The 57,189-nt window shown below is 63.2% G+C and carries 49 protein-coding genes, 2 pseudogenes and 1 riboswitch (1 of these 52 only partly in view); of the genes and pseudogenes, 25 read left to right on the plus strand and 26 right to left on the minus strand.

Translation table 11 applies throughout. The features are described 5' to 3' along the window. Positions 1-1,110: galactokinase (locus J5Y21_RS00005; RefSeq protein WP_210571515.1), on the minus strand; the 1,110-nt coding region annotated here is incomplete at its 3' end. A gap of 117 nt (positions 1,111-1,227) precedes the next feature. On the opposite strand from J5Y21_RS00005, the gene J5Y21_RS00010 reads away from it, so the two are divergent. Then, positions 1,228-1,434 (plus strand): hypothetical protein, encoded by a 207-nt coding sequence (locus J5Y21_RS00010; RefSeq protein WP_210571516.1) that lies wholly within the window; start codon positions 1,228-1,230, stop codon positions 1,432-1,434. 50 nt (positions 1,435-1,484) lie between these two features. On the opposite strand, the gene J5Y21_RS00015 is transcribed toward J5Y21_RS00010, so the two are convergent. Next, positions 1,485-3,134, minus strand: a complete 1,650-nt coding sequence (locus tag J5Y21_RS00015) for a CYTH and CHAD domain-containing protein (protein WP_210571518.1) — start codon at positions 3,132-3,134, stop codon at positions 1,485-1,487. Between the two features lie 106 nt (positions 3,135-3,240). Here J5Y21_RS00015 and J5Y21_RS00020 point away from each other — a divergent pair, with 106 nt between their 5' ends. The 6 genes from J5Y21_RS00020 to J5Y21_RS00045 are packed head-to-tail and all read left to right on the plus strand — an operon-like array spanning position 3,241 to position 10,672. Further along, positions 3,241-4,563: a glutamine synthetase family protein gene (locus J5Y21_RS00020; protein WP_210571520.1), complete on the plus strand. Its 1,323-nt coding sequence runs from the start codon at positions 3,241-3,243 to the stop codon at positions 4,561-4,563. 10 nt (positions 4,564-4,573) lie between these two features. Continuing rightward, positions 4,574-7,636, plus strand: a complete 3,063-nt coding sequence (locus tag J5Y21_RS00025) for a bifunctional [glutamine synthetase] adenylyltransferase/[glutamine synthetase]-adenylyl-L-tyrosine phosphorylase (RefSeq protein WP_210571523.1) — start codon at positions 4,574-4,576, stop codon at positions 7,634-7,636. A gap of 14 nt (positions 7,637-7,650) precedes the next feature. After that, positions 7,651-7,977: a hypothetical protein gene (locus J5Y21_RS00030; RefSeq protein ID WP_210571525.1), complete on the plus strand. Its 327-nt coding sequence runs from the start codon at positions 7,651-7,653 to the stop codon at positions 7,975-7,977. 53 nt (positions 7,978-8,030) lie between these two features. Beyond that, positions 8,031-9,479: a threonine synthase gene (gene thrC / locus J5Y21_RS00035; protein WP_210571527.1), complete on the plus strand. Its 1,449-nt coding sequence runs from the start codon at positions 8,031-8,033 to the stop codon at positions 9,477-9,479. A gap of 22 nt (positions 9,480-9,501) precedes the next feature. Beyond that, on the plus strand, positions 9,502-9,660 hold the full coding sequence (locus tag J5Y21_RS00040) for a hypothetical protein (protein ID WP_210571529.1): 159 nt from the start codon (positions 9,502-9,504) through the stop codon (positions 9,658-9,660). After that, positions 9,629-10,672: a S1 family peptidase gene (locus J5Y21_RS00045; protein WP_210571531.1), complete on the plus strand. Its 1,044-nt coding sequence runs from the start codon at positions 9,629-9,631 to the stop codon at positions 10,670-10,672. Before J5Y21_RS00040 ends, J5Y21_RS00045 begins: the two co-directional genes overlap by 32 nt. Before the next feature lie 31 nt (positions 10,673-10,703). On the opposite strand, the gene J5Y21_RS00050 is transcribed toward J5Y21_RS00045, so the two are convergent. Further along, complete coding sequence (locus J5Y21_RS00050) at positions 10,704-11,525, minus strand: hypothetical protein (protein WP_210571533.1); 822 nt, start codon at positions 11,523-11,525, stop codon at positions 10,704-10,706. A 103-nt stretch (positions 11,526-11,628) separates the two neighbouring features. On the opposite strand from J5Y21_RS00050, the gene J5Y21_RS00055 reads away from it, so the two are divergent. Continuing rightward, entirely contained in the window at positions 11,629-12,153 is a 525-nt protein-coding gene (locus J5Y21_RS00055; RefSeq protein ID WP_210571535.1) for an NUDIX domain-containing protein, read from the plus strand. A gap of 7 nt (positions 12,154-12,160) precedes the next feature. After that, positions 12,161-12,772: a glycoside hydrolase family 25 protein gene (locus tag J5Y21_RS00060; RefSeq protein WP_210571537.1), complete on the plus strand. Its 612-nt coding sequence runs from the start codon at positions 12,161-12,163 to the stop codon at positions 12,770-12,772. Here J5Y21_RS00060 and J5Y21_RS00065 read toward each other — a convergent pair. The 8 genes and pseudogenes from J5Y21_RS00065 to glnA form a co-directional block, all read right to left on the minus strand. Next, positions 12,730-13,629: a CPBP family intramembrane glutamic endopeptidase gene (locus J5Y21_RS00065; RefSeq protein ID WP_210571539.1), complete on the minus strand. Its 900-nt coding sequence runs from the start codon at positions 13,627-13,629 to the stop codon at positions 12,730-12,732. The two genes, J5Y21_RS00060 and J5Y21_RS00065, sit on opposite strands and share 43 nt — an antisense overlap. Positions 13,630-13,660: 31 nt before the next feature. Continuing rightward, complete coding sequence (locus tag J5Y21_RS00070; protein ID WP_210571541.1) at positions 13,661-14,128, minus strand: hypothetical protein; 468 nt, start codon at positions 14,126-14,128, stop codon at positions 13,661-13,663. Positions 14,129-14,160: 32 nt separating this feature from the next. After that, positions 14,161-14,268, minus strand: a pseudogene (locus tag J5Y21_RS11805) (transcriptional regulator); the annotation flags it as partial. 131 nt (positions 14,269-14,399) lie between these two features. Further along, a complete protein-coding gene (locus J5Y21_RS00075) occupies positions 14,400-15,326 on the minus strand; it encodes a hypothetical protein (RefSeq protein WP_210571543.1) in 927 nt (308 codons plus the stop codon). Between the two features lie 82 nt (positions 15,327-15,408). After that, positions 15,409-16,344, minus strand: a complete 936-nt coding sequence (locus tag J5Y21_RS00080) for a TDT family transporter (protein WP_210571545.1) — start codon at positions 16,342-16,344, stop codon at positions 15,409-15,411. 178 nt (positions 16,345-16,522) lie between these two features. After that, a complete protein-coding gene (locus J5Y21_RS00085) occupies positions 16,523-17,050 on the minus strand; it encodes a PIN domain-containing protein (RefSeq protein WP_210571547.1) in 528 nt (175 codons plus the stop codon). After that, a complete protein-coding gene (locus J5Y21_RS00090; protein ID WP_210571549.1) occupies positions 17,040-17,831 on the minus strand; it encodes a hypothetical protein in 792 nt (263 codons plus the stop codon). The genes J5Y21_RS00085 and J5Y21_RS00090 overlap by 11 nt, the downstream gene beginning before the upstream one ends. A gap of 165 nt (positions 17,832-17,996) precedes the next feature. Continuing rightward, a complete protein-coding gene (glnA, locus tag J5Y21_RS00095; protein WP_210571550.1) occupies positions 17,997-19,433 on the minus strand; it encodes a type I glutamate--ammonia ligase in 1,437 nt (478 codons plus the stop codon). A 197-nt stretch (positions 19,434-19,630) separates the two neighbouring features. On the opposite strand from glnA, the gene J5Y21_RS00100 reads away from it, so the two are divergent. Continuing rightward, complete coding sequence (locus tag J5Y21_RS00100; protein WP_246874807.1) at positions 19,631-20,041, plus strand: RDD family protein; 411 nt, start codon at positions 19,631-19,633, stop codon at positions 20,039-20,041. Positions 20,042-20,080: 39 nt separating this feature from the next. Here the strand turns inward: J5Y21_RS00100 and J5Y21_RS00105 are convergent, their stop codons facing one another. From J5Y21_RS00105 to J5Y21_RS00115, 3 genes are all read right to left on the minus strand, one after another. Continuing rightward, positions 20,081-20,869 carry a DUF4191 domain-containing protein gene (locus J5Y21_RS00105; RefSeq protein WP_210571552.1) on the minus strand — a complete coding sequence of 263 codons (789 nt, stop codon included), beginning with the start codon at positions 20,867-20,869 and terminating at the stop codon, positions 20,081-20,083. Positions 20,870-21,004: 135 nt separating this feature from the next. Further along, positions 21,005-22,216: a MaoC/PaaZ C-terminal domain-containing protein gene (locus tag J5Y21_RS00110; protein WP_210571553.1), complete on the minus strand. Its 1,212-nt coding sequence runs from the start codon at positions 22,214-22,216 to the stop codon at positions 21,005-21,007. A 5-nt stretch (positions 22,217-22,221) separates the two neighbouring features. Next, on the minus strand, positions 22,222-23,556 hold the full coding sequence (locus J5Y21_RS00115) for a 3-oxoacyl-ACP reductase (RefSeq protein WP_210571554.1): 1,335 nt from the start codon (positions 23,554-23,556) through the stop codon (positions 22,222-22,224). A gap of 186 nt (positions 23,557-23,742) precedes the next feature. Between J5Y21_RS00115 and J5Y21_RS00120 the strand changes: the two genes are divergently transcribed. The 6 genes and pseudogenes from J5Y21_RS00120 (at position 23,743) to J5Y21_RS00145 (ending at position 30,318) form a co-directional block, all read left to right on the plus strand. Then, positions 23,743-25,044, plus strand: a complete 1,302-nt coding sequence (locus J5Y21_RS00120) for an acetyl-CoA C-acetyltransferase (protein WP_210571825.1) — start codon at positions 23,743-23,745, stop codon at positions 25,042-25,044. Between the two features lie 54 nt (positions 25,045-25,098). Then, on the plus strand, positions 25,099-27,213 hold the full coding sequence (locus J5Y21_RS00125) for an acyl-CoA dehydrogenase family protein (RefSeq protein WP_210571555.1): 2,115 nt from the start codon (positions 25,099-25,101) through the stop codon (positions 27,211-27,213). Positions 27,214-27,408: 195 nt separating this feature from the next. Next, complete coding sequence (locus tag J5Y21_RS00130) at positions 27,409-27,657, plus strand: AbrB/MazE/SpoVT family DNA-binding domain-containing protein (protein ID WP_210571557.1); 249 nt, start codon at positions 27,409-27,411, stop codon at positions 27,655-27,657. Beyond that, entirely contained in the window at positions 27,654-28,583 is a 930-nt protein-coding gene (locus J5Y21_RS00135) for an ABC transporter ATP-binding protein (protein ID WP_210571558.1), read from the plus strand. The genes J5Y21_RS00130 and J5Y21_RS00135 overlap by 4 nt, the downstream gene beginning before the upstream one ends. After that, the gene (locus J5Y21_RS00140; RefSeq protein ID WP_210571559.1) at positions 28,580-29,332 is read left to right on the plus strand and encodes an ABC transporter permease; all 753 of its coding nucleotides are present in this window, start codon (positions 28,580-28,582) and stop codon (positions 29,330-29,332) included. Before J5Y21_RS00135 ends, J5Y21_RS00140 begins: the two co-directional genes overlap by 4 nt. Beyond that, positions 29,329-30,318 (plus strand): annotated as a pseudogene (locus J5Y21_RS00145) (IS481 family transposase). The gene J5Y21_RS00140 and the pseudogene J5Y21_RS00145 overlap by 4 nt, the downstream one beginning before the upstream one ends. A gap of 96 nt (positions 30,319-30,414) precedes the next feature. Here J5Y21_RS00145 and lipA read toward each other — a convergent pair. The 7 genes from lipA to sucB form a co-directional block, all read right to left on the minus strand. Then, a complete protein-coding gene (gene lipA, locus J5Y21_RS00150) occupies positions 30,415-31,503 on the minus strand; it encodes a lipoyl synthase (protein ID WP_210571560.1) in 1,089 nt (362 codons plus the stop codon). 68 nt (positions 31,504-31,571) lie between these two features. After that, positions 31,572-32,306 carry a lipoyl(octanoyl) transferase LipB gene (lipB, locus tag J5Y21_RS00155; RefSeq protein ID WP_210571561.1) on the minus strand — a complete coding sequence of 245 codons (735 nt, stop codon included), beginning with the start codon at positions 32,304-32,306 and terminating at the stop codon, positions 31,572-31,574. A 47-nt stretch (positions 32,307-32,353) separates the two neighbouring features. Beyond that, entirely contained in the window at positions 32,354-32,743 is a 390-nt protein-coding gene (gene gcvH / locus J5Y21_RS00160) for a glycine cleavage system protein GcvH (RefSeq protein ID WP_210571562.1), read from the minus strand. A gap of 2 nt (positions 32,744-32,745) precedes the next feature. After that, positions 32,746-33,840 (minus strand): glycine cleavage system aminomethyltransferase GcvT, encoded by a 1,095-nt coding sequence (gene gcvT / locus J5Y21_RS00165; protein WP_210571563.1) that lies wholly within the window; start codon positions 33,838-33,840, stop codon positions 32,746-32,748. A 12-nt stretch (positions 33,841-33,852) separates the two neighbouring features. Further along, positions 33,853-36,753 (minus strand): aminomethyl-transferring glycine dehydrogenase, encoded by a 2,901-nt coding sequence (gcvP, locus tag J5Y21_RS00170; protein ID WP_210571565.1) that lies wholly within the window; start codon positions 36,751-36,753, stop codon positions 33,853-33,855. Positions 36,754-36,823: 70 nt separating this feature from the next. Further along, positions 36,824-38,581, minus strand: coding sequence for a dihydroxyacetone kinase family protein (locus tag J5Y21_RS00175; protein WP_210571567.1), 1,758 nt, complete (start codon positions 38,579-38,581; stop codon positions 36,824-36,826). Positions 38,582-38,694: 113 nt separating this feature from the next. Beyond that, complete coding sequence (gene sucB / locus J5Y21_RS00180) at positions 38,695-40,776, minus strand: 2-oxoglutarate dehydrogenase, E2 component, dihydrolipoamide succinyltransferase (RefSeq protein ID WP_210571569.1); 2,082 nt, start codon at positions 40,774-40,776, stop codon at positions 38,695-38,697. A 127-nt stretch (positions 40,777-40,903) separates the two neighbouring features. Between sucB and J5Y21_RS00185 the strand changes: the two genes are divergently transcribed. Continuing rightward, complete coding sequence (locus J5Y21_RS00185; protein WP_210571571.1) at positions 40,904-41,287, plus strand: oxidoreductase; 384 nt, start codon at positions 40,904-40,906, stop codon at positions 41,285-41,287. A gap of 41 nt (positions 41,288-41,328) precedes the next feature. On the opposite strand, the gene J5Y21_RS00190 is transcribed toward J5Y21_RS00185, so the two are convergent. Next, positions 41,329-42,822 carry a leucyl aminopeptidase gene (locus tag J5Y21_RS00190; protein WP_246874792.1) on the minus strand — a complete coding sequence of 498 codons (1,494 nt, stop codon included), beginning with the start codon at positions 42,820-42,822 and terminating at the stop codon, positions 41,329-41,331. A 118-nt stretch (positions 42,823-42,940) separates the two neighbouring features. On the opposite strand from J5Y21_RS00190, the gene J5Y21_RS00195 reads away from it, so the two are divergent. Continuing rightward, entirely contained in the window at positions 42,941-44,053 is a 1,113-nt protein-coding gene (locus J5Y21_RS00195) for a branched-chain amino acid aminotransferase (RefSeq protein ID WP_210571575.1), read from the plus strand. Between the two features lie 20 nt (positions 44,054-44,073). Here the strand turns inward: J5Y21_RS00195 and J5Y21_RS00200 are convergent, their stop codons facing one another. Then, entirely contained in the window at positions 44,074-45,093 is a 1,020-nt protein-coding gene (locus tag J5Y21_RS00200) for a nicotinate-nucleotide--dimethylbenzimidazole phosphoribosyltransferase (RefSeq protein ID WP_210571576.1), read from the minus strand. Positions 45,094-45,129: 36 nt separating this feature from the next. Beyond that, positions 45,130-45,951 (minus strand): DUF3043 domain-containing protein, encoded by an 822-nt coding sequence (locus J5Y21_RS00205; protein WP_210571577.1) that lies wholly within the window; start codon positions 45,949-45,951, stop codon positions 45,130-45,132. A gap of 214 nt (positions 45,952-46,165) precedes the next feature. Between J5Y21_RS00205 and J5Y21_RS00210 the strand changes: the two genes are divergently transcribed. Continuing rightward, the gene (locus J5Y21_RS00210; protein WP_210571578.1) at positions 46,166-46,510 is read left to right on the plus strand and encodes an iron-sulfur cluster assembly accessory protein; all 345 of its coding nucleotides are present in this window, start codon (positions 46,166-46,168) and stop codon (positions 46,508-46,510) included. Positions 46,511-46,835: 325 nt separating this feature from the next. Here J5Y21_RS00210 and J5Y21_RS00215 read toward each other — a convergent pair whose 3' ends face one another. Together J5Y21_RS00215 and asnB are read right to left on the minus strand one after the other, a co-directional pair. After that, positions 46,836-47,912, minus strand: a complete 1,077-nt coding sequence (locus J5Y21_RS00215; RefSeq protein WP_210571579.1) for a S41 family peptidase — start codon at positions 47,910-47,912, stop codon at positions 46,836-46,838. Between the two features lie 133 nt (positions 47,913-48,045). Beyond that, on the minus strand, positions 48,046-49,968 hold the full coding sequence (gene asnB / locus J5Y21_RS00220; protein WP_210571580.1) for an asparagine synthase (glutamine-hydrolyzing): 1,923 nt from the start codon (positions 49,966-49,968) through the stop codon (positions 48,046-48,048). A gap of 481 nt (positions 49,969-50,449) precedes the next feature. Between asnB and J5Y21_RS00225 the strand changes: the two genes are divergently transcribed. The 6 genes from J5Y21_RS00225 (at position 50,450) to J5Y21_RS00250 (ending at position 56,812) form a co-directional block, all read left to right on the plus strand. After that, a complete protein-coding gene (locus J5Y21_RS00225) occupies positions 50,450-51,535 on the plus strand; it encodes a cytochrome c oxidase subunit II (protein ID WP_210571581.1) in 1,086 nt (361 codons plus the stop codon). 19 nt (positions 51,536-51,554) lie between these two features. Beyond that, positions 51,555-51,986 carry a cytochrome c oxidase subunit 4 gene (locus J5Y21_RS00230; RefSeq protein ID WP_210571583.1) on the plus strand — a complete coding sequence of 144 codons (432 nt, stop codon included), beginning with the start codon at positions 51,555-51,557 and terminating at the stop codon, positions 51,984-51,986. Between the two features lie 447 nt (positions 51,987-52,433). Further along, the gene (locus J5Y21_RS00235; protein ID WP_210571584.1) at positions 52,434-53,054 is read left to right on the plus strand and encodes a heme-copper oxidase subunit III; all 621 of its coding nucleotides are present in this window, start codon (positions 52,434-52,436) and stop codon (positions 53,052-53,054) included. Positions 53,055-53,106: 52 nt separating this feature from the next. Beyond that, a complete protein-coding gene (locus J5Y21_RS00240; RefSeq protein ID WP_210571585.1) occupies positions 53,107-53,955 on the plus strand; it encodes a cytochrome c in 849 nt (282 codons plus the stop codon). Further along, positions 53,952-55,175 (plus strand): ubiquinol-cytochrome c reductase iron-sulfur subunit, encoded by a 1,224-nt coding sequence (locus J5Y21_RS00245; protein WP_210571586.1) that lies wholly within the window; start codon positions 53,952-53,954, stop codon positions 55,173-55,175. Before J5Y21_RS00240 ends, J5Y21_RS00245 begins: the two co-directional genes overlap by 4 nt. Continuing rightward, a complete protein-coding gene (locus J5Y21_RS00250; RefSeq protein WP_210571587.1) occupies positions 55,175-56,812 on the plus strand; it encodes a cytochrome bc complex cytochrome b subunit in 1,638 nt (545 codons plus the stop codon). The genes J5Y21_RS00245 and J5Y21_RS00250 overlap by 1 nt, the downstream gene beginning before the upstream one ends. Before the next feature lie 376 nt (positions 56,813-57,188). After that, position 57,189: riboswitch (cyclic di-AMP (ydaO/yuaA leader) on the plus strand (it continues 180 nt past the right edge of the window).

Genomic DNA, 57,189 nt, shown 5'->3' on the forward strand with positions numbered 1-57,189 from the left:
CGTTGGGGGTCGCGGGGCACGCCCTTGATAGTCGGACCCGGTCGGACCCGGCGGACCAGGACCGTCACGGGGCGATTGTGGGGGTGGTATAATAGACACATCTAGAGGTGTATAAGAGACGGCGTCTGTGCGCATGGACCGCAGCGCGCGGGCCGCATTGGCGGACAGCTCTGTTTCCGCCGCGCCGAAATCGACCCACGCGCGGGCCGTCTCGAGCGTCGGCGCGGAATCCGTGCCGTGGACCTGTCGTCGCGCGTCCACCCACTCGACGACGCGATCCGCCGCATTCGGCAACTGGCGCAGCGACGCGACACCGAAATTCGCGCACGCGTCGTCGATGAACTCGCGGCCCTCCTGCACAGCCTGCGCCTTATCGACGAACGGTTCCCCGTGCGACGGCGCCACCGACACAATCCGCACCTCCGCCTTCGCCGGGTGCGGCGCTTGGGTGAGCGAACCATCCGCGTAGTCGATCACCGACACCGTGCCTTCCTTGCCGCGCAGCGCCGCCGAATGGCGTGCGCGCAGCACCGGCAGGTGAGAGAACGTGCGCGCCGACTGCGATGCGATATCCGCCAGACGCGTGCGCAGCGGTGCAGCGTCAATCTCCTCGTCGCCTCCCATCAGCGCGAGAACGAGCGCCGCGTCCGCCGCATGCAGCGCGCCCAGCCCCGCGCCGAGCGGGATGTCCGCGATGACGGTGACGTCCATGCCCGCGGTATCGCGCGAGAGCATCTGCCTGCCGACGAGCGTGTGCACCAGCCCGCCGAAGCGCTCCGCGAGCGTGCGCGCCGGGCTCTCGTCCGCCGGCTCGTTGTGCTCAGCGAGCTGGGCGATGCGCGCGCAGTCCGCGGTCTCCTCCACGGTGACGCCCGCGAATTCCGCGTGCACCGCGATGGTGTTGTCCTCGCGCGAGCTCACGGCAGCCGCTGCGCGCAGGTCGGTAAGCCCCACGATGGTGATGCCGCCGAAATGGTCGGAATTCTCCCCGACGACAATGAACGTGCCCGGCGCGTCGGCGGTGTGGGCGGGCGCATTCCCGGTGCGGCTGCGGTGAGCCTGGGCGACGCGGTCGGACGCGGTAGTTTCAGGGGCGGTCCACACAGCCATGGGTGTTATGCACTGTCCTTTCGGTGCGCGGTCGGGCGGGCGAATTTACCCACACAACAGTACCAATCGTCCGCGGGTAGCCTGGTCGAAAGAACACGCGACCGAAAGGAACTAATGATGAGCGACGAGAAGTTCTACTTCAACCCCAGCACCCGCGAGGTCTCTCAGGGCAAGGAAGGCTCCTGGGACGATCGCATGGGGCCGTACGACACTCGCGAAGAGGCCGAGCAGGCGCTCGCTACCGCGCAGGAGCGTAATAAGGCCGCCGAGGCACAGGACGAAGCCGACGACAACTGGGGTCAGCCGGCCTCGTGGGAGAAATAACTCCCGAGTTTCTGTGGTCTAGCGCTTGGCGGGGTGAGTTCCGCTAGGCGCTAGTTTTCTTTGGGTTCCACCTTCTTGAAGGCCTTTTTGACCTCCTTGAACGCCTTCGGGTAGTCCTTGAGAGCCTTGTCGCCGCGCGACATTTCCCGTTGGTAGAGCATGCCGTAGGAGAAGGTGTCCTCACCGCGCTTGCGGGCGCCGGCGGCGAGCTTCTCGATGCGGTCGCGCGACGTCACCGCATCCTGGTAGTCGCCCAAGATCTCCTGGAGTTCCTTGCACGCCTTGGACAGCTTGCTGGCCTTCAAGCCGCTGTCCTTGGCGGCATTGGCGGAGTAGCGCAGCTTCTTCGCGGCCTTACGCACGTCGTGGACGTATTCCTCGCGGTCGTGCAGCGGCAGGGACATGTCCGGGTAGTGCTCAAGCGCCAGTTTGTGGCGCTTGGCCAATTTCTTGTAGCCGCGCTCGAGGTGTTCGTAGAGGATCTCCTCGGAAGTGCGGGCCTCAGCCGGGGCGGACTCGGTGGAAGCAGATTCGGCGGTAGCAGACTCGGCGGCAGCAGCCTCCCCGGCATCCTCTTCTGCCGGAGTGTCCGTGGCAAGGGGCGGGTCGGCGAGGATGGCGTCGATGTCGTCGAGAAGCGTGAGGTAGCGCTGGGAGTCGAGCGTGCGCAAAATGCGGCGGTGTGCGCGCTCGTATTCGCGGCGCATGTCGCCGCGGACGTGCTCGGCGGCGGGGTCGTCGATCATGCCGGTGGTATCGGAGTCGAGCAAGCCGATGAAGCGTTCCTCGACGACCTCGGCGTCGCGGGCGGTGCCGAGCAGTGCGGCGAGCTGCTTGAGTTCGCTTTCGACGTGTTTGATCTGGTCGCCGGCGAGGATTCCCTCGAAGGTCTCAAGCAGGCTGCGGAGCTCGCGGGTAGCCACGCGCATTTGGTGGACAGAATCCCACTCGTCGTTGCGAACCTTCGGGTCCCATTCGACGAGGCGGTCGCGCTGGACACGCAGGGAGTCGACGACGGCCTTGGCGGGGGAGTCCTCGTCGAGGCCGCCGGCGCTCATGTACGGCGGGACCGGTGCAGCTGCGGCGGAATCGCCGAGCGCGGTGGCGAGCTTGGAGGAGGAGGCGGACTTGCGGGCGCCGCGGTTGATCAGCAGCGAGGTGGCCTCGTGCAAAAGCGCGTTGCCGTCGACGGTCTCGGCGAGCTCGCCGGATAGTTCGACTTCCCATTCGCGCCACGAGGTCTGCTGGCCGCCGGGCAGCAGGGACCAGGCGGTGACGTGGTCGTCGCAGAATTCGGCGATCTGGTCGCCGGCGGCGTCGAAAAGCGGGGTTTCGGCGCGGTCGTTGTCCACCTGGGCGATGGGGGCAAGCGGCTCGCCGCGGATGATGGCGCGCACTGCGGCGAGCAGCTCATCGGGCGGGGTCGACGGGTCGGTGAGCTCAGCGTGGAGCTCGGTGCGGCCACTAGCGCCGGGGAGTTTGATGTGCCAGCCGTCGTCCTTGCCGCCGGTGCGGCGGCGCAGGGTCACCTTGGCGCGGGTCAGGCGCAGGTCCGCGGTGTCGTAGTAGATCGCGGACAGGCTGTGGTTGACGGTCTCGCCGGCGGATTCGACGGCGGAAAGGGCGGTCAGGTCAGGGACGGCGATGGAGTCATCGACGGCAAACTTAGCCTCGACCTCGATAAACGGTTGGGTGCTCATTGGATCTGGCCTTCTTTGCAAACTCGGAGCAAATATTCTTGTTCACCCTTAGTTTACCTAACGTGATTCAGCGTCAGGCGCGGTGATGCTCACTAGTCTGGAAGGCATGAACAGCCAACAAGAAAACGTTCTGCGCGACGTTGAGGAGCGCGATATCCGCTTCATCCGTCTCTGGTTCACGGACCTGTTCGGGGAGCTGAAGACGGTCATGATGTCCCCGGCGGAGCTGGAAACGGCTTTCGATGAAGGCGTGGGCTTCGACGGCTCCTCCATCGAAGGTTTCTCGCGCGTTTCTGAATCGGACACGCTGCTGCTGCCGGACCCGTCGACGTACCAGACGTTGCCGTTCGACGTGGAAGATGGATTGCAGACGGCGCGGATGTTCTGCGATATCTCGATGCCGGACGGCAAGCCGCTGTACGCGGATCCGCGCCAGGTGCTGCGCCGCCAGCTGAATAAGGCCGCGGATGCGGGTTTCGAGTGCATGGCCAGCCCGGAGATCGAGTTCTACGTGCTCAAAGGTGACGAGCCGATGCCTGTCGACGATGGCGGGTACTTCGATCAGGCGAAGCAGAATGCGGCGCCACGGTTCCGTCGTCAAGCTGTCTCTGCGTTGGAGTACATGGGGATCGTCACGGAATTCTCGCACCACGAAGGCTCGCCGGGGCAGCAGGAGATCGACCTGCGGCACACGGACGCGCTGACGATGGCGGACACTGTGATCGCTTTCCGATACGTGGTCAAGACGGTCGCGGAGAAAAACGGTGTGCTGGCTACATTCATGCCGAAGCCGTTCCGCGAGCACAACGGTTCGGCGATGCACACGCACTTCTCCTTGTTCGAGGGGGAGGACAACGCGTTCCACGACCCGGACGACGAGTATTCGCTGTCAAAGACAGCCCGCCAGTTCATTGCGGGAGTCATCGAGCATGCGGGGGAGATCTCCGCGGTGACGAACCAGTGGGTGAATTCGTACAAGCGCCTCCAGTTCGGCTCCGAGGCGCCGACGGCAGCGACGTGGGGTGTGTCCAACCGCTCCGCGATGGTGCGCGTGCCCACCTACCGCCTGCATAAGTCGGCATCGCGCCGCATCGAGGTGCGCACGATCGATTCCGCGGCGAATCCGTACCTGGCGTACGCCGCGATCTTCGCCGCCGGACTGCACGGCATCGAGGAAGGCATGGAGCTCGGGGAGCCGGCCGTCGACGACGTTTTCGCGCTGACCCGCCGCGAGCGCCGCGCGATGGGATACAAGGATCTGCCGCGCTCGCTCGACGAGGCGCTGCGCGTGCTGGAGACATCCGAGTTCATGGCGGAGGTGCTGGGCGAGCAGGTCTTCGAGTTCTTCCTGCGCTCCAAGTGGGATGAGTGGCACGCCTACGAGGACCAGATCACTCCGTGGGAACTGGCCAATAATCTGAATCTCTAAGAAAGGAACCATGGCCCGCAGCAGCTCACCGTCGCCTGCCCAACTCGCGCTCACTGGGGCGAACGCCGCCGAGGACCTGGAGAAACTCGGCTGGAGCGACAACGACGTCCTCTACACGCTCGGGGGTTCGGGCAATCCGGATCTCACGCTCAACACGAGCTTCCGCCTCGCCGAGGCGCTCGGGGACGACTACGAGGAATTGCGCCAAGCGCTTATCGACGACGACGTGCTCCGCGTCCGCCTCTTCGCCCTTTTGGGAGGCTCCACAGCCTTAGGCGATCACTTGGTGGCGCACCCGGAGAAATGGAAACTGCTGGCGGAGCCGTTGCCCAGCTCCGAAGAGATTTTCCAGGCCATGTTGGGCGCGGTGGACGCGGAGCCGGTAGACGGGGACCCGACGGCGTCGAAAAGCTGCGATTGCGCCGGAACTTATCGTGCGGCGGTGACGGGCGTGGAAGCGAAGAAGCTGCTGAAGGACGCGTATCGCACGCTGGTCATGCGCGTGGCAGCCGCGGATCTGGCGGGCACGTATTCCGCGTTCAAGGGCTATGGCGCTCAGCACGAGGAGCTGGGCTACGGCGAGGTGACCGAGCTGCTCACCACCATCGCGGACGCTGCTCTCACTGCCGCGCTGGCTGTCGGGGTGCGCACGGTGCACGGCGAGGAGGACTACGAGGGCTCGCTCGCCGTCATCGCGATGGGCAAGTGCGGCGCGCGGGAGCTGAACTACATCTCGGATGTGGATGTCATCTTCGTCGCCGAGCCCTCGGACACGCACGCCACCCGCGTCGCCAGCGAGCTGACGGCTGTGGGCAACGCCGCGTTCTTCGACGTCGACCCGAACCTGCGCCCGGAGGGCAAGTCCGGCGCCTTGGTGCGCACCCTCGATTCTCACGAGACGTATTACAAGCGCTGGGCCGAGACATGGGAATTCCAGGCGCTGCTCAAAGCGCGCCCGATGACCGGCGATATGGAGCTGGGCCAGGCCTATTACGACCGCCTACGGCCGATGGTGTGGGAATCTTCCCAACGCGATTCTTTCGTCGAGGACGTGCAAGCCATGCGCCGCCGCGTGCTGTCGAATGTGCCGGCGGACATGCGCTCGCGCGAGCTGAAGCTCGGTTCCGGCGGGCTGCGCGATGCCGAGTTCGCGGTCCAATTGCTGCAGCTCGTCCACGGGCGGATCGACGATTCCGTTCAGGCCCAGAACACCGTCGCTGCTATCGAGGCCCTGTCAGCCGGTGGTTATATCGGCCGCGAGGACGCCGCCGACCTGGTTGAGGCGTACGAATTTCTCCGCTTGCTCGAGCACCGTCTCCAGCTGCACCGCTTCAAGCGCACCCACACTCTGCCCGCCGACGACGATGCGGAGAACCGCCGTTGGCTAGCTTTGACCTCCGGGTTCATCTCCTCGCCGAAGGCCTCCGCCGTCGACGAGCTGGACCGGCGCCTGAAAAAAGAGCGCAAGAAGATCGCCGACCTGCACACGCGCCTGTTCTACCGCCCGCTGCTGAACTCGATCGCCGGGATGAGCGTGGGTGAGGCACGTCTCGGTGCCGATGCGGCGAAGGCCCGCCTGAAGGCCCTCGGTTACACGCACCCGGACCGTGCCTACGAGCACCTGTCCGCGCTGGCGAAGGGGACGTCCCGCAAGGCGAGGTTGCAGCAGATCCTCCTGCCCACGCTCATGGCGTGGTTGGGGGAGACCGCGGACCCAGACGCCGGGCTGCTCAATTACAGGAAGCTGTCGGAAGCAGCCGTCGATAAGGCGTGGTTTTTGCGCATGCTTCGCGACGAAGGCGTGGTCGGCGAGCGCCTCATGCACATCCTCGGCAGCTCCCCGTACGCGGCGAACCTGATCATTTCTGCGCCCGATGTAGTCAAGCAATTCGGTGACGGGGCCTCCCAACCGAAATTGCTGGATACCGCGCCAGACCGCGTGTACAAAGCGCTGGTGGCGGCGACGAAGCGCCACGCTGATCCCGACAAGGCCGTCAAAGTCGCGCGCTCGCTGCGCCGTGCTGAATTGGCGCGCATCGCCTCGGCTGACCTGTTGGGATTCATGGACGTGCGCGAGGTCTGCGAGCAGCTCTCTTGGGTGTGGGACGCCGTGCTCGAAGCAGGCATCCGCGCGGAGGTGCGCGCCGACCTCATCGCGCGCGGTGTCGAGGAGCCGCTGGCCCGCATCGCGGTGATCGGCATGGGGCGTCTCGGTGGGCAGGAGCTCGGCTACGGCTCGGATGCAGATGTGATCGTGGTGGCTGAACCCGCCGAGGGGGTCGACGAAGCTGAGGCTCTGGCGTGGGCGACGAAGATCATCGACCAGATGCGCAAACGCCTGTCCAAGCCGTCCGGCGACCCGCCGCTGGAAGTCGACCTCGGCCTGCGGCCCGAAGGTCGCTCTGGGCCGGTCGTGCGCACGATCGCCTCCTACGAGCGCTACTACAAGGAGTGGGGCGCGGTGTGGGAGAAACAAGCCTTGCTGCGCGCGACCTACGTCGCCGGCGACCGCGAAGTGGGCACCGCCTTCTTAAAGGCGATCGACCCGTTCCGTTACCCGAAAGGCGGCGCGAGCGAAGCAGACATCCGTGAGATCCGCCGCATCAAGGCCCGTGTGGACAACGAACGCCTGCCCCACGGCGCCGACCGCGCCACGCACACCAAGCTGGGGCGCGGCGCGCTATCGGATATCGAGTGGACCGTCCAATTGCTCACCATGATGCACGCCCACGAATACGACGTGCTGCACAACACCTCCACCCTCGAGGTGCTGGACTTCCTGGTCACGGAGGAGGGAGAGAAGATCATCGCGACGCCCCAGGCGCGCACGCTGACGGAGGCGTGGCTGCTCGCCACCGAGGCACGCAATGCCCTGGTGCTGGTGACCGGCAAGCGCACGGATCAGCTCCCGGGGCCGGGCGCGCAGCTCAACCAGGTCGCCGGTGCCGCCGGATACGACCCCCACGACGCGCAGGCTTTTTTGGACCATTATTTGAAGCTCACGCGCCGGGCGCACGCCGTCGTCGAGGAGGTGTTCTGGGGCGAGAAGCCGTCCTTCGAGTACGACGACTAACTATGCTGGCAGGCATGGCTGTGAATCTGTCGATCGACCTGAACGATGCTACGTACGGCGACCTCGTCGCGCTCGTGGATGCGGCACGCACCGCCGGCGCTGACTCCGCCACCTCCCTGGAATTGGACGGCACGATGCTGAAGGTCTCGGTGGCGGCGCCGTCGGTAAGCATGGCGCGCCGGGACGACGCTGCTGTGCGCTACACGCGCGATGCGCGGCAGGCCCGCGATACCCCAGGTTTCGAAGATCGCGTGCTGCCGGTGCTGGGGGAGAATGCTGTGCGCGGAATCATGGACATTCTCACCGGGCGGCAGGATCCGCCGGGTGCGCATAGCCGGTAACGCATTACCCCCACCCTTCTATTTAGTGAGCGATCCCACGTAGACTGCTTTGGGTGGATTACATCTCAACGCGCGACGCGTCAGCCGCTCCGAACAAGTTCACCGACATTCTGCTGTCCGGGCTCGCCCCCGATGGCGGCCTGTACGTGCCCGTGGCATACCCGCGGATCACGGATGAGCGCCTCACACAGTGGCGCGGTGTTCTCGCCGAGGGTGGTTATGCGGCACTGGCTGCCGAGGTGGTGAAGCTCTTCGTCAGCGATATCCCGCCGGCGAAGGTCGAGCAGCTCACCGCGAACGCGTACCGCACCCCCGTCTTCGCGGACGAGGAGATCGTCCCGGTGAGCAAGCTGGAGGACGACCTCTACATCGCCCACCTGTCTGAAGGTCCGACGGCCGCGTTCAAGGACATGGCGATGCAGCTGCTCGGTGAGCTCTTCGAATTCGAGCTGGCCCGCCGCGAGGAGACCCTGAATATTCTCGGCGCGACCTCCGGCGACACGGGATCGTCCGCCGAGTACGCGATGCGCGGCCGGGACAATATCAACGTGTTCATGCTGACCCCTGCTGGCCGTATGACGCCGTTCCAGCAGGCCCAGATGTTCGGGCTGGATGAGCCGAATATCTTCAATATCGCGCTCGACGGCGTCTTCGACGACTGCCAGGACGTGGTCAAGGAGGTCAACGCTGACGCCGCGTTCAAGTCCAAGCACCACATCGGCGCGGTGAACTCCATTAACTGGGCGCGTCTGCTCGCGCAGACCGTGTACTACATCTCCACCTACATCAAGGTCACCGAAAGCAACGACGAGCAGATCTCCTTCACGGTCCCCACGGGCAATTTCGGCGATATTTGCGCCGGCCACATCGTGAAGCAGATGGGGTTGCCGGTGGACAAGCTCATCGTCGCGACGAACGAGAACGACGTGCTCCACGAGTTCTTCACCACCGGCCAGTACCGCCCGCGCTCGGCGGCGGAGACGCACGCGACGTCGTCGCCGTCGATGGATATTTCCCGCGCATCCAATTTCGAGCGTTTCATCTTCGACATCATCGAGCGCGACGCGAACCAGACTGCCGAGCTCTTCGGCGTCAAGGCGAAGGATGGCGGCTTCGAGCTCGACGACCACTTCATGGACGATATCCGTTCGCGCTACGGGTTCCTGTCCGGCACGTCGACGCACGCAGATCGCGTATCGACGATCCGTGACACCCACTCCGCCCACAACGTCCTGATCGACCCCCACACCGCCGACGGCGTCTTTGTCGCACGCGGTGTGGCCGATAAAGTGGACACCCCGATCGTTGTGCTGGAAACCGCGTTGCCGGTGAAATTCTCCGAGACCATCGTCGAGGCCACCGGCCAGGAGCCCGATGTGCCCGAGCGTTTCGCCCACATCATGGATGCTGGCCGTCATGTGGTGGACATGCCCAACGATGCCGAGGCAGTGAAGACGTATATCGCCGAGACCGTCGCAGCCGCCGCGGAGCAGAAGAGCTAGCGCAAAGGAGGCACCAGCCACCATGGCCCAGGAGCAGTTCGCAGGCCCCGAGCACTACACCGAATTCGACCCGGAGAAATTTCTCCGCGACATGAACTTGATCAAGGAATTCGGCGAGAAGGGCGACAACGGCGAGAAGAGCACCACCGATGACACACACTCCGGAGAGCAGGACGCCTAAGCACGCCGCACCTGACGTGTCGTACCCGTACTACGAGGCGGACCAGAGGCCAGAAGAACACCACGGTTCCTCAGCGGGAGTGGCGCTGTGGGCAGCCATGGTCGTGATCACCACCTTCATGGTGGCGTCCGTGGCATGGCTGGGAGTCACCACGGCGCAGCACCCGACACCGTCAGCAGAAGAACGCCAGGAGCGTGAGCACGTGCAGCGTCCCCCGGGTGAACAGCACCACGACGGGCAGGCGGAGAACCCGGACCAGCCGGCGATGGGGTACCGTGTTTCCTCCCCGGCATTCGCGCAGTGGGCGCCCGGCACCAAGATCCAGGCAACTGACCACTATCCGCAGGCGGGCGAACAGTTCACGGCGCAGACATGCACGGTCGCGTTCAGCTTCAGTGGCCCAGACGGGCGCAATTACGCCGTCACTGCCGGCCACTGCGGCAAAGAAGGCGACCTGGTGTGGCCGACGTACGCCGAGACGGTCTCGGATTATTCCGTGGAGGTCGGGCATTACGTCTATTCGGGCCTCTACAGCGACGATGTGGGGGAGACCGGGGACATCGACGTGGGCATCATCGAGATCACCGACCCCGACCGCTACATGGACCTCGTGGGCAAGCCGATCGAGACGGCGCTGTACTCCGGGGATATTCCGGCGGGAGAAGAGATCTGCAAGACGGGTGCGACCACTGGATTCACCTGCGGAGATTTCGAAGCCTCGAACCGCACGCAGATCATCCGCACTGACACAGAGACCGAGCGGGAGACCTACGGCGATATCGCCCACGTTTGCGCCCTGCCGGGCGATTCCGGCGGACCGGTGTTCTACCTCATCGGCGGTCGCGCCAGCATCATCGGTGTCGTCTCCGGCACCGAAGCAGGCCGCGCTGCTGAGCCGTGCGATGCAGCAGGCTCAGAGACCAAGATGATGTCGTACTCCAACTACGACCAAGTAATCGAGGTCATCAATCGGGTCGTTCCCGGCGTCGACTGGGTGGAGCAGACCTGGTAGGGATGCAGGGGAGACGTCGATAAGCGAATGCTTAGAACCGTTCGTCTTCCATCCATGCGTCGGCCTTGCCGCGCTCCTTGATCAGGCGGTGGACCGCCTCCGGCGAGTACGTGGCAAAACGGATCTCCTGCACAGCGCGCGGGCGGCGCACCCCGTGCCACGTCTCGTGGATTCGCTCCACCTGCTCCTCGTTGTCGACGAACCACGTCATGGACACGTGATTGCTGTGGCCGTACGACGGATTATGCGCGAAATCGATCGAATCCGCCTCCCCTTCCAGCGCGACGTCGAGCATGCGCTCGAAGGTCTCGCCCGGCATCGTGGAATAGCAGAAACCGTTGAACGTCAGCCGGACATTATCCGGCGTGGTCAGCGCCATCGAGTCCACGCAATTCTGCTCGAGGAGACGGCTGACGTGGCCCGTGAATTCCGGCATATCCTCGAGCGCGAGCTCCGTGACATCACCAGTGACCGCAACGCCCGTGTACGTGCGGGCCGTCTTAGCGTTCTCGATGAAATGCGCGCGTATCGACGACCTCACTTGCTCTTCGCTCGTCTCCGGCGGCGTCGGCTTCGGCGGGCGTGAGACACTCGGCTGGCCATCCGAGCCCGTCACCGTGGTCACCGTCGGGATATCGTGCACGCTTGTCGACGATTTCGTCGATGTCGCCGTCGATGTGCTCGACGCGCGCTCCTGCGCCGACGACTCGTAATTGAACAGACCGACCGTGAGCACGATGCACACGATCACTAAAGCCCCGAAACCCACGATGAACGCGCCCGCGGGCACACGGCTGTACGCGTTGTCCTCGGTGTCCTGCGTGCTGGTGGGTGGGGTGACCTGCGTGCTCATAATGAAGATGATGTTAGTTCACCCGCCCGTTAACGCGGGGACGCGGGACGTAGACTTGGACGGCGAACTCGCTTGACGCTTCCGGACAGAAAGGTGCGCACACATGCCCATCCCCGAATTCATCGTGGAAACGCGGAAGAAAATCGGCACTGACCTGATGTGGATCCCGGCTGTCACCGCCGTGGTGCTCCGCGATTCCACCGACGACTCCCCGTGGGCCGTGCCCGAAGTTCTTCTGGTCAAGCGCTCCGACAACGGCGAATGGACGCCCGTGACGGGGATCTGCGACCCAGGTGAGGAGCCCCACCACGCTGCCGAGCGTGAAGTGGAGGAAGAGACCTGTGTGGCTGCCAGTGCTGCTGCGCTCCTCGGCGTCGGAGCGGTCGGCCCTATCGTGCACGCCAACGGTGACAACGCTACCTACATGTCTGTCGCTATCCGCCTTGAGGCCGACAATCCCGCCGCCGTACCGGCAGTCGGCGACGACGAGAACACCGAGACCGGCTGGTTCTCCATCGCCCAGATGCCGGTGACCGACCCGAAGTGGCGTCTCGTCATCGCCGACGCCGTCGCGCAGCGCAAGCACCCCGCGGCCTTCACACCGCGCATGGGGTTTTCCAAGCGCTAAGCAGCACATGGCCGCGGAATTTCGCATCGGCATCGACGTCAGCGAGCACCAAGACGGGCTGAGCCTGGCCCAAGCCGCTGCCGAAGGCATCGAGTTCGTCGTTGTGCGCACCACCGACGGCACCTACCGTGACCGGACGTTTGCATCGCATATCGACGACGCGCGCCGAGCCGGGCTATCCATCGAGACCTACCACTACCTGCGCAACCCTTCGGAGGGCACTACGGTCGCCGAGCAGGTCGACGCCGCCTGTGCGGTGATGGGGGAGCAGGTCTATCCCATGTGGATCGACTGCGAGACACCCGCTGGACTCAGCCTCGACCACGTGCGCCAGGCCCGCGATGAATTCACCGCGCGCGGTGTGCCTGTCGCCGGGATCTACACGTATCCGCGCTATTGGCGCTGGCGGATGCTCGGCGCTGGCACCGCCGAATTCGGGGTTGTGTGGGTCGCTGATTACGGCGCGGACCACGTCGGGCCACCGCGGGAGCTGCTCCAGGGACGTGCGTGGCCTGGCGACGTGGGCAAGCAGGCGCCCGTGATGTGGCAGTACGGTTCGCGCGGTCTCGTTGCCGGTTACGAGGTGGATGTCGACGTGCGGCGCGTGATCAGCACGTAGGCAATGCCTGTCGCGGCGACGGTCGCCGTAACAGAGATGAGCAGATCGGCAGTGGTCGCTGCATTGAGGTTCACCCCGCCGATGTCGAATGCGTCGGGCGCGTAGGCGAATGTGTTGCCCACAGCGTGGACGGCAGCCGCCGCCTCAATCCCGCCGGTGGTGTAGGTCAGAAACATCGCGCAGGCCGCGAAGACCCCCACGCTGACCATGCCCTGCCAGCCGTAGTGGTGGCCCGACAGGAAGAACAGGAACGGCAGCAGGTACGCCACGATGGCGGGGGAGAACCATTGGCCGATGATCTGGACCAGCGAGCCGCGGAAGAAGAGCTCCTCCGACAGCGACTGCAGTGGTGCCAGCGCGATGATGACGGCCAGCGCACCGACATTGAGCAGCCCGACTGTCATCTGTGAACGGTCCGAATTCACGATGGCGTAGATGCCTTCGCCGCCCAGGAAGATCAGCGCCGGGATGAGCGCGAGACCGAAATTCTTCCAGCGGAAGCGACGCTGCGTCGACCACAGCGCACGTGGGTCGCGGCCGGTGAGACGGGCCGCGATGAAGCCTGCCGGAATGGCCGCGACCCAGCCGATGAATGTCACAACGGCCAAGTACGGACGGTCGGCGAAGGAGAATTCATCGAAAGCACTGACGCTCGGCTGCGCGATCTTCTCGTAGAGGTAGAACAGGCCGGTCGCCGCGGCAGTGAGCCCGATCAGCAGCGCAATAGCGAGCACGAGCTCCAGTAGTGGGCGCCACCACGCGGGTCGGGGAGGCGTTCCGGCTGGAGCTCGTGACGGATCCTGCGTCGAATCAGCAGGTAGGCGGTATGTGCGGCCGAGGAGATGGTAGGCGCTCATAACCGGAGTTTATCACTGTGTTCATCTGCCCTTAGCGGGTGATGAGTTCGTCCCGGTTGATCTTGCCGGCCAACGAGCGCGCGATCATGAACGGCACCCACAAGACCTGGACGGTGAGCAGCTTGGCGAAGAAGAGTGCGACCTCCGTGGCGTCGAGCTCGATCCACAGCTGAGATGCGAGGGCAACGATGCCGGAGATGAGGAAGAACGCGATAGAGAGAACGAGTCCCGTCTTGAAGCCGTCTTCGCGCGCCTCGAGGTGGCGCTGCAGCTCGTACTCGTCCAGCTCGGCGGTTCGAAGGTCGGCGCCATTGATCTGCTTGCGCAGGGCGACCGTGCCGACGGCCGCGGCGAGGGCGCCAAGCATCCACAGCAGGTTCGCGATGCCCGGCTGGAAGAACTGGATTGTGGCGGAAAGGATCACCACGGCAATCGCAGCGTCGGTCGCATGGATCGTGCGGTTGCGCGCCTTGACGGTGTTCGGTGTGGCGGCGGTCATGAGTGGTTCCTCCATTAGATTTCGTCGGGCATGTTGATGTCGATCGCTTCCGCCAGCTGCGCGCGCGTTAAGTCCCTCTCCACGCGCAGCACCCGCACCCGATGGTGAATCAGGTCAACGGGACCTTTCTTTGGGGGAATGACCCAAAGTGTTGCATAAACACAACAGTCCGTCAATAGTTTTTGGTGATTCGTCGATAAGCGCGCTTGCTGTGGAAAGACGAAACCCGGGCATCCGTGCTGTGGATGCCCGGGGTGAAGAGGGGCGCTGTTTAGCGGCCGAACTGCTGGTAAGGGTTACCGGCTCCCGGTCCCGGCTGCTGGCCCGGGTTGAACCCCGGTCCTGGCTGGCCCTGCGGAGAGAACGGCTGGCCCTGCTGGAAACCCTGCTGCTGCGGCTGAGCCGGGCCGAAACCCTGCGGCTGGCCTGGCTGACCGGAGCTTGCGAACGCCGGCGTGCTCGGGGAATTCTTAGATCCGCCGTTGATCAGCGCGAAAACAAATGCTGCAATGGCGGCGATAGCCAACAGGACCCAGGTCCAGAAACCGCCACCAAAGCTCACCTGCATGAGATCCTTGATCTCTGGTTCAGCGTTGGCGTCGGCGTAATTGAGCACTGCAATGATGATCGCGATGACTTGGAACGCTGCCGCGGCGAGCCCAGCCATGATGCCGAAGCGCTCCAGCTTGAGGAAACCAAGCACGATGGCGGAAACGTATGCGACGAGCACGAGCGCGGTCAATGCGATCAGCACGACCTGGAAATCTTCGAATTCGGCGGTACTCGAGAATTCGTTCTCGATTTCCTTGGCAAACTCACTGGAGTCGGCAGTCTTGAACTTGGCCCTAGCCCACCAGTTCATGGTCACCGTGAAGTCGAGAATAATGTCTTCGATGTTGAGATCGAGGCCGCCGAATTCCTCTTCAAGTTGGGCGCGCTGCGCTTCCGCGTCCGTCTTCACCTTCAAGATAGGGAAGAAGCTGCTGATCAAGGTGAGAAGGAACAAGCCGATTGCCGCGAACGTCGGCCACCCAGGAAGTGACGAGGAACTCGTCGACGCAGCAGTGGAACCCGCAGAAGGCCCACCTGCGGGGCCGTTCGGTGTCTGCTGCTGGTTGCCCCACTGCTGGGAGCCTGGGCCGGGGTTGCCGTGATTGCCAATGGGGCCGTTCGGGCCGGGCATGTTCGGAGTAGTCATTATCGCCTTCTTCGAGCAGTTGTACGGACGGACCCAATATATAACTGCTGAGAAAATTTCGCCGAAGAATGCGCGAAGGGACTTATCCCTTTTGGCGGTGGCCTTCCACGACCCAGCTTAAGAATCTTCCCGAACACAGTGACCAATGGATGATGAGGAGAATCGGAATGCTGAGCGCGACCACATCGAGCCATTCTGACCCGTTGACGAGGGCGAGCTGGTGTCCGCCCATGCTGATCGTGCCCGGCGGGAAGGTGCACGACCACCAAGCTGGTGAGTACTCGACCCACCGCACGACGTTCGGGTAGAAGGTGAACATTGCGAATAGCGCTAAGGGAATGGCAATCCCGAGCGCGATGAGACCGTAGAAGATCGACACGGGACCGGGGTAGAGGATCTGCATCGCCGTCGTGGATTGTCCGACAACACCGAGCGGGACCCATGCAGTGGCCGAGTTCGGACCGCGCAGGTCGACCTTCCGGTGCCAGGCAGCCCAATAAACGCGAATGAAGACTGGTACCGCTGTCAGGATCGACATGGCGAAGAAGACGGTGCCCATGACGTGGTACATCTCGCCGTAATCGCGGGCGAGCCAACCGGCGACGGAGGCCGAAATCATCGGTCCGACAAGAGGCAAGCCCCAGGTAAACCGCGGGGTGCCGTCGAAACGCGTCAGCTGGATGGCCCAGGTGACAACCGTGACGGGCGCACCGATCCAGAATCCGATGAGGCGGTACACGCCCTCGCCGGTCAAGCCCGAAAGCGCTGCGCCGAGCGCCAAGATGCCGATGAAGAACATTGACCATTCCGCCATCGTCGTGCGCTCGAAGCTGGGGTGGCGGTAGCGCGCGAATCCGTACACGAGCACCACGAGGATCACGCAGGCGATCGCGGAAAAGATGCCCGCGCCGACCATCATGTTCTTTTCGACGAGCAGACGAGCGACGATCGACGTGCCCATGAGGCTGCCGCCCCAAGCGGGGCCTGGCGGAGGCAGTTTGCGGAACTTATCAGTCACTCAACATATGGTAATCATTTGCGCTGATTGTGCGAAACGTGAAAACCCCGCGACCTCCTCGGAAAGGGAAGGGCGTGGGGCGCGCGGTAGCTGAAACACTCTGGGGAATGGACAGATGATGCTCCGTCGCCGATATGCGTCAAACCTGTAATTAGCTCCTGAAGCCTTTTCGAAAGCCTCAATCAGGCAATTCAGCTTCGCCACCCGGTTGATCTGGAAGAACGAATCCCTTCTCTTCACCTGGGAAGAACGTGAGCGGTGGAGGAGGACATATCTCAATTCCAGGGATCGAGTCAGAGTGTTTTATGAGGCCGTCGTCATTCGTAAATAAATACTCGCAGCCAGATTCGACCGCACAAGCAAGAACAGTGGCGTCTGGAGGTTTGATCACAAACTGTGTGGAGTAATCACGGGCGCGAAGCATGACTTTGCGGTTGACTTCCATCCATAAAACGTCCGCATTATCGAAGAATCTGCGGGCGGCTTGGATTTCTTCGTTATCGATAGGGCCAATGCTGGCTCCTTTGCGCATTCCGACGGCTCCGACGCCTTCGATGCCAACCAACGTGGATAGAACCACATCGAATCCGTCGTAACCCAACACCGCTTCGGTGCGGTCGTTGAGGTTCTCATCTTCGTCCAGAAACAAGCTGATAAAGAGATTCGAATCCACGGCAACGCGGACTGGTTCTTCCTTACGATCCATGGGCGTTGGTTCCTTCGGAGCGGAGCGCACGCATCATGTCCTGTGCTGTCGTTCCTTCTTCTTTCAATCGCCGCCAAATACCGCGCCCCGAAACAGGAACCGTCTTGATTGGCAGTGCCTCAACACTCTTAGCGCTTATCTCCTCGGGTGCATTGGTTTCAGGGTGCCTTTTCAATACGCCCGACACTTCGACTAGCCCTCGAAGGTTGCTGCGGATTGCTTCGTCGAGGTCTTCATCGAAAAGTACTCTCACGTCTTCGTTGGTGAGTGAGTCACGCATCTTCGCGCTAAGCCCTTTAGCGCTGACTTGGTAACTGTAGAGTGTTCCGACCACAGAGCCGATCGAAATGGGAGTCTTCTTCATCGCCTCCTGGATGGACGCAAGCAGAGCGGAATCGAGTTGCGTGACGCGCAGACTGGAACTGCCCGAGAGCTCAGTTGAGTCAACGCCGCTGCGGTTAGATAGCTTCGCCAAGTCCTGCAATAGGGTCGCCTGCTTAGATGACCAGTTAGAAGGCATTTCCTTGTGATCACGAATCGAATCTATGGCGCGCAGAATCGTTGTTTCCACTTCAGGGGTGGCCACAACGCCAGTCACCGCGCTTCCGGAGCGGAGGGATGCCATTTTGACTGGGCCTTGCCCGGGAGTGAAGCTCCCGACCAACTTTCTGAGAAGTTCGAGTCCATCAACAACTGTCTTGGCATCAATAGCGCCCATTTCGCCATTGAGCTTGAGTTCGAGGGCGTGCTGAGTCTCGGTTGACGGGTCTTGGTCCTTCATGGTCACCTCCTATACCCGTATCGACCTTGTATCCCAAAGTCTATGCGGAAAGGTGAACCACGCCTGTTTCGACTCAAAATGGCTAGAACATGCGTCAGTGACCGGGCGTGAAGAACAAGCGCCTAGGGCGAGATGAAACTCGGACCCCAGGCATATCACTGTGCTTTAGACGTCGAAGTACAGCTCGTACTCCAGCGGAGTCGGTCCCATGCGCGACGGCGTGATCTCGTTGTCGTGCTTGAGCTTGATGTAGGTCTCAATCAGGTCGTCGGTGAAGACGTCGCCCTCGGTGAGGAAGTCGTGGTCCTCCTCCAGCGCAGCCAGGGCAGCCTCGAGCGAGGTCGGTGCCTGCGGGATGGCCTTGGCCTCTTCCGGCGGGAGCTCGTAGAGGTCCTTATCCACCGGCTCGTGCGGCTCAATGCGGTTCTTCACGCCGTCCAAGCCAGCCATCATCATTGCGGCGAAGCCGAGGTACGGGTTGCCCGACGGGTCCGGCGCGCGGAACTCGATGCGCTTTGCCTTCGGGTTGGAGCCCGTGATCGGAATGCGGATCGTTGCCGAGCGGTTGCGCTGGGAGTACACCAGGTTGATCGGTGCCTCGAAGCCCGGCACCAGACGGTGGTAGGAATTCAGCGTCGGGTTCGTGAACGCCAGAACGGCGCCGGCGTGGTGCAGAATGCCACCGATGTAGAAACGCGCGATATCGGACAGGCCACCGTAGCCGGACTCGTCGTAGAACAGCGGCTCGCCGTCCTTCCACAGGGACTGGTGGGCGTGCATGCCCGAACCAGCCTCACCGGCCAGCGGCTTCGGCATGAACGTCGCAGTCTTGCCCCACTTCTTGGCGGTGTTCTTGATGATGTACTTGAACGTCTGCAGGTCATCCGCCGCGTGCAGCAGGGTGTTGAACCTGTAGTTGATCTCCTGCTGGCCGCCGGAGCCCACCTCGTGGTGGAAGCGCTCGACATCGAAACCGGCCTTGGCCAAGTGCAGCGCCATGTCATCGCGGACATCCAGCGTCTGGTCATACGGCGGGACAGGGAAGTAGCCGCCCTGCATGCGGGTCTTATGGCCCAGGTTCGGGGTACCGTCGTTTTCGAGCTCGCGGCCGCGGTTCCACCAGCCCTCGATGGAGTCGACCTCGTAGAAGGACTTGTGAGCCTCGGCGGAGTAGCGGACGGAATCGAAGAGATAGAACTCGGCCTCAGCGCCGAAGAAGCAGGTATCGGCAATCCCGGTGGACCCGAGGTACTCCTCCGCCTTCAGCGCGATATTGCGCGGGTCACGGGAGAAAGCCTCGTGCGTGAACGGGTCGTTGACGAAGAACTTCACATTCAGCGTCTTCGCCTTGCGGAACGGATCGATCTGCGCGGTAGCGAGATCCGGCATGAGAATCATGTCGGACTCATCAACAGTGGTGAAACCGCGAATCGACGAACCGTCGAAAGCCAAGCCTTCCTCGACAGCGTCCTCGTCGAACATGGACGCGGGAATGCTGAAGTGGTGCTCAATGCCAGGCACATCGGTGAAGCGAACGTCGACGAACTCGACTTCTTCATCCTTGATGAATTTCATCGTGTCCTGGATATTTTCAAAGCCCACAGTTAAAAACTCCTTGAGTGCAAATTGGGTTCTTCCAACGATGTTACATGGAAGGACAATGTCTCCGCCGGTGTACCGAAGAGATGAATTCGGATTAGAAAAACGGTGTTCTATCCTTGATGACCATGGGTAATGCGCAGCGTGGCGGCAACGCCGGAAAACAATCGCCCCGTCCCGCAGGCGGCGACGACGACTTCATGGTCGGACGCTGGCCAGGGGAGCACCTCGGCATGCCGAAGAGCGGCAGCGGAGCCATGGCATCAGTCATGCGCCGCGCCGGAGGCGTGCTCATCGACTGGGGAATCTGCTGGATCATTGCGGGTTTCATCGTCATGAATACCCACGTATTCGGCGGGACCGCCACGTTGACGTACATCCTTTGGCTGCTGCTGGGAATCATCAGTGGCTGGCTCTTTGCACGCACGCCGGGAATGGCAGTGCTGGGGATGGGCGTCGCTCGCGTCGATAAGCCTGGCGCGACCGTCGGCTTCTGGCGAGCGGCGGTGCGCACCATCTTGACTGGATTCATCTTCCCCGCGGCGATCGTTGACCCTGACGGCCGCGGGATGCACGATCGTGCGACCGGGACAGCAGTAATCCGCTCGTAACCTTGGCGGCTGACGAGCGGATTTAGCTGGAAACTCTGTTTATTTTCCCTTGCGCTGTTGCATGCGGCGCATCTTGCGGTTCATGCCCGCCATATTCTGCGCCTGGTGCGGCATCGGGCCCTTCGGCAGGCCGGCGCGCTGGCCGCCGCGGATATTGTCCATCGCTTCGAGCTTCGCGTTGACGGAATAAACCTCGTCCTTGCTGTAGTTCTTCGGAAGCTTCAACAGCGTGCGCTGGAGCTTCCTCGGCGGGACCTGGTCCTCGCCCGAACCCACGAGAATCTCGTGGATGGGCACACCCGCGACGAGGCGGTCGATGCGCTTGCGCTCTTTCTCCATCATCGGCTTGAGACGCTTCGGGTCGCCCTCGCCGACGAGCACGACACCTGGGTTGCCCACCACGCGGTGGACGGTGTCCATCTGCGGATTAGCGGCAATACCCGTCTTGGTCAGCCACACGATGCCCATCGTGTTGCGCATATTCTCGAGCGTCCACGCAGCCGCGCCTGGGGTGTCGCCGACTTCCTCGTACATGGAGCCCTCGAGGCGGCGGGTGAAGATGAACATCGCCAGCACGAAGCCGAACAGAATGCCAGGGACGAGCATGAACCACTCGCCACCGAACAGCAGACCGATCAGGAAGAAGAGCAGCGCTACGCCGACGATGGACGCCAGCATCAGCGGGATCAGCTTCTTATCGCGCTTGCGCTGGAGGTTGAACGCCTGCCAGATCTGGGAACGGGTCTGCTTGCGTTTCAGGCGCTTCGCCGAGCGCTGTTCCTTCTTCGCGGAAGCGTCGGCTGCAGTTGCCTTCTTGTCCTTTGCCATGGTCACTAGAGTAACGAAGAGCCCGCACCCCGCACGAACTACCACGGCTGATTGGTGCCACACACGCGAAACCCCGCCGCTTCCTGTGGCGGGGGAGCGGCGGGAAAGTGCGGCCGACGAGTCAGCGCTTGTGGCCTACAGCGGAGTGATCTCCGCGTTGAGGTGCAGCTTGTCCGGCTTAGAGGAGCCGCGCAGCTGGATATCGTACGAACCGTCCTCGTCCTTGATGGTCCACAGAGCGACCTGCGCTGGGATCACCACAGGCTTGACGAACTCGACGGAGTAGCGCAGTGCCTGAGGCAGACGGCCCTCAAGCGGAGCGAGCACAGCCGCGGCGGAGTACATGCCGTGAGCGATGCGCGCCGGGAACCCGAACAGTTTCGCACCCAGGTTGGAGGTGTGAATCGGGTTGTGGTCGTTGGAGGCCTCGACATACGCGTTGACGTCGGAACCAGTCCAGCGCCAGCGGGCGTTCGGCTTGAACTCCGGCAGCTCCGGCTTCGGCAGGACCTTGCCGGAATCCTTGGCGCGGGTGGTCACGCTGACATTCGCAGACTTGGCGAATTTCGCGCCCATGCCCAAAAACGTCGAAGTCTGGCGCCACACCGGCTCGCCGTTCTCCTCGCCTTCGACGAAGATCTCGGTGACGACGTCGACCAGCAGACCACGGCGGTGCGGACGCAGGTTCTCCCCGTGGGAGCGGATGGTGTAGGTGTCGTCGACCTTGAGCGTGCGGGTCTGCTCGATCACGTTGGTGACGTGCACCGCGCCCATCGCCGCGTACGGGAAGTCCGGGCGGGAGAGCAACTCCATGACGAGCGGGAAAGAGAGGACGAAGAAGTAGGTCGGCGGCAGGTCGTTGCCCAGGCGCAGACCGGTCGCGCTGGTGTAGTCGGCCAGGTTGGCCTTATCCACCTTCACGCCGTTGACCTGGATTGCCGACGTAGGATCCTGCTTCGCCTCGCGGGTACCGCCGATACCTGGAATGGCGCTGACGAAGATCTTGCGGTTGATCGCCTTCATGTCCGGAATGGACTTCAGGTTCTCGTACTGGCGGGTGCCGTTGGCGGCTGCCTTCGTCGCAGTCGCGTCGGCCTTCGAGTCTGTCGCCTCTTCAGCCTTGCGCTCCGCCTTCTTTTCGGCGGCATCGGTCAGCTCGTCGACCTTGGACGAGACCTTCTCCTTCACGCCTTCGATGGCGTCGGCTGCCTTGTCAGCGACCTCTTCAGCTTTGTCCTGAGCCTGTGCAGCGGCTTCCTTAGCTTCGGTCTTGGCTTCAGCGGCGGCTGCTTCGGCCTTCTTCTTGGGGTCGTTGTCGTCGTTGCCCCGATTTACAGCAGTAGTCATTGTGTTTACGCTCCCAGGAGGTTCTGGCCGCAGACACGGACGGTGTTGCCGTTGACGGCGACGGAAGACGGTGCAGAGAAGTATGCGACGGTCTCAGCGACATCGACCGGCTGGCCACCCTGGTTCAGGGAGTTCAGGCGACGGCCGACCTCGCGCGGGCCGAACGGCATAGCGGCGGTCATGTCGGTCTCGATGAAGCCCGGTGCGACGGCGTTGATGGAACCGCCGGCCTTGGCGATGCGCTCAGCCAGAGCGTCGACGAAGCCGACCACGCCTGCCTTGGTGGTGGCGTAGTTGGTCTGGCCGCGGTTACCGGCGATGCCGGCCATGGAGGAAACGCCGATGATGGCCGGGGTCTCGGCGAATGCGTCGGCGTCGAGCAGCGCCTCGGTGATGCGCACCGGTGCGACGAGGTTGATGTTCTGGACCATGTTCCAGCGGCCCTCGTCCATGTTGACGAGCAGCTTGTCGCGGGTGACACCTGCGTTGTGGACGATGGTGTCGATCTTGCGGCCGTAGCGCTCTTGGGCGTGCTTGGCGATCTCCTCGGCGGCCTTCGGGTTGGTCACGTCGAGCGGCAGGGCAGTGCCCTTGACCTTGTTCGCGGTCTTGGCGAGGCCCTCACCAGCCTGCGGGATGTCCACGCAGATCACCTTGGCGCCGTCGCGGGCCAGGGTCTCGGCGATGGTGGCGCCGATGCCGCGAGCAGCACCGGTGACGACAGCGAGACGGCCCTCGAGCGGCTTCTCCCAGTTCTCCGGAAGCTGAACATCGACCGGGGTAATGCGGATGACCTGTGCGTCGACGAAGGCGGACTTTCCGGAGAGGAGGAAGCGGAGAGTGGACTCGACCTTGTTGATCTGTGCGCCGTCGATCGCCGGGTCCACGTAGACCAGCTGAACCGTGGCGGACTTGCGCATCTCCTTGGCCAGGGAGCGGGTGAAGCCCTCGAGTGCGCGGGCAGCGATGCGGGCATCAGCGTTGTCGAGCAGCTCCGGGGTGGTGCCGATGACGATAAGGCGTGCGTTGTCCAGGACCTTCTTCAGCTGCGGGTTGAAGAATTCGTACAGCTGGACCAGGTCTTCCGGCTTCTCCAGCTGGGTCGCGTCAAAGACGATGCCGGCGCGCTTGGTGTCTGCCTCTGCCTTGATCAGCTTGTACGGGCCGTCGAGGAGAGACGTGATCTGCTCGGCCAGTCGGCCGTTGCCACCGACGACGACCGGGCCGTGAAGAAGATCCTCACCCTGCTTGTAGCGGCGTAGGGGGTAGCCCTGGGGGACACCCGCCTTCGCGGCGAGAGGGGAGTTGATGAACTGTTCGAGGAGGCCTTTCTTTGCCACAACTTTCTCCTTCTGATTTGGGGGTGCGACCGTATCAATTCGGTAGCTCTGTGTCGGATACTATTATAAGATCGCAATGGTGACGAACCTTACAAAGTTCGAACTTTGTAAAATGTCAGACAAATATCGCACGGTAAACGACTGAACAGCAGTTACTTACCTCGAGCTCCATGGGAAGTGCAGGAAATAAGCATGAATCAACCCCGCAAAGTAGCCATTCTCGGCGGAAACCGTATCCCGTTCGCGCGTTCCAACAAGGAGTACGCGAAGGCCTCTAACCAGGACATGCTGACCTCGGCCCTCAACGGTCTTGTCGCACGTTATGGCCTGCAGGACCAGGAGATGGGTCTCGTCGTCGGCGGTGCTGTGCTCAAGCACGCACGCGATTTCAACCTGGTTCGCGAGTCCGTGCTCGGTTCGGAGCTGGCGTCCACGACCCCGGCCTTTGATCTGCAGCATGCTTGCGGCACGTCGCTGACTTCTGCGATCCAGGTCGCTGACGCTATTGCGCTCGGCCGAATCGAGAACGGCATTGCCTGCGGTGCCGACACCACCTCGGATGCTCCGCTGGCTGTCAATGACACGCTGCGTAAGACGCTGATCCGTCTCTCCAACGCGAAGTCTGTGAAAGATCAGCTGAAGCTCGCTGGTTCCATTCGTCCGAACCAGCTCGCTCCGGAGCAGCCGCAGAACGGTGAGCCGCGCACCGGCCTGTCCATGGGTGACCATGCAGCGATCACCGCACGCGAGATGGAGATCTCCCGTGAGGAGCAGGATGAACTGGCGGCGACCTCCCACCAGAACCTGGCCAAGGCATACGAAGAGAACTTCTTCGATGATTTGATGACCCCGTTCTTGGGTGTCAACCGCGACACCAACCTCCGCCCGGATTCCACCGTGGAGAAGCTGTCCAAGCTCAAGCCGGTCTTCGGTAAGAAGGACGCCGAGCAGCACGGCGGCACCGCCACCATGACCGCGGGTAACTCCACCCCGCTTACCGACGGCGCCGCGGCAGTCCTGCTCAGCTCTGAAGAGTGGGCAAAGGAACAGAACCTTCCGGTCCGCGCGTACCTGGTCGACTCTGAGCTGGCTGCTGTGGACTTCGTGTCCGGCAAGGACGGCCTGCTGATGGCACCGACCTACGCCGTGCCGCGCCTGCTCGAGCGCAACGGACTGACCCTGCAGGACTTCGACTTCTACGAGATCCACGAGGCATTCGCTTCCCAGGTGCTCGCCACCCTCAAGGCATGGGAGGACGAGACCTACTGCCGCGAGCGTCTCGGTCTCGATGCCCCGCTGGGTTCCATCGACCGCTCCAAGCTCAACGTCAAGGGCTCTTCGCTGGCAGCCGGCCACCCGTTCGCGGCGACCGGCGCACGCATCCTCGCTTCCGCAGCGAAGACCCTCGAGGAAAACGGCGGCGGCCGCACCCTCATCTCCATCTGTGCCGCAGGTGGCCAGGGCGTCGTCGCGATCATCGAGCGCTAAACATCACATACCCCCCACCACATAAAGGAAGCATTTTCAGGAAAGAAGGTCATCATGACTTCCGTTGAGGACAAAGTCCGCAAGGTCAATCTGGAACGCCGTCCCCAGAAGGCGTCTCCCGAAACCCGTTCCCCGCAGGCACTGCCGGAGACCCCGGACGCAGCAGTCGCGGGCAAGCTGAAGAAGCTGCTCGACGGCCAGTGGGAAGAGCAGAAGGACAATATCCGCGAGCAGCTCAATCGTGAGGAAGCGCTGCCGATGATCGAGGGCTCCGTTGAGGAGATCCGCGCGGCCCTGCTGGAAAAGGTCAAGATGGTGGCTACCTCCGGCATGATGCAGACCGCTTTCTCCAAGGCCAACGGTGGTTCGGGCGAGGCCCACATCGGCATTCTCGGCCTGGACCTGCTCGGCCAGTTCAACGGCTCGCTCGCGATTAAGTCCGGCGTGCAGTTCGGTCTGTGGGGCGGCGCTGTGGACGTGCTCGGCACCGAGCGTCACCGCGAATACGCGCAGGGTGCTATGGACCTGTCCAAGCTGGGCTCCTACGGCATGACCGAGCGTGGCCACGGCTCCAACGTGCAGGAGCTGGAGACCACGGCGACCTACGACCCGGAGACGAAGGAGTTCGTGATCAACTCCCCGTCCCCGTCGGCCACGAAGGTCTACATTGGCAACACCGCCCGCGACGGCCGTTGGTCCGCAGTTTTCGCTCAGCTCTACACCCCGGGTGTGGAGGAATCCCACGGCGTGCACTGCTTCGTCGTGCGCATCCGCGAAGAGGACGGCTCCCCGGTCGAGGGCGTGTCCATTGGCGACCACGGCCACAAGGGCGGCCTGCTCGGCGTCGATAACGGTACCCTGACCTTCGACAACGTCCGCATCCCGCGTGAGGCTCTGCTCAACCAGTTCGGCGACGTCGACGAGGAAGGCAACTACACCTCTCCGATCGAGTCGAAGAACCGCCGCTTCTTCACGATGCTGGGCACCCTGATCCGCGGCCGTATCGCTGTCGGTGCAGCCGGCGCAGGTGCGACCAAGTCCTCTCTGGCGATCGCCCTGAAGTACGCGCACCAGCGTCGCCAGTTCGACTACGGCGACACCGGCACCGAATCCAAGCTGATTGACTACCGTCAGCACCGCCGCCGCCTGATCATTCCGCTGGCCCGCTCCTACGCCATCCAGCTGCTCCAGAACCAGCTGACGGCACGCTACGCAGACCAGACCGAGCGCCAGGCATCCGGCGAGTGGTCCGTGACCAACCCGACCGAGGCGCAGTCACTCGCGTCCCGCGAGATGGAGACCCTGGCAGCGGCCTTCAAGGCTGTGGCCACCGAGCATGCCACGGACACCATCCAGGAGTGCCGCGAGGCCTGCGGCGGTGCCGGCTTCATGTCGGAGAACCTGCTGACCACCTACCGCGCAGACACCGACGTGTACAACACGTTCGAGGGCGACAACACCGTCCTGCTGCAGCTGGCCGGCAAGAACCTGCTGACGGCCTACACCAGCGAGATGGCTAACCCGTCCGCGATGGACATCGTGAAGTTCGCGGCCACCAACGTGACCGACATCTTCCGCAGCCGCGCGGGCCTGGGCGCCACCGTCCAGTCTGTGGTGGACACCTTCACCAACGAAGAGTCCTCCCTGTTTGACGCGGACTACCAGCTGAAGGTCACCCAGATGCGCGAGCAGCTGGTCATGCGTTCGCTGATCCGTCGTATCCAGGGCGCACGCAAGCTGGAGAAGGCTGAGGCCGCCAAGGTCATCGACAAGGCGCAGGACCACATGCTGAGCGCGGCATGGGCCTACATCGAGAGCCTGATGGTTCAGGCCATGATCGAGGCAGAGCGCTCCCTGCCGGTCGGCTCCACCGAGCGCGCTGTCTTCGAACAGGTCCGCCACCTTTTCGTCCTGGACACCATCGTCCGCGAGGCCGGCTGGTACCAGGAGCACAACGTGATCTCCTCGGGCCGCGTCAAGGCAGCCCGCGCTTCCATCAACGACCTGGTCGACTCTCTCGGCCCGTGGTCGGAGGTGCTCGTCGATGCCTTCGCTATTCCGTCGGTCGTGCTCGACCGCCCGCTGTTCAAGGACGGCGGCACGGACGACTCCCGCGACAACCCGGAGGCAATGAAGGTCGGCTCCAACATTCCGACCGGCAAGAAGTAGCCCAGTGACGGTCCCTGATTAAGACGGGGCCTCGCTCACATGACTAAGGCCCATCAGGGGAGATCCCTGGTGGGCTTTAGTCGTCGCTAGATGTACTGACCGGACACGTTGATCGACTACATGCCGTGAGGTCACTTCCTGGTTGGTGCCACTTGTTATACTTGTTATACTTGTGGTACCAACCAGGAGGTCAGCATGGACATGGATCAAACGCCCCCACCGGGCAAGTACGCCGCGACGGTCAAGGTCGGCCCCAAGGGACAGGTCGTCATCCCCAAGGGCGCGCGGGAGCTCTTCGATATTCACCCGGGCGACAGCCTGCTCCTGCTCGCTGACGCGAACCAAGGGATCGCTTTGATGCGCCAGGAGACGCTCGATCAGATCGTCATGCAGGCGATGCCTAGCCATCAGGCCCCCGTGGACTCCGAGGGTGATGAGGGATGAAGAATGTCGTGAGCTGTGCGGCTGTCAGCCGCAACTTCGGCAGCTTCACTGCCCTCGAAGACGTCTCCTTCAAGGTCCGCGAAGGAGAGATCTTCGGGGTCGTGGGCCCGAATGGTGCTGGTAAGACGACCCTGTTGAACTGCCTGGAAGGACTGGACCGCCCCTCGTCTGGGCACGTCGAGGTGCTCGGCTGCGACCCCATCAAGGACCAGCACTCGTTGGCGCAGCAAATTGGGGTCCAGCTGCAAAGTGCGGCCCTGCCACCTCGCCTCACTGTGCGGGACGCCCTCGAGCTCTACTCCGCCCTCTACGAGCGTCCGCGGCCTTGGCGCGAACTGCTGAAGGATCTGGGGATCAAGGACAAGGCCAACGCCCGCGTTGACAGGCTCTCGGGTGGGGAGCGTCAACGAGTGTTCGTCGCCCTCGCCTTGATCAACCGTCCCCAGCTCGCTTTCTTGGACGAGCTCACCACCGCTCTCGATCCTCAGTCACGTCGAAACATGTGGGACACCGTCGAGCACGTCCGCGATAGCGGTGCAACGGTCGTTCTCACAACCCACTACATGGAGGAGGCCGAACGGCTATGCGACCGTGTAGCCATCATCGACCACGGCCGGTTGGTTGCTTTGGACACAGTGGCTTCCCTCATCCAGCAACACGCCGGCGAAACCACGGCGAAGCTCATCCTGTCGGCGTCGCCTAGCGCAGAGTTCGACCTCAACGGAGTTCCTGGCGTGACCAGCGCTCGAACAGAGGGACGGGAACTGACCATCCGCGGCGCTGCGGACGGGCTGCAGGGCGTCCTTTCTGCACTGGCGGCACACCGCATCACCGTAACGAGCATGAGCACGACGACCCCCGGCCTTGAAGACGTCTTCCTGGCCCTCACCGGTCGACACATCACCACCGAGGAGCAGGCGGCATGAACGCATATCGAGCCCTTCTCAAAGCCCTATGGCGCTCCCAGCGCCGCGACCCTGTAGGCCTGTTCTTCTCTTTCGGTTTCGCGCCGGTTTTGGTGCTGGCCTTGGGTGTGATCTTCGGTAACGATCCGCGACCGGAGTTCGGTGGACGGGGATTCCTCGATGCGACCCTGCCCGCCTTCGCCTCTCTTGTTCTCGCCATGACCGGGGTCCTCCAGGTGCCCGTGGCGATGCTGACCCTTCGTGACACGGGCGCACTCCGACGCCTGAGTCTTACGCCGCTGCGTCGTTCCACCTTCATCGCAGCGAGCCTCACCGTGCACTTCGTCGTAGGTATTGCGGGCATGCTCACCGCTTTGGCGATTGGGATCGGGGTTTTCGGGGTGCCCATGCCTAGCCACGTCCCAGGTGTCCTGGCCGTGTGCCTCATCGGGCTCAGCACCTTCCTCGCAGTGGGTTGCGCGCTTGCGGCGCTCTATCCGTCCGCCACTGCCGCTACGGGCATAGGGAACGTGCTCATGATCCTGCTCATGCTCACATCCGGAGCCTTTACGCCATTGGCGGCGATGCCGTCGGCGATTCAGCAGATCGTTAAGTATTCACCCGTCCGTTGGTTCGTCGAAGCCGCTCAACACGCGTGGGACGGCGACCCACTAGCCGCCATGATCATGCCGGTGTTTCTTCTGAGCGTTGTACTCGCTGTCGCTGCTCTCGTTGGCCGGTGGCGCTTCCAGTGGGAGCCGGTCCGATGACGACGCACGCGAACGCCGCTCTCACACTTCGCCACCGACTCAAGGTCGCCCGCCTCGTCGTCGACGAAGGATGGCCGATCAGCGAGATCGCAGCCCGGTTCCAGGTGTCGTGGCCCACCGTGAAGCGTTGGGGCGACCGCTATCTGTCCGGCGAGTCCATGCAGGACAGGTCCTCGCGCCCGAAGAACTCACCGACCAAGACATCGCTCGCGGTCACGAAGCGCTGTATCAGCCTGCGAATGAGGCTGCGAGAAGGACCGGTTCAGCTCGCCGTGCGCGTCGGTGTCGCTCCATCGACCGTGCACCGCATCCTGCGCTCGGCTCGATTGAACTGACTTGCTTACCTCGACCGCGCCACTGGCGAGCTAGTTCGCCGGTATGAACACCGCTACCCTGGCTCCCTCGTCCATGTAGACGTGAAGAAGTTCGGGAACATCCCCGATGGCGGTGGCTGGCGCTACGTGGGCCGCCGCCAAGGAGAGAAGAACCGTTCCGCCACCCCCGACAAGCCGAAGAACAAGTGGCGCGATCCCAAGCTCGGGTACGCCTTCATCCACACCGTGATCGACGATCACTCACGAGTGGCGTACTCCGAGGCCCACGACGACGAGACCGCCACCACTGCGGTCGCTTTGCTGCACCGTGCGGTCGAGTGGTTCACCGATCGTGGCGTCACTGTCGAACGAGTCTTATCAGACAATGGCGGTGCCTACCGCTCGCACCTGTGGCGCGGCACCTGCGAGGAGCTGTCCATCACCCCGAAGCGGACCCGCCCCTACCGGCCGCAAACCAACGGCAAGGTCGAACGTTTCCATCGCACAATGGCCGACGGATGGGCTTACGCTCGCTGCTACACCAGCGAGCAGGAGCGTCGCGACGCACTCGCTGACTGGCTCCACCATTACAACCACCACCGGCCGCACACGGCCTGCGACTACCAGCCGCCCATCTCCCGATTGACCAACGTCCCCGGTCAGTACAGCTAGAGCGAGTCACTGTTCGCATACGTCAAACCCAGCTATCTGGATCCAGATAGCTGGGTTTAGAGCTGTGGCGGGGCGGCGGAGCGCCTGCGCCCACCCCTAGTCGGCGCCGATGCCCGGCATGCCGAGCCCGACGGCGGGGCGGCCTGCGGAGACGACCGGGGTTTCCTCGGACGCGCCGTACTTGTTCAGCAGGGTCTCGGCTTCCTGGTCGGTGGCGCCCTGGGAGGTCTCGGCAAGGTGCTTCAGGTTCTCCGGAAGCTCGCGGCCGTGGAACTTCATGGCCTCGACGTAGAGCTTGCCGGCGCGGTAGGAGGAGCGCACCAGCGGGCCGGACATGACAGCGGCGAAGCCCATGTCGTAGGCGGCATCGCGGTATTCAATGAACTCCTCCGGCTTCACCCAACGCTCGATCGGGTGGTACATCGGGCCGGGGCGCAGGTACTGGGTGATCGTGATGATGTCGGTGCCCGCGTCGTGCATGTCCTGGAGCGCCTCGAGGACCTCTTCACGGGTCTCACCCATGCCGAGAATGAGGTTGGACTTGGTGATCAGCCCGTAATCGCGTGCCTGGCGGATGACGTCCAGGGAGCGGTCGTAGCGGAAAGCCGGACGAATGCGCTTGAAGATGCGCGGAACGGTCTCCAAGTTGTGGGCGAAGACCTCCGGCTCGGCTTCGAAGACCTGCTGGAGCAGGTCCGGCTTACCGGAGAAGTCCGGGGTGAGGTTCTCCACGCCGGTGTGCGGGTTGAGCTCGTGGATCTTGCGCACAACCTCGGCGTAGAGCCATGCGCCCTCATCTTCGAGGTCGTCACGCGTGACACCGGTGATGGTGGAGTAGTTCAGCTCCATTTCGCGGACGCTCTCTGCGACGCGCTGCGGCTCTTCTCGATCGAGCGGCTCCGGCTTGGCGGAGTTGATCTGGCAGAAATCGCAGCGGCGGGAGCAGTTCGCGCCACCAATGAGGAAGGTAGCCTCACGGGATTCCCAACACTCGTGGATATTGGGGCAGCCGGCCTCCTGGCACACGGTGTGAAGGGAAGCACCCTTCACCTTCTTCCGCATGTCCTCGTATTCGGGGCCCGTTTTCACGGCGTTGCGGATCCAACGCGGCTTGGATTCGATCGGGGTCTGCGCGTTGCGTTTTTCAACGCGGCGCAGCTTGCGTCCTTCTTCTGCGACAGTCACGGGTTCCACGTTAACCCCGCTCGCGCAAAGGTGCGAATATGGCTGGCCGAAGCAACCCCCGTTTAGAGTCAGTCGCGCGAAATGGTGTGGTCGGCGACGGCGAGTTCGCCCGAGAGCGCGCGGTCGAGATTGCGAATGAGCGGGGGAGCGAGTTCGTCGGGAGTGACATCGCGGCCCAGCTCGAGGCTCATCGTGGTGACGTCGGCGTCGCTGATGCCGCAGGCGACGATGTGCCCGAAGTATTCGAGGGTGTTGTTGCAGTTGACGGCGAGGCCGTGCATGGTCACGCCGCGGGTGATGCGGATACCCAGCTGGGCGACTTTGCGGTCGCGGCGCACGCCTATCGACGGATCGTCTGCCGGCACCCAGACACCGGAGCGGCCGTCGATGCGGCCGGCGTCCTCCACACCGAATTCGCGGATCGTGGCGATCATGGCTTCCTCGATGCGGCGGACGAAGTCCACCACGTCGACGGGGTCGGCGAGCTTGATAATGGGGTAGATGACCAGCTGGCCCTCGCCGTGCCAGGTGATGCGGCCGCCGCGGTCGACGGTGACAACGGGCTGGCCGTTATCGGGGAGATCCTCCGGCTGGGTGCGCTTGCCGGCGGTGTATGTATTCGGATGCTGCAGTACGAGCAACGTATCGCCGATCTCGTCGTCGGCACGCTGGGCGGCGAGCTTCGCCTGCAGCTCCCAGGTCTCCGAATAGTCCACGAGCCCCAGTTCCCGCACGTCTAGTGGGGAATCTGAGGCTCGGATGGAGCGGTCTGCGGGGAAGAACGGTTCACGCGGGGCACTCATGCCCTTCATGGTAGACCTCCCGCCGCGTCGGCTTAAGAGGAGACCGTTTACAGGCCGTTTGCGGAACCGTACTCGTCGGCAGTCATGAGCGGACCTGCGGATTCGACGGCGACCTCGAAGAGCCAGCCCTCACCGAACGGGTCGTTGTTGATCGCCTCGTAGTTGTCTTCGATGTCCTCGTTGACCGCGGTGACCTTGCCGGTGACCGGGGAGTACAGATCAGAGACGGACTTGGTGGACTCGACCTCGCCGCAGGTCTCGCCTGCAGTCACGGTGTCGCCGACGGCCGGCAGCTCGGCGAAGACGATCTCGCCGAGGCGCTCGGTGGCCACAGAGGTGATGCCGATGCGGACGGTCTGTCCCTCTACGGCGTCAGCGGCGGCGTTGACCCACTCGTGGTCCTCGGAGTAGGAGAAATCCTGGGGCAGATCAGACATTCTTATTTGTCCTTTCGGGAGTAGAAGGGGGTCTCAGAGATGGTGTAAGCGTAGCGCTTACCCCTGATGTCGACCTCCACTTTAGTGCCCGGCTCAGCGTGCGCGGGATCAATGTGTGCAAGAGCCACCGGGTGGCCCAAAGTGGGGGAGGGCTGGCCGGAGGTGACCACGCCGATGCGGGTGTTAGAGCCGTCCTCGTCTGCGAGGAAGACCTCAGCACCTTCGCGGGCGGCGCGGCGCTCTTCAGAGGTCAGGCCGGCGATGACGACGGATGGCTCGCGTCCGGTCAGGGCGTCCTTGCCCACGAAATTCGCTTCCTTCTTGGCGAAGGCGCGGCCCATACCCGCCTCGACGGGGGTGATGTCGGCGGTGAGCTCGTGGCCGTACAGCGGCATGGAAGCTTCCAAGCGCAGGGAGTCGCGGGAGGCGAGGCCGCACGGAATGCCGGAGTCGATCACGACGTCCCAGACTTTCTCGGCGTCCTCGTTCTGGCAGAAGAGCTCGAAGCCGTCCTCGCCGGTGTAACCGGTGCGGGCGACGAAGACCTCCACGTCGGAGCCATCAGACTTCAGAGTGGTCCACGCGCCGGAGTAGTAGGCGAGGGGCGCCGGGTCGTCGGCAAGCAGGGGCGTGAGTGCCTCGAGCGATCCCGGGCCCTGGACGGCGACGAGCGCCACTGCCTCGGAGTCGTTGCGGATCTCAACGTCGAAGCCCTCGGTGCGTGCCTCGAAGGCGGCCCAGACGGTCGCGGTATTGGCGGCGTTGGGCACGACCATGAAGTGGTCGTCGGAGAATTTGTAGGTGATCAGGTCATCCAGGATTCCGCCGTTCTCGTCGACGATCATGGAGTACTTGGCTTTGCCCACCTTGAGGTTGGACAGGTTGGAGATGAGGACGTAGTCGAGGTACGCGCCGGCGTCCGGGCCGGTGACGTCGATCTCGCCCATGTGGGACAGGTCGAAGATACCCACGGCGTTGCGCACGGCGCGGTGCTCTTCGAGCTCGCTGCCGTATTTCAGCGGCATAGTCCAGCCACCAAAGTCGGTGAACGATGCGCCGAGCGCTTCGTGCTTGCTGTGCAGCGGAGTCTGCGGCATGTGTGTGCTCCTTTACTTACTGTTTTCTTCGGTGACGACAGGCTCGATGATCTCGCCGTCCTCAGGGGAGGCGGAGAGGTCGAATGCTTCCGGTGGTGGGCAGGCGCAGACGAGGTTGCGGTCGCCGTAGGCCTCGTCGATGCGCCGCACCGGCGGGAAGTACTTCCCACCGGTGAGCAGGGATTCGACCGGGTAGGCGGCCTGCTCGCGGGTGAAGGCGTAGTCCCAATTGGAGGTGACCAGGCTGCGCGCGGTGTACGGCGCGTGGTGAATGACGGAATCCTCGTAGGCCACCTTGCCGTCGATGATGTCCTGGATCTCTGCGCGGATGGAGCGCATTGCGGTGACGAAGCGCTGCAGCTCGGCGATGTCCTCGGACTCGGTCGGCTCGATCATGAGCGTGCCGGCAACGGGGAAGGCGAGTGTTGGGGCGTGGAAGCCGTAATCGACGAGGCGCTTAGCCACATCGGCTGCGGTGACGCCGGAGGCATCGGTGATCTCGCGCAGGTCGATGATGCACTCGTGGCCCACCAGGCCGGCGTTGCCGGTGTAGAGGACCGGGAAGGAGTCGTTGAGCTCGTGCGCCAGGTAGTTGGCGTTGAGGATCGCGTTGCGGGTGGCCGAAGCCAGGCCGTCAGCACCGGACATAGCGATGTATGCCCAGGAGATGGGCAGCACGCCTGCGGAGCCGTAGGTGGTCGCGGAGATCGGCACACCGGCGCCCTCGGCGGCTTCCTTGGCCGCGTCCGCACCGGACATCTGCGGGTCGGCGGGCAGGAACGGGGTGAGGTGCGCACCGACGCCGATCGGGCCGACGCCTGGGCCACCGCCGCCGTGCGGGATGGTGAAGGTCTTGTGCAGGTTCAGGTGGCTGACATCGCCGCCGAAATCGCCCGGGCGGGCAAGACCTGTCAGGGCGTTCATGTTCGCGCCGTCGATGTAGACCTGGCCGCCGACAGCGTGAACCTTGTCCGCGACCTCGGTGACGGTCTCCTCGTACACGCCGTGCGTGGACGGGTAAGTGATCATGATGGCGGCGATGTGCTCGCCGTACTGCTCCAGCTTGGCATCCAGGTCGGCGATGTCGATCGAGCCGTCCTCTGCGGTCTTCACAACGACCACGCGCAGGTTCGCCAGTGTCGCCGACGCCGCGTTCGTGCCGTGCGCGGAGGCCGGGATCAGGCAGATATCGCGTTCGGTATCGCCGTTAGCCACGTGGTAGCGGCGGATGGCCAGCAGGCCAGCCAGCTCGCCGGTCGCGCCGGAATTCGGCTGGACGGACACTGCGTCGTAACCGGTGATCTCCACCAGCCAGCCGGTCAACTCGTCGATCAGCTCGCGCCAGCCCTCGGTGTACTTGTCCGGGGTGAACGGGTGCACGTTGGCGAAGCCGGGCCACGTGATGGCCTCCAGGCCCGCGGTCGGGTTGAGCTTCATCGTGCATGAGCCCAGCGGGATCATCGTGCGGTCGAGAGCCAAGTCCTTGTCGCCGAGCGAGCGGATGTAGCGCATCATCATCGTCTCGGAGTGGTGGGTGTTGAACACCTCGTGGGTGAGCACCTCGGTGGTGCGCGCGAGCGCATCCGGCAGGTGATTCTCCGCCGAAGCAGCGGGGTCATCGATGATGCCGAAGCCGTTGAGCAGCGCCGCCAGATCGGCGTTTTCAGTGTCCTCGCCGAAGCTGACAGCCACGGTGTCCTCGTCGACGGCGCGCACGAGGTAGCCAGCGTCGGCCAGCGTGTCGACAATGCCCTGCGCGCGGCCCGGGACGGTGACAGCCACGGTGTCGAAGAACGCGTCATGCTTGACGGTCAAGCCAGCATTGCTTATCGACGCCGCGAAGCGCCCCGCCCATTCATGCACGTCCCGCGCGATCTCGCGCAGGCCTTCCGGCCCGTGGTACACGGCGTACATGGACGCGGTGACAGCGAGAAGTGCCTGGGCGGTGCAGATGTTGGAGGTCGCCTTCTCACGGCGGATGTGCTGCTCGCGAGTCTGGAGGGCGAGACGGTAGGCCGGATAGCCCTCAGCGTCGACGGAGACACCGACGAGACGGCCCGGCATCTGGCGCTTGAGCTTGTCGGACACAGCCATGTACGCGGCGTGCGGACCGCCGTAGAACAGCGGAACGCCGAAGCGCTGCGTGGTGCCCACGGCGATATCGGCGCCGAGTTCGCCCGGGGATTCCAGGAGCAGCAGCGACAGCGGGTCAGCGGCAACGGTGGCAAGACCGCCGCGGGAGTGGATCGCCTCGATCACCGGGCGCGGGTCGACGATATCGCCCTCGGTGCCTGGGTAGGCCAGAACGACGCCGACGAAGTCCTCACCGACCAGGTTGGAGTCGAGCGCGGTGACCTCCACTTCGAGGTCCAAAGCACGCGCGCGCTCTGCGGCGACGGCGATGACCTGGGGGTGCAGGCGTGCGTCGAGAAGCACGCGGCGGCCCTTCTTCACCTTGCGAGACATCAGGCCGATGGCCTCGGCGACGGCAGATGCTTCGTCGAGAAGCGATGCATTCGCGATCGGCAGGCCCGTGAGGTCTTGCACCAACGTCTGGAAATTGAGCAGCGCCTCCAAGCGGCCCTGGGAAATCTCCGGCTGGTACGGGGTGTAGGCGGTGTACCAGCCAGCATCCTCCACGACACCGCGGCGGATCACCGGGGGAGTGATGGTGGAGGAGAATCCCTGGCCGTAGAAGGCCTTTAGTACCGTATTCTTTCCGGCCAGCTCCCGCAGGCGGTTCTGTGCTTCTTGCTCCGTCAGCGCCTCCGGCAGGTCAAGCGGTGCCTTCGCCAGGATGCCCGGTGGGGTAGCGGCGGCAACCAGCTCATCGACCGAACTGTAGCCCACAGCGTCGAGCATGATGCTGCGCTCGCTGTCCGTCGGGCCGATGTGGCGGGAAATGTAATCCACGACAACTAGCTCCTTGAAGTATTTAGTGCGTCACGTTTTACGTTTGCCTACGAGTGTAGAAAACCGTGTTTTAGAACTCGTCGACGGCTGCCTCGCCGAACAACCATGTGATGGCGATCGCGCCGGGATCCGGCACATCGGCGGCAGATTCTCCCAGGTAAGAAGCACGGCCTTTCTTGGCCTGCATGCCACGCGTGGATTTGGCGCCCTCCACAGCGGGGGTGTGAAGCTGCTCGAGAACCTCGGCGATGGTGTTGGCTCCGGCCCCCTCGACGAGATTCGCAGCTTCCTTCGCGGCGGGGGCGAGGGAGTCGATCAAGGTGTTATCGCCTTCCTTTGCGCCGCCGAGTGCGGTGATCGCGTCGACGCCGTTGTTCAGGCCGGTGCTCAGGGCGCGGGCGAAGTCGGCGGCATCGGCGTCGCGTGAATCCACGTCCGCATCGGCGAAGGCATCGCCCATCTCACGGAAGAGCGTGCCCAGCACTGCGCCTGAGGTTCCTCCAGCGCGGACGAGCATGCGGTGGGCGAAGAACTCGAGCACATCGGCGTCTGAGCCCTTGAGCGGGGTCTCGATATCGCCGAAGGCAGCCTCGAGGTTCTGGCCGAAATCACCGTCGCCGGCCACACGGTCGAGCTCAGTGAGGTCGTCGTAGGATTTGCCGAGGCGGTCGGCGAAGGCGGTGAGCCACTCGTTCTCGGCACCGTCATTCGGAGCCTCGCTGTCATCGACCATGAGGGCCGGGGAGTACTGCGGATCGGCGACGACCGCGGGCCACGCCGGGGCCGCGGTGTCAGCGTCGATGAGCTCCAGCAGCTCGTCATCGACGACGGTGACGGTCAGGGACACGCCCGCCATGTTCATGGAGGTGACCAGGGTTCCCACAATGCCCCGTCGGACCGTCGCTCCGCGTTCCCCAAGCTGGCCCAAGGCCTGACCGAAGACCAAATCCAGCTCCAGCTCGCTCACGCCTCCGAGGCCGTTGACCAGCAGGACGACATCGGCGCCGTCGAGCGCCACATCGGCGTTGCCGAGGGATTCGGTGATGCCGTCCAGCAGCTCTTCGACGAGCGCTTCCGCGGTCGGTGCCTCTCTCTGCGTGGTGTCGCGGCGCTCCACGCCCGGCTCGCCGTGGATGCCGACACCGATCTCAATCTCGCCTTCATCCAGATCGAAGGTCTCGCGGTCGGTCGTGGGAAGGTGCCCCGGCATGAGCGCGACAGCCATGCTGCGGGACTGGTCGGCGGCCTTCTGTGCGGTCGCGGCGACCGTTGCCAGATCGTCGCCGCGTGCGGCGGACGCGCCCGCGATCTTCTCCACGATGATGGTCGCGCCAGTGCCGCGGCGGCCAGGGGAGTCGTCGTCCTCGTCGATCTCGGTGGCTGCGTCGTCCGCGACGGTCACGGTGGCCACCTCGGCGTCGGAGCTATTAGCCGCGACGGTGAAGTTCATGACGTCGCCGGTGTAGTTCTTCACCACATGCACGACGCCCTCGCCGCGGTCCGCCCAGTCAGTCGCCGCAGTGATCTGGACGGCGTTGGGGGAGGTGAACAGCAAGCCCGGGCACGCCGCGTCGAGCATGCCGGCACCGATGAAACCGGCGTGCATCGGCTCGTGGCCGGATCCGCCACCGGAGATCACTGCGACGTGGCGGTCGGCGTTGCCGTCGTTCTCCTCTGCCAGCCCGATGAAGCCTTCCTCGTGCCACTGCGCATTTGGGTGGGCGGCGACGAGCCCGCCGAGCGCTTCCTCCATGAAGTGGGCGGGGTGGTTGCGGAAAGACCTGTAGCTGTTCTTCTCGGCGTTGTTCTCAGTCGAATCCTGTGACATGAAAACCAGTGTATCGACTGCGCTCAAGGAGCGTTTTGGCAGATAAAACGGCCCGGCAACTGACCGTCGTGGTCAGTGCCGGGCCGTTTGAAGAACCCAGGTTCAGCGTGGACTTAGAGGTCCATGTCGTCCTCGAAGTCGCCTGCCTCGACGCGGTCCTTGATCGTGGTGATGAAGCGACCTGCGTCAGCACCGTCGACGATCTGGTGATCGTAGGTGAACGGCAGGTAGCACATCTGGCGGATCGCGATGGAGTCGATGCCGTCCTCGGTGACGATGACCGGACGCTTCACGATCGCGCCGGTGCCCAGGATGCCGGACTGCGGCGGGGTGAGGATCGGGGTGTCCATCAGTGCGCCAGCGGAACCGATGTTGGTGACCGTGAAGGTCGCGCCGGACAGGTCGTCCGGGCGCAGCTTCTTGTCGCGTGCGCGTGCAGCCAGGTCGGCGATGCCCTGAGCGATCTCAGCCAGGGACATGTTCTGGGTCTGCTTCAGAACCGGCACCAGGAGGCCCATCGGGGTGTCAACGGCGATGCCGATGTTGACGTCCTCGTGGTAGGTGATCTCCTTCGTCTCCTTGTCGTAGGAGGCGTTGACGTTCGGGTGGGAGACCAGAGCCTCAGCCGCAGCCTTGACGAAGAAGGCGAGGAACGTGATGTTCGCGCCGTGCTTCTCGACGAATGCCGGCTTGACCTTCTTGCGCAGGTCGGCGATGCGGGTGACATCGACTTCCTGCACGTGGGTGAGCTGTGCGGAGATCTGCAGGGACTCGACCATCTTCGCAGCGGTGATCTCGCGGATGCGGTTGACCTTCTGCGTGGTGCCGATGAGCTCCTGCTTGGCCGGGTCGACGGCCTTGGTGGACCAGCGTGCGCGCGGGCCGGAAGCCTTCGGTGCGGACTCTGCAGCAGCCTTGGTGTCCGTGGCCTCGGATGCGCCCTTAGCGGAACCGCCCTCGGCAGCGGCGAGGACATCCTGCTTGCGGATGCGGCCGCCGACACCGGTGCCCTCGACGGAGTTCAGGTCGACGCCGTGCTTCTCAGCGAGCTTGCGGACCAGCGGGGTGACGTACGGAACCTTGCCGCCGTTGTTGACCTTCGCGGAGGTGGTGGCAGAAGCGGACTTCTCAGCCTTCTTCTCCTGCTTCGGCTCAGCCTTCTTTTCTTCCTTCGGCTCTTCCTTCTTCGGAGCCGGCTTCTCCTCTTCCTCTTCCTCAGCGTCGTCAGAGGAATCGTCAGCAGCAGCCTCAGCATCGCCGATGCGTGCGATCGCGGCGCCGACCTCGATGGTGTCGTCCTCGTCGGCGAGGATCTCCAGCAGGGTGCCTGCGACCGGGGAAGGGATCTCGGTGTCGACCTTGTCGGTGGAGACCTCGAGCAGCGGCTCGTCGACCTCGACGAGGTCGCCGACCTCCTTCAGCCAGGTGGTGATGGTGCCCTCGGTGACGGACTCGCCGAGCTCCGGCATAGCGACCTCGGTGGACTCGCCGGAACCCTTCTTGTCGGAGGAGGACTTCGGTGCAGACTTCTTCGGAGCGTCTGCCGGAGCTGCGGCCTCTTCCTCTTCTGCTTCGTCAGCGGAATCGTCGGAGCCGGAAGCAACTGCGTCAGCGTCGCCGACGCGGGCGATGACCTCGCCGACCTCAACGGTGTCGTCTTCCTGCGCCAGGATTTCAACGAGCGTGCCTGCGACCGGGGACGGGATCTCGGTGTCGACCTTGTCGGTGGAGACCTCGAGCAGCGGCTCATCGACCTCGACCTCGTCGCCGACCTCCTTCAGCCAGGTGGTGATGGTGCCCTCGGTGACGGACTCGCCGAGCTCCGGCATTTCCACGTCGGCAGCGGAACCGGAACCGCCTGACTTCTTCGCCGGTGCGGACTCGGTCTTCTCCTCGTCCTCGTCCTTATCCTCGGAAGCAGCAGCGTCGTCGTCGGAATCGTCGGACGGCTTCTCGCCTTCGTCGCCGACAATGGCGATGACCTCGCCGACCTCGACGGTGTCGTCTTCCTCAGCCTTGGTCTCCAGCAGAACGCCGGCGACCGGGGACGGGATCTCGGTGTCGACCTTGTCGGTGGAGACCTCGAGCAAAGGTTCGTCGACCTCGACGGTGTCGCCGACTTCCTTCAGCCACGTGGTGATGGTGCCTTCGGTGACCGATTCGCCCAGCTCGGGCATCTCTACAGAGTGAGCCATGTTGATGGAGTCTCCTCAAAAAATTGCAGACGTTGATACGCCACCAGCGTACCTGCTTAGCCAGTATGGTGCGTGCGCGGATGTCTGCTTTGGGGTGTGTTCTATATCGCCTTATATGATGTGGTGCGTGTTCAATATCTTCGGTTCCCGCAAAAAGAACTCGCCGATCAAGCCGCCGCGCGGTCCCGGCGAGACCGTGCGGCCTGAAGACATCAGGTACCTCGAGCAGTGGACCGCACAGCACGCCTTCGTTGAAGGGTTTGTTGAACCGGAAACGCTGGTCAACGAAATGTCGGTCGTGCTTGTCGCGGAGAACGGGGAATTCACCCGTCGCCGGATCGGTGGGCCGAAGGGCATCGACGTGGTCGCGAAACAACTGGGCATCGCGCTTTACGACGTCGAGGAGACCGGTTATCCCGACCGCATGCGCAAGCGGATGGAGCAGGAGCGCATCCTGCGCAAGCGTGCCGAACAAAAAGAACGCCGCGCCCGGTTCGAGCGCGGCGAGTAGAACATTCCCCTAACTGGGGATTCATTGGAAGAAGGGCTGGGTTAGGCGAGGCCGCGAATGGTCTCCACCAGCGTCCGTACCGGCACGCCGGTAGCGCGGCCGGGAGTGAACCCGTGGGGCGCGCCTGTATTCCAGGCGGGGCTCGCCACATCCACGTGGGCCCATTCAATGTCGTCGCCGATGAAGCGGGACAGGTAGGTAGCTGCGAATTCCATCCCGCCGAAACGGTCGCTGTTGGCGTTCTTCACGTCGGCGACCTTGGAGGAGATCTCATTCTCGTGCTCCTCCAGCAGCGGCATTGCCCAGCCAGGTTCGTCGATGTCGCGGCCGTTCTCGGCAATACGGTCGCGCAGATTGTCGCTGCCCATCACGCCGAAGGTCCGCTTGCCCAGGGCGACCATCTGCGCGCCGGTGAGCGTGGAGGTCTCGATCAGGTGGGTGGGGGAGTCCTCGCAGGCGCGTGCAATCGCATCGGCGAGCACGAGTCGGCCCTCCGCGTCTGTGTTGATGATCTCACTCGTGATACCCCCGTAATGGGTGATCACATCGCCTGGTCGCTGCGCAGAACCGGACGGCATGTTCTCCGCAAGCGGCATCCATGCCTCCACTCGCACCGGAGTATTGAGCGAGGCAATGGCGCACGCAGTGGCGAGCACGGCTGCGGAACCGCCCATGTCCATCACCATCTGCTCCATACCGTTTGACGGCTTGATGGAAATGCCGCCGGAATCAAAGGTGATGCCCTTGCCCACCAGCGCGACCGATGTCTCGGCGGAGGCGTTCTCCGGAGCCCACGTCAGGTGGACCAAGCGCGGCGCGTGCTCGGAGCCCTGGCCGACAGCAGTGATGCCGCCGAACCCCTGCTCACGCAATTGCGCGTCGTCGAGAATCTCGACAGTCAAGCCGGCATCGGTGGCGACCTTCTCTGCGTGAGCGGCGTAGACCTCCGGGTAGAGCAGATTCGACGGCGTGTTCACCAGATCGCGTGCCAGAGCAACGGCATGGCCGATTGTCGCAGCGGTATCGAATTCCTCGCGCTCGTCTTCGCGGCCGATCACCGTGATAGCCAAGGATGTGTCCTCGGTCTTCTCGGCTCCATTGCTTTCGCTGTCGCGAGTCTTCAACCCGGAGTAGCTGTAGCCGCCGAGCAACAGGCCCTCGACGATCGCGCCGACACCGAATTCACCTGAGACGACCGCGCGGTCAATGCCTGCCAAGGAGCGGGCGGCAACGCCCATCGCGCGGCGGACGGAGGTCGCGGAGGTGTCCTCGCCGAGTCCGACCGAGATATAGAGGACACCGTCGAGAACCACCTTGGTGATCTCGCCGTGGGCGCCCGTCGCCCCTACAGCTTCCAGTGCCTCCAGCAGACCATCGCGGGTCAATGCCGACACCGGCAGCTCCAGTGCGTCGCCCTGGGCGATGGGGATGAGGCGCGCCGCGCCGTCGATAAGCGTGCTGTCTGCCGCCGCGGCGAAGTCGACGTCGGGCAGCGTGCCGTGGGAGGGAAGAACACCGGTTGTGTGAGGAAGCATTGAACGCATACTCCTTCTAAAGACAATCAGTACGTGCGATTCTCGCGGCCGATCCTACGCCAGTACCGTGCGCGGAAACTGGCTGCGGCTGCTGACAGCCAGCGTATGCTTGGGAGGCATGACGAACTTGGAATTCACCGTGCGAGAAAACGAGAATCCTGCGAGCGACGAGCAGCGTGCGGAGATTCTCAAAGATCCGAAATTTGGCAAGGAATTCACCGACCACATGGTCGCGATCGACTGGACCGAGGACGAGGGCTGGCACAATGCCCGCGTGCAGCCGTACGCGCCGCTTTCATTCGATCCGGCGGCCATGGTCTTCCACTACGGCCAGGCGATCTTCGAGGGCCTGAAGGCGTACCGTCAGCCGGACGGATCCATCGCTACCTTCCGCCCGGAGCAGAATGCACACCGCATGCAGAACTCGGCGCAGCGCATGGCCATGCCGGAGCTTCCCGACGAGTACTTTCTCGAGTCCCTGCGCCAGCTCGTCGAGATCGATGAGGCATGGGTGCCGGAGGCTGGCGGCGAGGCTGCGCTGTACCTGCGCCCGTTCATGATCTCTACCGAGGTCAGCCTCGGTGTGAAACCGGCGAACTCCTACACCTTCTACGTCATTGCCTCCCCGGCGGGTGCGTACTTCGACGGCGGTATCAAGCCGGTCAAGGTGTGGATCTCCGAGGACTATGTCCGCGCCGCGCCGGGCGGTACGGGCGCCGCGAAATTCGCCGGTAACTACGCTGCGTCGCTGCTCGCACAGGCTCAAGCTAAGGAGCAGGGCTGCGACCAGGTCGTGTGGCTGGATGCGATTGAGCGCACCTACATCGAGGAGATGGGCGGCATGAACCTGATGTTCGTCTACGGTTCGGGCGACGACGGCGTCAAGGTGGTCACGCCGGAACTGTCCGGCTCCTTGCTGCCGGGCATCACGCGTGACTCGCTGCTGCAGGTCGCCGAAGACCTCGGCTATGACACAGAAGAGGTCCGCATCTCCGTCGATGACTGGATGACCGACGTTGCCAACGGCGAGCTGACCGAGACCTTGGCGTGCGGCACCGCTGCCGTGATCACCCCGGTCGGCCACGTTGTCGGCAACGGGATCGACTTCACCGTCAACGATAATGAGGCTGGCGATGTCACGATGAAGATGCGTGAGCGCCTGACCAAGATTCAGCGTGGCGAGCACGAGGACACCCACGGTTGGCTGCACACGCTCGTGCCCGTGAAGTAGGGGCGGCTGTTACAGCTCAGCTATTGCTCGGCGCTGTTCTGGGAGCGCATCTCGTCGGCGACGAGCTCCGCAGCCGCGGTGACGAGCGGCAGGACGGCAGCACCGCCGGCACCCTGGCCGGTGGTCATGTCGAGTGCCGCCACCGGGGTCAGATCCAGGGCCTTCAGGCACACGGTGTGGCAGGGCTCTGGGCTGAGCTGGCCGGCGAGCAGCCACTCTTTCACACCGGGGGCGAGTCGCTCGGCGGTGTAGGCGGCGGCTGCGGGAAACGCGCCGTCGATAAGCACTGGCGTACGTCGTGCCGCGCATTGCGCGATGAACGCGACCTCCGCGACGAAATCCGGTGATGAAATGCGGCGGAGGACCTCCGCGACATCGTCGTTGATCTCGCGTGCGCGGAACATCGCGTCGCGCACGGCGGTGACCTTGATCTTCCAGGTCTCGTCATTGATGCCGCTGCCGCGGCCGACCGCGACGACGGGCTCGGTGAAGGTGAGCGCGCCGATGACCGCCGCGGCAACCGTCGTGTTGCCCACCCCGATGTCGCCGATCACAGCGAGATCGCACCCGGAATCGATCGCCGTGTCAGCGATGGTCCTGCCGAGCTCTGCGGCGCGAACGAACTCGTCGTCGCTCATGGCGTCCTCAACATCGATCGCGCCGGACGCTTCGCGGATGAGCGAACCGGCTTCGGCGAGGCTCACGCGGACGAGTTCCACCGGGGCGTCGGCGATGCGCGCCAACGTGTTCACCGGAGCTGCTCCCGCGTCAATCTCGTCGGCTTGCAGAACCGATGCCTCCGGCGTGTACGCGGACACCCCGCGGGCGGTAATGCCGTGGTCGCCGGCGAATACGACGATCTTCGGCGATTGAACAGGCCGCGGGGGAGCTTCTCCCTGGCGTCCTGCCAACCATGCGCCGATCCCCGCGAGCCTGCCGAACGACACACCGCGCGGATTCTCCGTCATCGCGGCGCGCACCTGTGCCTCAGCGGAACTGTCCGGCATGGGGACTGGGTTGAAGTCCAGCGAAACGCTCATGATGACGTGGCCTGCTTTCTGCGCTATTGGCTGGAGCTACGCCTTGGAACCGATTGCGACCTGTGGCTTCGGGGTACGCCAACCGCGCGGCTGGGAAGCGCGCGAATAGGCGTACATGCCCAGGCCGAAGCCCGTCTCATCCGTCTCCGGGAACTTCTCGCGCACAGCGCGGTTCGCGCGGCGGCCGATCAGCACGGCCTCGACGAAGATCGCCACGATGAAGATCATGGACACCAGCGACAGAATCTCCGCGACGCGCGGCAAGAAAGTGCCCAGAAGCATGATGGCGAGCAGCACGACCATCGTGGGCAGCATGTAGTTGGCCAAAAAGCGTCGGGAATCCACCCAGTCGCGCACGTAGCGGCGGACGTCGCCCTGGTCGCGCTCCATCAAGTACTGCTCGTCGCCTGCGTCCATGCGAGCCTGGATTTCCTTGTTGCGCTCACGGCGCTCGGCGCGTTCCTGCTTCTTGTAGTCCTTCCACTCCTCCTTGGACATGGAGGCCTTCAGCTCCTTGCGCTTCTGCGCCTGCTGCGGCTTGGACATGGCATTCGGGTCACGCACGACACCGCGCTTGACCTCCTGGTCGTGCCGCTTCGGCGTCGGGCGCCCCTTCGGTGGGGTGTAGCCCTTCGGCAGTGGCTTGCCGTCTTTGCCCAGCGGGCGGTCGCTCTTGTCGCCTTGCTTTGTGTCTTGGGCGGCTGTGGAGGCGGAGTTTTTCTTCGCGGAGTTCTTCTTCGCGGAAGAAGCCTTCTTGGTGTCCTTGGCGTCGTCGCCGAGGTCGAGCTTGGTGGAGCCGCTATTGGCGGCTGCGCCTTTTGCCGCGCGGGCATCGGATTTCTGCCAGGGAAGTTTCACGCACTCTAGGCTACAAAACCGCCGTGGGCTGGTGGGAATACGGGTGCGCAGCGTGGTGTTGAACGAATATACAAGCGCGGTATCACGCTCAGGTTTCGTTATTGTCCCGTTTTTTGAGCAGTGACCAGCGCAAGTTAGGGTGTACTAGCATCCAGGTGCCGGCCGGGAGTAGGCTCGGGAACCTGAAACGATTCGTAGGCAAGGAGAAACGTTCATGACTGCACCGACTTCCGCAACCGGCGTCAAGCTCACTGAGGCAGCGGCCGCCAAGGCGAAGGCGCTGCTGGATCAGGAAGGCCGCAATGACCTGTCCCTGCGCATCGCCGTTCAGCCGGGTGGCTGCGCTGGGCTGCGCTACCAGCTCTACTTCGACGACCGTGACCTCGAAGGCGATAAGGCCGACGTCATCGGCGGTGTCCGCCTCGTGGTGGACAAGATGAGCGTCCCGTACCTGATGGGCGCGGAGATCGACTTCGCTGACACCATCGAGCAGCAGGGCTTCACCATCGACAACCCGAATGCCGGCGGCTCCTGCGCCTGCGGCGACTCCTTCAACTAAGAGTCAGCTGGTCCGCCCCAAGCGGGTGGTGAAAACGCGTCCCTTACGGGGCGTGTTTCTTTTTGCGCTGCTGTACTGGCGGGGCGCTGTGAGATGTCAGTCCGGCATTGGTGCGGTGCCGAGAGTGCAATGGGGCAACGGGGGAAGTGCGCGCGGAACGGGGAATCGTGTGCTGAAGGAGGTTTGCCTTTTGTGGTTTGCCTTTTAGGCCTCCAGAGCGGAAAAGTCCAGGTGAATTTTTGGAAATAACCGCAAAAGGCAAACCACAAAAGGCAAACCTGCTCCCGCTGCTCCGGCAATGCGTCGGGAGCGGGTCACGGTGCAGTTACTGGCAGCCGTGCTCGTCGCGCAGCCACTTCTGAGCCGCGGCGAGGGCGGTGTCGCCCGACTCGGTCTTCGTGTCGGGCTCAATCGGGTCTTCAACGTAAGTCTGGCCGTTTCGGTCACGGTCCTTCGCGATGGTGAGCATCAGTTCGCTGCCGTCGGGGAAGTCATAGACAGTGTTCGCCGAGGCGAAGCCGGCTGTCGGGGTGCCGAAGCTGCGGGAGTTGTCTAGTCCGCGGAATGCCAGCATGGTCGCCTCACCGGAAGATGCGGTCTCCTCGTCCACCAGGACCGCGGTCGGGACGTCCCATTTGCCGCCGTGGGTGGACAGGGGAGTGCCGCCGCCGGACACGGAATTGCCGCCGACGGTCACCGGCGACGTCCGGCCGGAATACTCGAATTCCATCGCCGTGCCGTCAGGGATGAGCGGGGATAGGCCGGCCAGCATCGGCCCCATATCGCCGCCGTCATTGCCACGCAGGTCCACGATCGCGCCGCATGCGCCGCCATCGCGCGCCTGGGTCAGCCCGTCCGCGAGCGTGTCAGCGTAGCCTTGCACGTCAGCGTGGCGGGAAACACCAGGCACGGTCGCGACGACGACGCCACCGTCCACGTCGGCAGCAGGCCCCGCACCGTCGGCGCTATCCGCGGTGTCGGAATCGGCGACGCGCTGCTCGGCTTCTTCCGGAGAGAACAGGCGGGAGTGTTTGCCGCCGGCAGCATGAATGGCGTCGTCAAGCGCTGCGCGCACCTCGTCGACTGAATCCGCATCCTTGGCCACCTCCTTCGCGTGCTCGCTGGCTGCCGCGAATTCCTCCGAATCGCTGTAGATGCCCTGTTCGGCGAGCTGTAGCACCGTGGAGGTGTAGCGTTTGGGCGAATCCGTGCCGAGGAAGCGTGCCTTGCCGGTCGTCATCGCGCTGACTGCGGGGCCGTAGAAATACGCGGCGACTGCAGCGACGAGCACGGCCGCGAGAAAGAGCACCCCGATCACGGTCAGGATCCTGCGTCCGGTCTTCTTTGGCTTTTGTTGAGTCGTGACTGACTGTGGCGTCGTGGCTGGCTGTGTTGTTGTCATGGTGTTCATTGAACAGCCGGGCGCAGGTAGAGTCAGTAGCTCTGTTTATGCAATCGAGGTAGAGACAGCACTACCCCGCGTGCAGGCACGGTGGATGTGCCGCGAGGCGGGGTAGTAGGGCCAAGGGGTGCGGTTAGAGCTGCACCGGGTAGTCGCGCTGCTCGATGCCCGGGTCGATGCGGTGTTCGACGAAGATGCCGTGCCAGATCATGAACGCGAGCACGGTCCACAGGCGACGGGAGTGGTCGGAGACACCGTCGCGGTGCTCCTTGAGCATCTCCAACACCTCGGGCTTGTTGAAGATGTCGTCGGTCTGTGACTCGTTGATGGTCTGCTGCGCCCAGCCGTAGAGCTCATCGCCGGCGAGCCAGTGGCGCATCGGCACCGGGAAGCCGAGCTTCTTGCGGTGCAGCACGTGCGGCGGAACGATCTGCTCCATGGCCTTGCGCAGGGCGTACTTGGTGGTGCCATTCGCGATCTTCAGGTCGTGCGGGATGGTCTCGGCGACGGAGAAGACTTCCTTGTCCAAGAACGGCACGCGCAGCTCGAGGGAGTGCGCCATATTGATCTTGTCGGCCTTGACCAGAATGTCGCCGCGCATCCACGTGAACAGGTCGAGGTGCTGCATGCGCGCGACCGGATCCATGTCTTTCGAGCGGGCGTAGATCGGTGCGGTGACCTCGCGGTGGTCCCATTCCGGCTTCGCCCACGGCAGTACGCGACGCAGCTGGTCGTAATTGAAGGAGCGGGCGTTGCCGTAGTAGCGGGTCTCCATCGGGGTGGTGCCGCGCTCGAGCAGCGACTTGCCGCGCATTCCCTCAGGCAAAACCTGGCTGAGCTTGTTCAGGCCTTTCAACAGAGGATCGGGCATTTTCTCGAAGGGAGCGAGGGAGAGCGGTTCCTTATAAATGGTGTAGCCGCCGAATAATTCGTCGGCACCCTCACCGGAGAGCACGACCTTGACGTGCTTGCGCGCCTCCTGCGCGACGAAGAACAGCGGAACGAGCGACGGGTCCGCAACCGGGTCGTCGAGGTACCACATGATTTTCGGGATTGCGTCGGCGTATTCCTCAGGGGAGACGACCTTCACGATGTGCTCGACACCGATCGCTTCTGCGGATTCGGCGGCGACATCGACCTCGGAGTAGCCCTCACGCTCGAATCCGGTGGTGAAGGTGAGCAGGTCCGGGTTATGGCGCTTCGCCAGCGTCGCGATTGCAGTGGAGTCAATGCCGCCCGAGAGGAAGGAGCCGACGGTCACATCAGCACGCATATGCTTTGCGACGGAATCCTCCAGCGCCCCGGCAATTTTCGTGAACAGTTCGTGCTCTTTGCCCTTAGTCACTGGAGCGACATTGAACTGCGGGTTGAAGTAGCGCTTCGCTTCGACCTCGCCGCCTGGGGTGAGCGTGGCAGTGCAGCCGGACTCGAGACGGCGGATAGAAGAATGCAGCGACTCCGGCTCCGGGACGTACTGGAGATCGACGTAGTGCTCGATAGCGCGGCGGTCAAGGCTCAAATCCAGACCGAGCTCCTTCGCCATCTCCATGATGGCCTTCTTCTCCGAAGAGAAGACTGTGCCAGCGTCGGTGGTGGCGTAGTACAGCGGCTTGATGCCGAACTGGTCGCGGGCCACGAACATCGTGCGCGTCTCGGTGTCCCAGATGACGAAAGCGAACATGCCGCGCAGGTGCTTGACCACGTCCTCGCCCCAGTGGTGGTAGCCCACCACGATGGTCTCCGAATCGCCTTCAGTGTTGAAGGTCAGGCCAGCGGCGGTGAGTTCCTCGCGCAGCTCGACGTAGTTGTAGATCTCGCCGTTGAACGTCAGAGCGTAGCGCTCTGGGTTCTCTGCCGGGCCCCAGCGCAACGGCTGGTGGGAGTGCTCGAGATCGATGATGGCGAGGCGGTTGAAGCCGAAGACGGCGTCCTCGTCGTGCCAGGTGCCCGCAGCGTCCGGGCCGCGGTGGTAGAAGCAGGGGAGAGCTCGCTCGGCGGAATCCACGAAACGGGAAGCGTCAGACGAGCTGGTCAGCATGGCGAGAAGACCGCACATGGGAATGGCTCCTTAGTTGGTCATTTAAGGAAAGTGAGTTCAGCTCTACCCACAATAGAAGCCGCATCCGGCACGACTGGAATTAGCGCGCGTCCGCGTGGCGCGGCACCTTGCTGTGAGGCACTCTAGTTGTGCTGTCAGCCAACCTTTAGCCCGTCCCCAATAGGGGTGCAACTTCCGGTTGATATTTCTGGCGATTTGTGTGACGGCGGGCACATCGCCGGATTGGCTCCGATGTCCAGCACTGGAGACGTGGCCGGTTACCAGCGGGTAAACGGATCGGTGTGGTCGCCGGTCGCAGCAGTTGATTGGGCTGGCTGAACATGCGGACCGCGGCGGGTTAGGTCCGGGGCGCGGATAATCTATTCTGACTTGGTAGGAATATTCTGCTCTGCTCGCCCCATGCTGGCTGTCAGCCGGGGGAGAGGATTGAAGGGTATTCACAGCTTTTTCGTTTGTGTGGACAGGAAGGCAGACACACGTGGATACGGCAAAGAACCGTGGCCTGGCCAAGAAGCTCGGAGTCGCAGGGCTGCTCGCCCTGAGCGGCTTCGGTCTCGCCGGCTGTGAGGCTGAACCGCCGAGCGCATTGTCGAACTTGCTCGACATGGGCTGGCCGGACCCCATCACCCCTGAAGGTGCAAGCATGTACAACTTCTGGGTGTGGGTCTGGCTCGCCGCATGGATCATCGGCATCATCATGTGGGGCATCTTCCTCTACGCGATCTTCGCGTGGGGTGGTAAGCGCCGCGAGAAGAAGGGTGCCGGGGAATTTCCGAAGCAGCTGCAGTACAACGTTCCGCTGGAGCTGGGCTTGACCATCGTCCCGATCATCATCGTGATGGTGCTGTTCTTCTTCACCATTCAGACGCAGACCAAGGTCGTTGCCCTGGATAAGAATCCGGAAGTCACCGTTGATGTCACCGGTTTCCAGTGGAACTGGAAGTTCGGTTACGCCCACGTCGGTCCGGAGCTTTCGCCGACTGGTTCCGACTATGACGGTACTGATGCTGAGCGTCAGAAGATCGCCGACGAGTCCCAGAAGGATGCGGAGGACGTTCACAACGCGAACCCGATCCACGGCAACTCCATGTCGGACAAGTCCTACCTGAACTTCAACAAGATCGAGACTGTCGGCACGACCGAGGAAGTTCCGGTGCTGGTTCTTCCGACCAACACTCCGATCGAGTTCCGTCTGGCATCCGGCGACGTTTCCCACGCGTTCTGGGTTCCGGAGTTCCTGTTCAAGCGCGACGTCTACTCCCACCCGGAGAAGAACCAGCAGGAGCGCAGGTTCCAGATCGAGCAGATCAATGAGGAAGGCGCATTCGTCGGCCGCTGTGCCGAGATGTGCGGTACCTACCACGCAATGATGAACTTCGAGATCCGCGCGGTTTCCCCGGAGAAGTTCCGTGACTACATGCGCTTCCGCGAGGAGAACCCCGACGCGGCTAACTCCGAGGCCCTCGCATCCATCGGCGAAGAGCCGTTCGCAACGTCCACCCGTCCGTTCAACTCCGACCGAACCGGTACCCGCGGCGGCGACAACGCCGTGCAGAACGTCTAAGAGAGGCTAGGGAAAAGCAATGGGAGCTGGAGCAAAAGTCTTCTACGCCAACGGCGTCTTCCTGACGATCATGGCGGTCATCTACGCATTCGCCACCAACTACGTCGGCGATGACGCATACCTCTACGGCTACGAGTGGGCCGGCGGTGTCGCACTGATCCTGGCGGCTGCCTTCTCGTTCATGCTCGGCGGTTACCTCAACTTCACCGAGAGTCGCACCGATGTTCTTCCGGAGGACTGGGAGGAGGCTGAGGTCGAGGACGGCGCAGGCGTCCTGGGCTTCTTCTCCCCGGGCTCCATCTGGCCGCTCGCTATGACCGGCGGCATCTGCCTCATGGCCTTCGGTATTGCCTTCTGGCAGCTGTGGCTGCTCGCCGTTGGTGCGGTCATCCTCATCTGGGCTACCACCAAGCTGAACCTGCAGTACGGCATTCCGCGCGAGAAGCACTAAACGCCTTCGACGCTTCACGCGCCCATCCCCGCACCGTTGATCTCGACGGTGCGGGGATTCTTTCATGCATGCCTTTTCGCACGTACGCGGTGGGGGAGTGTGGTAGCGACGCGGGGGGTCATACGAAAGTTTGGGGGATCGGGCGTTTTGGCAGGGCGCATGTGTGAATCCAGTCACACCCGGGAACTAAAAAATTTTCGGTTATTTTTCGAAAGACAGTTGCGGGATTTATGCGGATTTCAGTCCGGCGAAGTGTGCTCGCAAGCGTTAGCCGGTGACCTGCACCGATGAACGTCGTAAAGCGTGCCGAAATAGTTCCCGCAACTTTTAAGTGGACCGACACGCGCAGGAAACGAAAAGAAAACGGCAGGTCCGCGTCGTGCTCACATGAAAAATTCGGGGGTGAACAAGGTGACTTTATGGTTCAAAAAGGCGATACTGATACGCGTGACGACTGCAACAACGAACCCAGGTATGGCGACAGCGCCCGATCGTCTTCCCGTGCTGAACCGTCCCAACATGGTCAGCGTGGGCACGATCGTGTTCCTCGCCCAAGAATTGATGTTCTTCGCCGGCTTGTTCGCGATGTACTTCACCTCGCGTGCAAACGGCATGTCCACCGGCGATTGGTCGAACCAGACGGACCACCTCAACGTGGTCTTCGGCACGATCATCACCGTCGTCCTGGTGGCCTCCTCGGTCACGTCTCAGTTCGGCGTCTTTGCCGCTGAGAAGGGCGATGTCTTCGGTCTGCGCAAGTGGTTCACCGTGACCATTGCGCTCGGCGTGGTCTTCTTGGGCCTCGTCGCATTTGAGTGGACCGAGATGGTCATGGCGGGAATCACCCCGCAGTCCAGTGTTTACGGCTCGGTGTTCTACATCATCACCGGCTTCCACATGGCTCACGTGACCGCGGGCATCCTCGCGTTCGTCGTCGTGATCCTCCGTGTGGCCAAGTCGAAGTTCACCCCGGCGCAGGCAACTGCCGCCATGGTGACCTCCTACTACTGGCACTTCGTCGACGTCGTGTGGATCGGCGTGTTCGTTACTCTCTACCTGGTTCAGTAGCGCGGCCTTTCGGACGTAAGCACTAACCACCGATTTCGCTTAAGGGAACAACATGGATAACACCCCAAAGAAGGCGCGGAACCGCCGCAAGATGCGCCGCTCCGCGGCTGGCGCACTGGCGCTCGGCATCGGTCTCTCGGGTGCCGGCCTGCTGGCTACGGCCCTGACTCCGGATGCGCAGGTTGCCACCGCCCAACGCGATGACCAAGCGCTGATCCAGGAAGGCAAAGACCTCTACGAGCAGGCCTGCATCACCTGCCACGGCGCGAACCTGCAGGGCGTGAAGGACCGTGGTCCTTCTCTGATCGGTACCGGCGAGGGCGCCGTGTACTTCCAGGTCAACTCCGGCCGCATGCCGATGATGTCGAACGACGCGCAGGCTGAGCGCAAGAAGCCGCGCTACTCCGAGGCACAGACGCTGGCTATGGCCGCATATGTTGCAGCAAATGGCGGCGGCCCGGAGCTCGTGTACAACGAGGACGGCTCCATCGCTATGGAAGAACTGCGCGGTAAGAACTTCGATGGCGACATTCAGGCCGCTGACGTTGCACGCGGTTCCGAGCTGTTCCGCCTCAACTGCGCGTCCTGCCACAACTTCACCGGCCGCGGTGGCGCCCTGTCCTCCGGTAAGTACGCGCCGTACCTGGATCCCGCGAACGAGCAGGAGATCTACCAGGCGATGCTGACCGGTCCGCAGAACATGCCGAAGTTCTCCGACCGTCAGCTGACGGCGGATGAGAAGCGCGACATCATCGCATTCATCAAGTCGTCGAAGGAGACCCCGAGCCCGGCTGGTTGGGCACTGGGCGGTATCGGCCCGGTGGCTGAGGGTCTGGCTATGTGGATCATTGGCGTCACCCTCATCGGTGCAGCCGCAATGTGGATTGGATCGCGCTCATGAGCAATGAACTAAAGAAGAACTACACCAGCGAAGAGCTGGACAAGATGAGCAACGCTGAGCTCGCTGCACTGGGCACCGAGCTTGACGACGTCACGGTGGCGTACCGCAAGGAGCGCTTCCCGATCGAGAACGATCCGGCAGAAAAGCGTGCCGCAGCTGGCATCAATATCTGGCTGGGTCTGTCCATCATCGCGGGTCTCGCTTTCTTGGGTGTCTATCTGTTCTGGCCGTGGGAGGCTCGCTTCCATGGTCAGGAAGGCCTGGGGATGTACAGCCTGTACACCCCGCTGCTGGGTCTGACCTCGGGTCTGTCACTCGTTTCCCTCGGCGTGGCAATCGTCCAGTACGTGAAGAAGTTCGTGCCGGAGGAGATCGCGGTTCAGCGTCGCCACGACGGACGTTCTTCCGAGCTGGACCGCCGCACCACGACGGCACTTCTGAACGATGCGTGGCAGACCTCCACCCTTGGTCGTCGCAACGTCATGAAGGGCCTGCTCGGCGGTGCTGGTCTGATGGCTGGTCTGGTCATCATCGCCCCGCTCGGTGGCATCATCAAGAATCCGTGGCGCGTTCGTCACCAGATGAACTACAACGGCGACGGCACGCTGTGGACCCAGGGTTGGTCACTGGCCCGCGAAGGCAAGAAGCTCTACCTGGGTCGCGACACCGCCGCGATCGCCGAGTTGCACGACACCGAGGCCGGTAAGCACTACAGCACCGCAGGCGTGTCCCGTCTGGTGCGTATGCGCCCGGAGGACCTCGACGCCGCTTCGATGGAGACGGTCTTCCCGCTCCTGGAAGAGGATGTCAACGACGGCGATAAGTACGACGCCGAGCGCGACGTGTACGAGAATCACATGCACTCGATTCACGGTCCGCGCAATGCTGTCATGCTGATCCGCCTGCGTTCCTCCGATGCCGCCAAGGTCATCGAGCGCGAGGGCCAGGAGGACTTCCACTACGGCGACTTCTACGCCTACTCGAAGATCTGCACCCACATCGGTTGCCCGACCTCTCTGTACGAGGCACAGACCAACCGCATCCTGTGCCCGTGCCACCAGTCGCAGTTCGACGCTTTGGAGCACGGCAAGCCGGTCTTCGGCCCGGCAGCCCGCGCTCTGCCGCAGCTGCCTATTGAAATCGACGAAGACGGTTACCTCATCGCCCGCGGGGACTTCATTGAGCCCGTCGGCCCGGCATTCTGGGAGCGTAAGTCATAATGAGCACGAAACTGGAACAAGCCGCGGACAATATTGACTCGCGGTACACGATCGCGGGCATTCTCCGCCCGCAGCTGAACAAGGTCTTCCCGACCCACTGGTCGTTCATGCTGGGTGAGATGGCGCTGTACAGCTTCATCATTCTCCTGCTGACCGGTGTCTACCTGGCCCTGTTCTTCGATCCGTCCATCACCAAGGTCATCTACGACGGCGGCTACCTGCCGCTCAACGGTGTAGAAATGTCGCGCGCATACGCGACGGCACTTGATATTTCCTTCGAGGTCCGCGGCGGTCTGTTCGTCCGTCAGATGCACCACTGGGCCGCCCTGATGTTCATGATGGCGATGTTCGCCCACATGATGCGCATCTTCTTCACCGGCGCGTTCCGTCGCCCGCGCGAGGCCAACTGGATCATCGGTGTCACCTTGATCCTGCTGGGCATGGCTGAGGGCTTCATGGGCTACTCCCTGCCGGACGACCTGCTCTCCGGTGTCGGTCTGCGAATCATGTCCGCCATCATCGTTGGTCTGCCGATCATCGGTACCTGGCTCCACTGGGCAATGTTCGGCGGCGACTTCCCGTCGGATCTCATGCTGGACCGTTTCTATATCCTTCACGTGCTGATCCTGCCGGGCATCATCCTCGCGCTCATCGCAGCGCACTTGCTGCTCGTCTGGTTCCAGAAGCACACCCAGTTCCCGGGCCCGGGTCGCTCCGAGAACAATGTCGTGGGCATCCGCATTATGCCGGTCTTCGCCGTGAAGGCCATGGGCTTCGGCATGCTGGTCTTCGGCGTCCTCGCTCTGATGGCCGGTGTCACCACCATTAACGCCATCTGGAATATCGGCCCGTACAACCCGTCGCAGGTCTCCGCTGGTTCGCAGCCGGATATCTACATGCTGTGGACTGACGGTGCCGCCCGTGTCATGCCTGCGTGGGAGCTCTACCTGGGCAACTACACCATTCCGGGCGTGTTCTGGGTCGCACTGCTGGCAGGCCTGATGGTCGTCCTGCTGCTGACCTACCCGTTCATCGAGAAGAAGGTCACCGGCGACGATGCGCACCACAACCTGCTGCAGCGTCCGCGCGACGTTCCGGTGCGCACCGGCATCGGTGTCATGGGCCTGGTCTTCTTCCTGCTCCTGACGCTGTCCGGCGGTAACGACTTGTTCGCGTACCACTTCCAGATTTCCCTGAATGCGATGACCTGGGTCGGCCGTATCGGCTTGATCGTCCTGCCGCCGCTGGCGTACTTCATCACCTACCGCATTTGCGTTGGTCTGCAGCGCAGCGACCGCGAGGTGCTGGAGCACGGTATTGAGACCGGTATCATCCAGAAGCTGCCGAACGGCGCCTTCGTCGGTGTGCACCAGCCGTTGGGCCCAGTCGACGCCGACGGCCACCAGCTGCCGCTGGAGTACGCCGGTGCACGTGTGCCGAAGCAGCTCAACGAGCTCGGCTACGCCGACTCGGAGACCTCCGGTGTCTTCTCCCCGGATGACCCGGCGATCACCGCGAAGCGCAACGAGATCAAGCGCGCTAACCACCACGAGGAGGTGGAGACCCTCCGCGCCCTCGAGGCCGAGAAGGATGCCTCCGACCGTGATGCTGGCGCTATTGAGCGCAAGCGCAAGTAGAATCTAGGCGCTACAGCGCTTAAAGCCCCCTTCCGTTTGGGTCCGGTTCAGTCCGGATCAGGGAAGGGGGTTATCTTCGTGTTTATAGCGTTTTTGTAACGGTGTGACGAGCGCCACACTAAATTTTTTGACGGTATGGGGTCTCTCGGACAGAGGCTACGCAGCGCGTTCACAGATAAGAACTGTGCAGGTCAGGCAGTATATTTGCCGTCCGGGAAAAGTTTCTCCCGGGAATCTAGATGTCGAGAAATCGCCTTCACCGAAGGCACCGATGAAAATTACGAATTGATAACGGGCGCGTCGCTAGACAATGTCCGTGTCCATTTCGTAACCTATCTGAGACCTTGCGGCCACAGAGGCGCAAGCGATAAGACATC

Source organism: Corynebacterium sp. Marseille-P3884 (assembly GCF_017942225.1).
GTDB lineage: Bacteria > Actinomycetota > Actinomycetes > Mycobacteriales > Mycobacteriaceae > Corynebacterium.

What these genes read in the sequence shown, in the direction of transcription:
- J5Y21_RS00140 (WP_210571559.1), top strand. Translation starts at nt 28,580, where the DNA reads ATGAACGCATATCGAGCCCTTCTCAAAGCCCTATGGCGCTCCCAGCGC.
- J5Y21_RS00025 (WP_210571523.1), top strand. Translation starts at nt 4,574, where the DNA reads ATGGCCCGCAGCAGCTCACCGTCGCCTGCCCAACTCGCGCTCACTGGG.
- J5Y21_RS00015 (WP_210571518.1), bottom strand. Translation starts at nt 3,134, where the DNA reads ATGAGCACCCAACCGTTTATCGAGGTCGAGGCTAAGTTTGCCGTCGAT.
- gcvH (WP_210571562.1), bottom strand. Translation starts at nt 32,743, where the DNA reads ATGTCTGATCTGCCCCAGGATTTCTCCTACTCCGAGGACCACGAGTGG.
- J5Y21_RS00175 (WP_210571567.1), bottom strand. Translation starts at nt 38,581, where the DNA reads ATGTCACAGGATTCGACTGAGAACAACGCCGAGAAGAACAGCTACAGG.
- J5Y21_RS00020 (WP_210571520.1), top strand. Translation starts at nt 3,241, where the DNA reads ATGAACAGCCAACAAGAAAACGTTCTGCGCGACGTTGAGGAGCGCGAT.
- J5Y21_RS00210 (WP_210571578.1), top strand. Translation starts at nt 46,166, where the DNA reads ATGACTGCACCGACTTCCGCAACCGGCGTCAAGCTCACTGAGGCAGCG.
- J5Y21_RS00070 (WP_210571541.1), bottom strand. Translation starts at nt 14,128, where the DNA reads ATGACCGCCGCCACACCGAACACCGTCAAGGCGCGCAACCGCACGATC.
- J5Y21_RS00245 (WP_210571586.1), top strand. Translation starts at nt 53,952, where the DNA reads ATGAGCAATGAACTAAAGAAGAACTACACCAGCGAAGAGCTGGACAAG.
- J5Y21_RS00060 (WP_210571537.1), top strand. Translation starts at nt 12,161, where the DNA reads ATGGCCGCGGAATTTCGCATCGGCATCGACGTCAGCGAGCACCAAGAC.
- J5Y21_RS00030 (WP_210571525.1), top strand. Translation starts at nt 7,651, where the DNA reads ATGGCTGTGAATCTGTCGATCGACCTGAACGATGCTACGTACGGCGAC.
- lipB (WP_210571561.1), bottom strand. Translation starts at nt 32,306, where the DNA reads ATGAGTGCCCCGCGTGAACCGTTCTTCCCCGCAGACCGCTCCATCCGA.
- J5Y21_RS00085 (WP_210571547.1), bottom strand. Translation starts at nt 17,050, where the DNA reads ATGGATCGTAAGGAAGAACCAGTCCGCGTTGCCGTGGATTCGAATCTC.
- J5Y21_RS00200 (WP_210571576.1), bottom strand. Translation starts at nt 45,093, where the DNA reads ATGAGCGTTTCGCTGGACTTCAACCCAGTCCCCATGCCGGACAGTTCC.
- J5Y21_RS00125 (WP_210571555.1), top strand. Translation starts at nt 25,099, where the DNA reads ATGACTTCCGTTGAGGACAAAGTCCGCAAGGTCAATCTGGAACGCCGT.
- J5Y21_RS00075 (WP_210571543.1), bottom strand. Translation starts at nt 15,326, where the DNA reads ATGACTACTCCGAACATGCCCGGCCCGAACGGCCCCATTGGCAATCAC.
- J5Y21_RS00215 (WP_210571579.1), bottom strand. Translation starts at nt 47,912, where the DNA reads ATGACAACAACACAGCCAGCCACGACGCCACAGTCAGTCACGACTCAA.
- J5Y21_RS00130 (WP_210571557.1), top strand. Translation starts at nt 27,409, where the DNA reads ATGGACATGGATCAAACGCCCCCACCGGGCAAGTACGCCGCGACGGTC.
- J5Y21_RS00050 (WP_210571533.1), bottom strand. Translation starts at nt 11,525, where the DNA reads ATGAGCACGCAGGTCACCCCACCCACCAGCACGCAGGACACCGAGGAC.
- J5Y21_RS00250 (WP_210571587.1), top strand. Translation starts at nt 55,175, where the DNA reads ATGAGCACGAAACTGGAACAAGCCGCGGACAATATTGACTCGCGGTAC.
- J5Y21_RS00100 (WP_246874807.1), top strand. Translation starts at nt 19,631, where the DNA reads ATGGTCGGACGCTGGCCAGGGGAGCACCTCGGCATGCCGAAGAGCGGC.
- J5Y21_RS00190 (WP_246874792.1), bottom strand. Translation starts at nt 42,822, where the DNA reads ATGCTTCCTCACACAACCGGTGTTCTTCCCTCCCACGGCACGCTGCCC.
- J5Y21_RS00110 (WP_210571553.1), bottom strand. Translation starts at nt 22,216, where the DNA reads ATGACTACTGCTGTAAATCGGGGCAACGACGACAACGACCCCAAGAAG.
- J5Y21_RS00240 (WP_210571585.1), top strand. Translation starts at nt 53,107, where the DNA reads ATGGATAACACCCCAAAGAAGGCGCGGAACCGCCGCAAGATGCGCCGC.
- J5Y21_RS00090 (WP_210571549.1), bottom strand. Translation starts at nt 17,831, where the DNA reads ATGAAGGACCAAGACCCGTCAACCGAGACTCAGCACGCCCTCGAACTC.
- J5Y21_RS00195 (WP_210571575.1), top strand. Translation starts at nt 42,941, where the DNA reads ATGACGAACTTGGAATTCACCGTGCGAGAAAACGAGAATCCTGCGAGC.
- J5Y21_RS00105 (WP_210571552.1), bottom strand. Translation starts at nt 20,869, where the DNA reads ATGGCAAAGGACAAGAAGGCAACTGCAGCCGACGCTTCCGCGAAGAAG.
- J5Y21_RS00055 (WP_210571535.1), top strand. Translation starts at nt 11,629, where the DNA reads ATGCCCATCCCCGAATTCATCGTGGAAACGCGGAAGAAAATCGGCACT.
- sucB (WP_210571569.1), bottom strand. Translation starts at nt 40,776, where the DNA reads ATGGCTCACTCTGTAGAGATGCCCGAGCTGGGCGAATCGGTCACCGAA.
- J5Y21_RS00135 (WP_210571558.1), top strand. Translation starts at nt 27,654, where the DNA reads ATGAAGAATGTCGTGAGCTGTGCGGCTGTCAGCCGCAACTTCGGCAGC.
- gcvT (WP_210571563.1), bottom strand. Translation starts at nt 33,840, where the DNA reads ATGCCGCAGACTCCGCTGCACAGCAAGCACGAAGCGCTCGGCGCATCG.
- J5Y21_RS00010 (WP_210571516.1), top strand. Translation starts at nt 1,228, where the DNA reads ATGAGCGACGAGAAGTTCTACTTCAACCCCAGCACCCGCGAGGTCTCT.
- asnB (WP_210571580.1), bottom strand. Translation starts at nt 49,968, where the DNA reads ATGTGCGGTCTTCTCGCCATGCTGACCAGCTCGTCTGACGCTTCCCGT.
- J5Y21_RS00065 (WP_210571539.1), bottom strand. Translation starts at nt 13,629, where the DNA reads ATGAGCGCCTACCATCTCCTCGGCCGCACATACCGCCTACCTGCTGAT.
- J5Y21_RS00045 (WP_210571531.1), top strand. Translation starts at nt 9,629, where the DNA reads ATGACACACACTCCGGAGAGCAGGACGCCTAAGCACGCCGCACCTGAC.
- J5Y21_RS00230 (WP_210571583.1), top strand. Translation starts at nt 51,555, where the DNA reads ATGGGAGCTGGAGCAAAAGTCTTCTACGCCAACGGCGTCTTCCTGACG.
- J5Y21_RS00040 (WP_210571529.1), top strand. Translation starts at nt 9,502, where the DNA reads ATGGCCCAGGAGCAGTTCGCAGGCCCCGAGCACTACACCGAATTCGAC.